This window comes from Pseudoalteromonas sp. 120-MNA-CIBAN-0494 (genome assembly GCF_040308885.1).
GTDB lineage: Bacteria > Pseudomonadota > Gammaproteobacteria > Enterobacterales > Alteromonadaceae > Pseudoalteromonas > Pseudoalteromonas nigrifaciens.
Map to the genome: position 1 here is coordinate 57,672 of NZ_JBEOOE010000002.1, position 57,671 is coordinate 115,342.

Annotated in this window: 52 protein-coding genes and 1 other RNA gene (1 of these 53 only partly in view); 23 read left to right on the plus strand and 30 right to left on the minus strand. The window is 41.1% G+C overall.

Annotated elements, in window-relative coordinates; translation table 11 throughout:
• Positions 1–122: 122 nt before the first annotated feature.
• The 4 genes from gcvP to AAEY55_RS01970 all read right to left on the minus strand — a co-directional run bounded on the left by gcvP (position 123) and on the right by AAEY55_RS01970 (position 5,468).
• Positions 123–3,014, minus strand: coding sequence for an aminomethyl-transferring glycine dehydrogenase (gene gcvP, locus AAEY55_RS01955; protein ID WP_089368720.1), 2,892 nt, complete (start codon positions 3,012–3,014; stop codon positions 123–125).
• 164 nt (positions 3,015–3,178) lie between these two features.
• The gene (gene gcvH / locus AAEY55_RS01960; protein WP_011329122.1) at positions 3,179–3,568 is read right to left on the minus strand and encodes a glycine cleavage system protein GcvH; all 390 of its coding nucleotides are present in this window, start codon (positions 3,566–3,568) and stop codon (positions 3,179–3,181) included.
• A gap of 59 nt (positions 3,569–3,627) precedes the next feature.
• Positions 3,628–4,710, minus strand: coding sequence for a glycine cleavage system aminomethyltransferase GcvT (gene gcvT, locus AAEY55_RS01965; protein WP_350549877.1), 1,083 nt, complete (start codon positions 4,708–4,710; stop codon positions 3,628–3,630).
• A gap of 158 nt (positions 4,711–4,868) precedes the next feature.
• Positions 4,869–5,468, minus strand: a complete 600-nt coding sequence (locus tag AAEY55_RS01970) for a hypothetical protein (protein WP_350549880.1) — start codon at positions 5,466–5,468, stop codon at positions 4,869–4,871.
• A gap of 127 nt (positions 5,469–5,595) precedes the next feature.
• Between AAEY55_RS01970 and AAEY55_RS01975 the strand changes: the two genes are divergently transcribed.
• Both AAEY55_RS01975 and AAEY55_RS01980 read left to right on the plus strand, forming a co-directional pair.
• On the plus strand, positions 5,596–6,441 hold the full coding sequence (locus AAEY55_RS01975; RefSeq protein WP_011329125.1) for a LysR family transcriptional regulator: 846 nt from the start codon (positions 5,596–5,598) through the stop codon (positions 6,439–6,441).
• Positions 6,442–6,614: 173 nt separating this feature from the next.
• A complete protein-coding gene (locus tag AAEY55_RS01980) occupies positions 6,615–8,771 on the plus strand; it encodes a TonB-dependent receptor domain-containing protein (protein ID WP_350549883.1) in 2,157 nt (718 codons plus the stop codon).
• 286 nt (positions 8,772–9,057) lie between these two features.
• Here the strand turns inward: AAEY55_RS01980 and rlmB are convergent, their stop codons facing one another.
• From rlmB to AAEY55_RS01995, 3 genes are all read right to left on the minus strand, one after another.
• Positions 9,058–9,801: a 23S rRNA (guanosine(2251)-2'-O)-methyltransferase RlmB gene (gene rlmB, locus AAEY55_RS01985; RefSeq protein ID WP_011329127.1), complete on the minus strand. Its 744-nt coding sequence runs from the start codon at positions 9,799–9,801 to the stop codon at positions 9,058–9,060.
• Positions 9,798–12,290: a ribonuclease R gene (rnr, locus tag AAEY55_RS01990; protein ID WP_350549886.1), complete on the minus strand. Its 2,493-nt coding sequence runs from the start codon at positions 12,288–12,290 to the stop codon at positions 9,798–9,800. The genes rlmB and rnr overlap by 4 nt, the downstream gene beginning before the upstream one ends.
• A 257-nt stretch (positions 12,291–12,547) precedes the next feature.
• On the minus strand, positions 12,548–13,282 hold the full coding sequence (locus tag AAEY55_RS01995; protein ID WP_086993265.1) for an enoyl-CoA hydratase/isomerase family protein: 735 nt from the start codon (positions 13,280–13,282) through the stop codon (positions 12,548–12,550).
• A 311-nt stretch (positions 13,283–13,593) separates the two neighbouring features.
• On the opposite strand from AAEY55_RS01995, the gene AAEY55_RS02000 reads away from it, so the two are divergent.
• The 4 genes from AAEY55_RS02000 (at position 13,594) to queG (ending at position 17,643) form a co-directional block, all read left to right on the plus strand.
• A complete protein-coding gene (locus AAEY55_RS02000; protein WP_182676461.1) occupies positions 13,594–14,460 on the plus strand; it encodes a DMT family transporter in 867 nt (288 codons plus the stop codon).
• Entirely contained in the window at positions 14,457–15,149 is a 693-nt protein-coding gene (locus tag AAEY55_RS02005) for a glycerophosphodiester phosphodiesterase family protein (RefSeq protein WP_197181786.1), read from the plus strand. Before AAEY55_RS02000 ends, AAEY55_RS02005 begins: the two co-directional genes overlap by 4 nt.
• Positions 15,150–15,173: 24 nt before the next feature.
• A complete protein-coding gene (locus tag AAEY55_RS02010; protein ID WP_350549891.1) occupies positions 15,174–16,394 on the plus strand; it encodes a methyl-accepting chemotaxis protein in 1,221 nt (406 codons plus the stop codon).
• Positions 16,395–16,503: 109 nt separating this feature from the next.
• On the plus strand, positions 16,504–17,643 hold the full coding sequence (gene queG, locus AAEY55_RS02015) for a tRNA epoxyqueuosine(34) reductase QueG (RefSeq protein ID WP_220488969.1): 1,140 nt from the start codon (positions 16,504–16,506) through the stop codon (positions 17,641–17,643).
• A gap of 42 nt (positions 17,644–17,685) precedes the next feature.
• Here the strand turns inward: queG and AAEY55_RS02020 are convergent, their stop codons facing one another.
• Positions 17,686–18,171 (minus strand): GNAT family N-acetyltransferase, encoded by a 486-nt coding sequence (locus tag AAEY55_RS02020; protein WP_011329134.1) that lies wholly within the window; start codon positions 18,169–18,171, stop codon positions 17,686–17,688.
• A gap of 91 nt (positions 18,172–18,262) precedes the next feature.
• Between AAEY55_RS02020 and AAEY55_RS02025 the strand changes: the two genes are divergently transcribed.
• From AAEY55_RS02025 to AAEY55_RS02050, 6 genes are all read left to right on the plus strand, one after another.
• Positions 18,263–18,838, plus strand: a complete 576-nt coding sequence (locus tag AAEY55_RS02025; RefSeq protein WP_350549894.1) for a glutathione peroxidase — start codon at positions 18,263–18,265, stop codon at positions 18,836–18,838.
• Positions 18,839–18,924: 86 nt separating this feature from the next.
• Positions 18,925–19,206, plus strand: a complete 282-nt coding sequence (locus AAEY55_RS02030) for a peptidylprolyl isomerase (protein WP_011329136.1) — start codon at positions 18,925–18,927, stop codon at positions 19,204–19,206.
• A gap of 60 nt (positions 19,207–19,266) precedes the next feature.
• A complete protein-coding gene (locus tag AAEY55_RS02035; RefSeq protein WP_011329137.1) occupies positions 19,267–19,845 on the plus strand; it encodes a glutathione S-transferase family protein in 579 nt (192 codons plus the stop codon).
• A 17-nt stretch (positions 19,846–19,862) separates the two neighbouring features.
• The gene (locus tag AAEY55_RS02040) at positions 19,863–20,213 is read left to right on the plus strand and encodes a DUF2750 domain-containing protein (RefSeq protein WP_011329138.1); all 351 of its coding nucleotides are present in this window, start codon (positions 19,863–19,865) and stop codon (positions 20,211–20,213) included.
• 167 nt (positions 20,214–20,380) lie between these two features.
• Complete coding sequence (locus tag AAEY55_RS02045) at positions 20,381–21,061, plus strand: hypothetical protein (RefSeq protein ID WP_011329139.1); 681 nt, start codon at positions 20,381–20,383, stop codon at positions 21,059–21,061.
• Between the two features lie 158 nt (positions 21,062–21,219).
• The gene (locus tag AAEY55_RS02050) at positions 21,220–23,793 is read left to right on the plus strand and encodes a M1 family metallopeptidase (RefSeq protein ID WP_350549897.1); all 2,574 of its coding nucleotides are present in this window, start codon (positions 21,220–21,222) and stop codon (positions 23,791–23,793) included.
• Positions 23,794–24,053: 260 nt separating this feature from the next.
• Here AAEY55_RS02050 and AAEY55_RS02055 read toward each other — a convergent pair whose 3' ends face one another.
• Positions 24,054–24,419, minus strand: coding sequence for a hypothetical protein (locus tag AAEY55_RS02055; protein WP_011329141.1), 366 nt, complete (start codon positions 24,417–24,419; stop codon positions 24,054–24,056).
• Positions 24,420–24,493: 74 nt separating this feature from the next.
• Positions 24,494–25,372, minus strand: coding sequence for a hypothetical protein (locus AAEY55_RS02060; protein ID WP_011329142.1), 879 nt, complete (start codon positions 25,370–25,372; stop codon positions 24,494–24,496).
• A 116-nt stretch (positions 25,373–25,488) separates the two neighbouring features.
• Here AAEY55_RS02060 and AAEY55_RS02065 point away from each other — a divergent pair, with 116 nt between their 5' ends.
• From AAEY55_RS02065 to yjjG, 3 genes are all read left to right on the plus strand, one after another.
• Entirely contained in the window at positions 25,489–26,394 is a 906-nt protein-coding gene (locus AAEY55_RS02065) for a phosphoribulokinase (protein ID WP_011329143.1), read from the plus strand.
• Between the two features lie 76 nt (positions 26,395–26,470).
• A complete protein-coding gene (gene yjjX / locus AAEY55_RS02070; RefSeq protein ID WP_089368725.1) occupies positions 26,471–27,016 on the plus strand; it encodes an inosine/xanthosine triphosphatase in 546 nt (181 codons plus the stop codon).
• 14 nt (positions 27,017–27,030) lie between these two features.
• Positions 27,031–27,705 carry a pyrimidine 5'-nucleotidase gene (gene yjjG, locus AAEY55_RS02075; RefSeq protein WP_350549901.1) on the plus strand — a complete coding sequence of 225 codons (675 nt, stop codon included), beginning with the start codon at positions 27,031–27,033 and terminating at the stop codon, positions 27,703–27,705.
• Positions 27,706–27,789: 84 nt separating this feature from the next.
• On the opposite strand, the gene lpxC is transcribed toward yjjG, so the two are convergent.
• From lpxC to mraZ, 16 genes are all read right to left on the minus strand, one after another.
• Entirely contained in the window at positions 27,790–28,701 is a 912-nt protein-coding gene (lpxC, locus tag AAEY55_RS02080) for a UDP-3-O-acyl-N-acetylglucosamine deacetylase (protein ID WP_011329146.1), read from the minus strand.
• A 103-nt stretch (positions 28,702–28,804) separates the two neighbouring features.
• A complete protein-coding gene (gene ftsZ, locus AAEY55_RS02085) occupies positions 28,805–30,055 on the minus strand; it encodes a cell division protein FtsZ (protein ID WP_011329147.1) in 1,251 nt (416 codons plus the stop codon).
• Between the two features lie 21 nt (positions 30,056–30,076).
• The gene (gene ftsA, locus AAEY55_RS02090) at positions 30,077–31,309 is read right to left on the minus strand and encodes a cell division protein FtsA (protein WP_011329148.1); all 1,233 of its coding nucleotides are present in this window, start codon (positions 31,307–31,309) and stop codon (positions 30,077–30,079) included.
• Positions 31,306–32,085, minus strand: coding sequence for a cell division protein FtsQ/DivIB (locus tag AAEY55_RS02095; RefSeq protein WP_089368728.1), 780 nt, complete (start codon positions 32,083–32,085; stop codon positions 31,306–31,308). The genes ftsA and AAEY55_RS02095 overlap by 4 nt, the downstream gene beginning before the upstream one ends.
• A gap of 1 nt (position 32,086) precedes the next feature.
• On the minus strand, positions 32,087–33,007 hold the full coding sequence (locus AAEY55_RS02100) for a D-alanine--D-alanine ligase (RefSeq protein ID WP_089368729.1): 921 nt from the start codon (positions 33,005–33,007) through the stop codon (positions 32,087–32,089).
• On the minus strand, positions 33,004–34,413 hold the full coding sequence (gene murC / locus AAEY55_RS02105) for a UDP-N-acetylmuramate--L-alanine ligase (protein WP_225740939.1): 1,410 nt from the start codon (positions 34,411–34,413) through the stop codon (positions 33,004–33,006). Before murC ends, AAEY55_RS02100 begins: the two co-directional genes overlap by 4 nt.
• A gap of 42 nt (positions 34,414–34,455) precedes the next feature.
• Positions 34,456–35,532: an undecaprenyldiphospho-muramoylpentapeptide beta-N-acetylglucosaminyltransferase gene (gene murG / locus AAEY55_RS02110; protein ID WP_011329152.1), complete on the minus strand. Its 1,077-nt coding sequence runs from the start codon at positions 35,530–35,532 to the stop codon at positions 34,456–34,458.
• On the minus strand, positions 35,529–36,704 hold the full coding sequence (ftsW, locus tag AAEY55_RS02115) for a cell division protein FtsW (protein ID WP_041454565.1): 1,176 nt from the start codon (positions 36,702–36,704) through the stop codon (positions 35,529–35,531). Before ftsW ends, murG begins: the two co-directional genes overlap by 4 nt.
• Positions 36,701–38,041, minus strand: coding sequence for a UDP-N-acetylmuramoyl-L-alanine--D-glutamate ligase (gene murD / locus AAEY55_RS02120; protein ID WP_350549907.1), 1,341 nt, complete (start codon positions 38,039–38,041; stop codon positions 36,701–36,703). Before murD ends, ftsW begins: the two co-directional genes overlap by 4 nt.
• Positions 38,042–39,124, minus strand: coding sequence for a phospho-N-acetylmuramoyl-pentapeptide-transferase (gene mraY / locus AAEY55_RS02125; protein WP_011329155.1), 1,083 nt, complete (start codon positions 39,122–39,124; stop codon positions 38,042–38,044). It lies immediately after the preceding gene.
• Positions 39,124–40,506: a UDP-N-acetylmuramoyl-tripeptide--D-alanyl-D-alanine ligase gene (gene murF / locus AAEY55_RS02130; RefSeq protein WP_350549910.1), complete on the minus strand. Its 1,383-nt coding sequence runs from the start codon at positions 40,504–40,506 to the stop codon at positions 39,124–39,126. The genes mraY and murF overlap by 1 nt, the downstream gene beginning before the upstream one ends.
• Complete coding sequence (murE, locus tag AAEY55_RS02135; protein WP_350549913.1) at positions 40,503–41,981, minus strand: UDP-N-acetylmuramoyl-L-alanyl-D-glutamate--2,6-diaminopimelate ligase; 1,479 nt, start codon at positions 41,979–41,981, stop codon at positions 40,503–40,505. The genes murF and murE overlap by 4 nt, the downstream gene beginning before the upstream one ends.
• Entirely contained in the window at positions 41,974–43,791 is a 1,818-nt protein-coding gene (locus tag AAEY55_RS02140) for a penicillin-binding transpeptidase domain-containing protein (RefSeq protein ID WP_350549916.1), read from the minus strand. Before AAEY55_RS02140 ends, murE begins: the two co-directional genes overlap by 8 nt.
• Complete coding sequence (gene ftsL / locus AAEY55_RS02145) at positions 43,788–44,114, minus strand: cell division protein FtsL (RefSeq protein ID WP_011329159.1); 327 nt, start codon at positions 44,112–44,114, stop codon at positions 43,788–43,790. The genes AAEY55_RS02140 and ftsL overlap by 4 nt, the downstream gene beginning before the upstream one ends.
• The gene (rsmH, locus tag AAEY55_RS02150) at positions 44,111–45,049 is read right to left on the minus strand and encodes a 16S rRNA (cytosine(1402)-N(4))-methyltransferase RsmH (RefSeq protein WP_089368734.1); all 939 of its coding nucleotides are present in this window, start codon (positions 45,047–45,049) and stop codon (positions 44,111–44,113) included. The genes ftsL and rsmH overlap by 4 nt, the downstream gene beginning before the upstream one ends.
• Before the next feature lie 28 nt (positions 45,050–45,077).
• Positions 45,078–45,536 (minus strand): division/cell wall cluster transcriptional repressor MraZ, encoded by a 459-nt coding sequence (mraZ, locus tag AAEY55_RS02155; protein WP_011329161.1) that lies wholly within the window; start codon positions 45,534–45,536, stop codon positions 45,078–45,080.
• 492 nt (positions 45,537–46,028) lie between these two features.
• Here mraZ and AAEY55_RS02160 point away from each other — a divergent pair, with 492 nt between their 5' ends.
• From AAEY55_RS02160 to AAEY55_RS02170, 3 genes are all read left to right on the plus strand, one after another.
• On the plus strand, positions 46,029–46,355 hold the full coding sequence (locus AAEY55_RS02160) for a hypothetical protein (RefSeq protein ID WP_011329162.1): 327 nt from the start codon (positions 46,029–46,031) through the stop codon (positions 46,353–46,355).
• Positions 46,356–46,361: 6 nt separating this feature from the next.
• Positions 46,362–46,817, plus strand: a complete 456-nt coding sequence (locus AAEY55_RS02165; protein ID WP_350550032.1) for a hypothetical protein — start codon at positions 46,362–46,364, stop codon at positions 46,815–46,817.
• Between the two features lie 200 nt (positions 46,818–47,017).
• Positions 47,018–47,260 carry a hypothetical protein gene (locus AAEY55_RS02170; RefSeq protein WP_011329164.1) on the plus strand — a complete coding sequence of 81 codons (243 nt, stop codon included), beginning with the start codon at positions 47,018–47,020 and terminating at the stop codon, positions 47,258–47,260.
• Between the two features lie 103 nt (positions 47,261–47,363).
• Here AAEY55_RS02170 and AAEY55_RS02175 read toward each other — a convergent pair whose 3' ends face one another.
• Positions 47,364–48,206, minus strand: coding sequence for a pirin family protein (locus tag AAEY55_RS02175; protein ID WP_086993251.1), 843 nt, complete (start codon positions 48,204–48,206; stop codon positions 47,364–47,366).
• Between the two features lie 349 nt (positions 48,207–48,555).
• On the opposite strand from AAEY55_RS02175, the gene AAEY55_RS02180 reads away from it, so the two are divergent.
• Complete coding sequence (locus tag AAEY55_RS02180; protein ID WP_350549920.1) at positions 48,556–51,579, plus strand: EAL domain-containing protein; 3,024 nt, start codon at positions 48,556–48,558, stop codon at positions 51,577–51,579.
• Between the two features lie 60 nt (positions 51,580–51,639).
• Here the strand turns inward: AAEY55_RS02180 and AAEY55_RS02185 are convergent, their stop codons facing one another.
• On the minus strand, positions 51,640–52,599 hold the full coding sequence (locus AAEY55_RS02185; protein WP_011329167.1) for a YihY/virulence factor BrkB family protein: 960 nt from the start codon (positions 52,597–52,599) through the stop codon (positions 51,640–51,642).
• Between the two features lie 114 nt (positions 52,600–52,713).
• Here AAEY55_RS02185 and AAEY55_RS02190 point away from each other — a divergent pair, with 114 nt between their 5' ends.
• The gene (locus tag AAEY55_RS02190; protein ID WP_350550035.1) at positions 52,714–53,793 is read left to right on the plus strand and encodes a mechanosensitive ion channel domain-containing protein; all 1,080 of its coding nucleotides are present in this window, start codon (positions 52,714–52,716) and stop codon (positions 53,791–53,793) included.
• Positions 53,794–53,902: 109 nt separating this feature from the next.
• Here the strand turns inward: AAEY55_RS02190 and rnpB are convergent.
• An RNA gene (gene rnpB, locus AAEY55_RS02195) (RNase P RNA component class A) lies at positions 53,903–54,281 on the minus strand.
• A 43-nt stretch (positions 54,282–54,324) separates the two neighbouring features.
• On the minus strand, positions 54,325–55,182 hold the full coding sequence (gene rsmI / locus AAEY55_RS02200; RefSeq protein ID WP_086995415.1) for a 16S rRNA (cytidine(1402)-2'-O)-methyltransferase: 858 nt from the start codon (positions 55,180–55,182) through the stop codon (positions 54,325–54,327).
• A gap of 61 nt (positions 55,183–55,243) precedes the next feature.
• Between rsmI and AAEY55_RS02205 the strand changes: the two genes are divergently transcribed.
• The 3 genes in view from AAEY55_RS02205 to AAEY55_RS02215 are tightly spaced (at most 34 nt apart) and all read left to right on the plus strand, a layout consistent with a single transcriptional unit that may run on beyond the window.
• A complete protein-coding gene (locus AAEY55_RS02205) occupies positions 55,244–57,121 on the plus strand; it encodes a penicillin-binding protein activator (protein ID WP_182683927.1) in 1,878 nt (625 codons plus the stop codon).
• Positions 57,122–57,134: 13 nt separating this feature from the next.
• The gene (locus tag AAEY55_RS02210) at positions 57,135–57,506 is read left to right on the plus strand and encodes a YraN family protein (protein ID WP_011329171.1); all 372 of its coding nucleotides are present in this window, start codon (positions 57,135–57,137) and stop codon (positions 57,504–57,506) included.
• Positions 57,507–57,540: 34 nt separating this feature from the next.
• A protein-coding gene (locus tag AAEY55_RS02215) for an SIS domain-containing protein (RefSeq protein WP_011329172.1) crosses the window boundary here: on the plus strand, positions 57,541–57,671 show its 5' end (the start). It continues 463 nt past the right edge of the window; 131 of the gene's 594 nt are visible here — the first part of the coding sequence; it begins with the start codon at positions 57,541–57,543; its stop codon lies beyond the right edge, outside the window.

The window sequence follows — 57,671 nt, forward strand, 5'->3', positions numbered from 1 at the left end:
TCCCAACCTACGCGCATATTATTTATGACGAATTACTATGCACAAAAAAGCCGTTGCATTACTGCAACGGCTTTTATAATTTTGATAAATTTCCACTCTACAGTAGAAATTTTTTCAAAAAATTAATCGCGGTATGTCTCAACCGGTGGGCAAGCACACACTAAGTTACGGTCGCCGTATACGTCGTCAATACGTGTTACGGTTGGCCAGAACTTGTTTTTAGCCACGCTTGGCACTGGGAATGCTGCGTAAAAACGGTCGTATGCACGGTCCCATTCGTTACCTAACACGTCGCCTTGGGTGTGCGGTGCAAACACTAACGGGTTGTTTTCGATTGACCATTCGCCAGAGATTACTTTGTCGATTTCGCTCTTAATTGACACCATTGCTTCGATGAAGCGGTCGATCTCAACCTTAGACTCAGACTCGGTAGGCTCTATCATTAACGTGCCCGCTACTGGGAACGACATAGTAGGTGAATGGAAACCGTAGTCTTGTAGGCGTTTAGCTACGTCCATTTCAGTAATACCCGACAACTCTTTAAGCGGACGCAAGTCAACAATACATTCGTGCGCAACACGGTTGTTACGGCCACGGTATAAAATTGGAAAGTGCTTGCTTAGCTCATGCGTTAAGTAGTTAGCATTTACAATTGCCATTTCAGTGGCTTGTTTTAAGCCCTCTGAGCCCATCATGGTAATGTAAGCCCACGAAATAGGTAAAATAGACGCTGAACCATATGGCGCTGCCGATACCGCTCCGTTACCTTCGTTAGTACCTGGTACGTTAATAATGCTGTGGTTAGGCATAAATGGCGCAAGGTGCGATTTAACACCAATTGGGCCAACACCTGGGCCACCGCCACCGTGTGGAATACAAAAGGTTTTATGCAAGTTTAAGTGCGATACGTCTGAGCCAATAAAGCCTGGGCTAGTTACGCCAACTTGCGCGTTCATGTTTGCGCCGTCCATGTAAACTTGGCCGCCGTGCTGATGAATAATGTCGCAAATTTCACGAATTGTTTCTTCGTATACGCCGTGTGTAGATGGGTAAGTGATCATAATACACGATAAGTTTTCGGCTACCGCTTCTGCTTTCGCTTTAAGATCGGCCATGTCTACGTTACCGTTTTTATCACAATCAACCACCACAATTTTCATGCTGGCCATTTGTGCCGACGCTGGGTTAGTACCATGCGCCGAGCTTGGAATTAAACATACGTTACGGTGTGCATCCCCGCGTGACTCGTGGTATTTACGAATGGCAATTAAGCCTGCGTATTCACCTTGAGCACCTGAGTTAGGTTGCAATGAAACCGCATCGTAACCGGTAATGTTTACCAACCAATCATGCAGTTCGCCCATCATAATTTGATAGCCTTGTGCTTGATCTAGCGGACAAAATGGGTGCAAGTTTGAAAATTCAGGCCAGGTAATTGGGATCATCTCAGCAGTCGCGTTTAGTTTCATGGTACATGAACCTAACGAGATCATTGAGTGATTAAGCGCTAAATCTTTGTTTTCTAGGCGCTTAATATAACGCAGCATTTCAGTTTCGCTGTGGTACGAATTAAAGTTAGGGTGCGTTAATACTTCGTCATCACGCTCTAAGCTTGCTGGAATTGACGTGCTGCCATTGTTTTCAATATCGGCTGCAATTGCATCAACACTTAGGCCATGGCCTTCGCCTAATACAATATCAAATAACTGCGCTACGTCTGCACGTGTGGTGGTTTCTGATACGGCAATTGAGTATTCGCCATCGCGGTTAGTAGCAAAGTTAACACCGCTTGCTAGTGCACGCGCAATAACGTCGGCTTTGCTATCGCTTACTACCGTTAGGGTATCAAACCAGGTGTTGTGTTTAAGGCTCACGCCTTTAGCTTGTAAGCCTGCAGCTAAAATATCGGCAAAGCGATGAATACGCTGAGCAATAGTTTTTAAGCCTTGTGGGCCATGGTACACAGCGTAAAACGCTGCCATGTTGGCAAGTAATACTTGCGCGGTACAAATGTTTGAGTTGGCTTTGTCGCGGCGAATGTGTTGCTCACGCGTTTGCATTGCCATACGCAGTGCATCGTTACCTAAACGGTCTTTAGATACGCCAATAATACGACCTGGTAATGAACGTTTGTACGCGTCACGTGTTGCAAAAAATGCAGCATGTGGGCCACCGTAACCCATAGGTACACCAAAACGCTGCGCCGAACCTAATACTACGTCTGCGCCTAATTTACCCGGTGCTTTTAATAGTAATAAACTCATAATGTCGGCAGCAACACAGGCAATTGCCTTTTTGCTTTGTACGCCAGCAATTAGGTCGGTAATGTCTACCACTTCACCAGTTGTTGATGGGTATTGAAATAACGCGCCAAAAATCTCATGGTTAACAGCGTCGGCTGCTTTGCCAACAATTATTTCAAAACCAAACTGCTCGGCGCGGGTGCTTACTACGTCAATTGTTTGTGTGTGTACGTCGTCGGCAATAAAAAATGCATTGGCTTTTTTCGCTTTAGATACACGTTTTGCAAGGCCCATAGCCTCTGCTGCAGCGGTTGATTCGTCAAGTAACGATGCACTTGCTAAATCTAGGCCGGTTAAATCTAGGGTCATAGTTTGAAAGTTAAGTAACGACTCTAAACGCCCTTGCGCTATCTCTGGCTGATATGGAGTGTACGCAGTATACCAACCTGGGTTTTCTAGTACGTTACGTAAAATTACGTGCGGTACATGTGTTGGGTGGTAGCCTTGGCCAATATACGATTTGAAAACTTTATTTTTGCTTGCTACTGATTTTAAGTAGCTTAGTGTTTCAACTTCGGTGCGGCTTTCGCCCACGGTTAAAGGCTGCTCAAGGCGAATACCTGCAGGTACAGTTTGACCGATCAGCTCTTCAACACTCGATACTTCAAGCGCGCTAAGCATATCGCTTACTTGCGCTGGGCTTGGCCCAATATGGCGGCGAATAAAATCTTGCGTTTGCTCTAACTGCTCAAGAGATTTGGCGTTTGACATGTGTCCAGATTCCTATGATCCAAAAAATGTGATTATTACTAATGGGTAACCAGCAATAACTTAAAATTAATATGATTTAATAACTTACAGTGTATGGAAAGGTAAGCAGCAAAATCATAAAAGCCCCAATGTTTTAAATAATGGGGCTTTTTACTCACTAAAGATTAATCTTCGTCAATAGTGTTTGCGTAGTCTTCTGCATTTAGTAGGTTTTCAAGCTCAGACTCGTCTGATGCTTTAATGCGAAATAACCAGCCGTCACCAAACGCGTCAGTGTTAACTGTTTCTGGTGCGTCTTCTAGCTCTTCGTTAATTGCAACAATTTCGCCACCAATTGGTGCGTAAATGTCTGATGCTGCTTTTACCGATTCTGCTACTGCACACTCTTCGCCTGCATCTACTTCGTCGCCTACTTCTGGAAGTTCTACGAATACCATGTCGCCAAGTAACTCTTGCGCATGTTCAGTAATACCAACAGTAAACGTACCGTCACCTTCGTTGCGAACCCACTCGTGTGAAGAGGCATACTTTAACTCGCTAGGGATATTGCTCATTTTGTTTTGTCCTTTGGTTTATATTGGGTGATAGCACCAAAATTAAATTTATTTATACTTTAAAGTATTGATTTACCGTTACGTACAAAGCCAGGCTTTACTACTTTTACGGTAACTAATTTTTTACGCATTTCTACCTGAGCGGTGTCGCCCGTTGAACGTGGTACACGTGCAAGCGCTACACTGTAACCCAGTGTTGGTGAAAAAGTGCCAGAAGTAATAACACCTTCGCCACCATCAACAATTACTTTAGAGCCACTGCGCAAGATACCTTTTTCTTCTAGCACTAGGCCTACTTGTTTATCAGTGCTTTGCTCGGCGCGTTGTTGTACTAGTACATCACGGCCAATAAAGTCACGGCTTTGTGGTTCCCATGCAATAGTCCAAGCCATGTTAGCCGCTAGTGGCGATACACTTTCGTCCATATCTAGGCCATAAAGGTTCATGCCTGCTTCTAAACGTAGCGTGTCGCGTGCGCCTAAACCAGCTGGTGCAACTCCTGCGTCTAACAGTTGTTGCCATAAATCGGCAGCTTGCTCTTTTGGCACTACAATTTCGTAACCGTCTTCGCCAGTATAACCCGTTGTGGCAATAAATAAATCACCTGTTTGCACGCCAAAAAACGGTTTCATACCCTCTATTGCTGCATTTTGCTCAGCAGTTAATAATGTGGCAGTTTTAGCTTTAGCGTTAGGGCCTTGCACTGCAATCATGCCAAATTCGTTACGCTCTGTAACGGTAACAGCAAAATCGGCTGATATTTTAGCAAGGTGAGCTAAGTCTTTTTCGCGAGTTGCTGAGTTAACAACTAGGCGGTAAGAAGTGTCACTGAAAAAGTAAATTATTAAGTCGTCAATTACGCCGCCTTGCTCATTTAGCATTGGGGTATATAACGCTTTACCAGGTACGGTAAGTTTAGCAACATCGTTTGCTACTAGTTTTTGTAAAAATGCTTGTGCTTGCTCGCCTTGTATATCAACAATGGTCATGTGCGACACGTCAAACATACCGGCATCATTGCGTACTGCATTGTGCTCTTCTATTTGCGAGCCATAGTTAATAGGCATTTCCCAGCCATGAAAATCAACCATTTTAGCGCCCGCTTCAAGGTGCTTAGCATAAAGTACTGTTTTAGAAGTCATGATATTCCTTCACTTTTAAATTAACCCAGTTATTTGGGCGTGGCCTCAATTTAATGAGGGGGGAATAATATGGCCTGCGTTTAACGCCTGCCAAATTGTAATTAAACACAGCCAAATATTAATACTAAGCTGTGAGCACCCAAGTTAGGGTGAATATTTTACGCTGCGGCGCCTTGAATAAGGGCAAAGCCTTGGGCTTGCATATACTCTTGCCACTTTTGCAGCTCAGGGGTTTTAGCCACCAGCACAAATTGTTGCTGGTCGTTTTTATTTATGGCTGTGATAAATACGTCACCGCTTTGCGTACCGTAACATAATTGCGCATCTGAAAGACGTAAACCCGGTGTTAATTTAAAGGCTTCTACAATTGAGTCAAAGGCATTACTGCCGCTTAAAATAAAGCTTGCTAGGTCGGTACGCAAAACATAATCAATGTCATAACGCAGTTGTTGCTCGTTTATAAGTGCTTGTAATTGCTGGCTGGCGCAGTGCGGTAATATAAATCTAAAGGCGGTTTCGCTAAAGCAGTAAACGGCATAACTATAATCAGAGTTAAAGTCGCCATCAAGGGTGCCAATTAAGCCCAAGCCACTGGCCGTTAATTTAGTTAAATCGTGGCCTAGTATATTACTTAAAAATACCGATGCTTCGGTGCCGCTAAAGTCTATTACAACGTGGTTGTTGCTGGCCTGCAAAGAATTAATAACCGCGCTGTTAGCTTTGCTATGGCGGGCAAACATAATGGGGCTAAAAGTCATAACAAACACCTATCAAACTTATAATATCAAAAGTATATTGCTCCCGCTGTACAACAACAAATTGTAATTATTAATCAATTGATAAATAATGCTTATATATATGGCGATATTAATTGTGATTTTAAATATGAAAAACATTTCAACAGATAGTTTACGCACTTTTGTAATGGTAGTAGAGGCCAGCGGCTTTGCTAAAGCCGGCGATTTACTTGGCTTATCGCAACCTGCGGTTAGCCTGCAAATAAAGCGCTTAGAAGATTTGCTTGGTTATAAATTATTTAAAAAGCAAGGCCAACGCCAAGTGCTTAATCAATATGGCGAGCTATTATTGCCAATGGCTAAACAAATGATGCAACACAACGATGCCATTTTGCAGCTATTTACCTCAGAAAGTATTACCGGCCGAGTTCGTTTGGGTATTCCAAGCGAATTTGCAGCGCGTATTCTGCCCTCTATTATTGGCGACTTTGTAGCTTTATACCCAGAGGTATCGCTGGAAGTTAAATCGCGTTTAAGTAAGCATTTATTATCGCAAGAACGCCAAGATCAGTTTGATTTAGTACTGGCACTCAACGAGCAGCTCGACTCGGAGCAATTTCCTATTTTTAAGCAAGATCAGCTAGTATGGGTGGGCGACTTGTCGCTAGCACAAAACGACACTGTTACTTTGGTCACCGCTCCCGAGGGGTGTATTTACAGACGCCGAGCTATTGAGGCGCTAGAAAGGTCGGGAATAAAGTATCGTATTGTGTATAGCAACGCCGATTTAACCGGGCTTATTGCTGCGCTAAAAGAAGGTTTAGGCATTACAGTGCTGGCTAAAAGTACTGTACCTAACGAGCTAAATTACCAACTTAAAACCAAATTTTTACCATCCTTGGGTGATATTGGCATTAGCTTAGTAAAAACGGCCAGTGAGCCAGAAAACGCCGTTTTTAAATTGGCCGAATTTATTAAGCTTCGCTTAGGCTAACCTGCTTTATACACATACTAGCTAACAAACCTTCATATATTAAAAGTTATATATATGAAGATTTTTAGTTATAAGAACTTACATATGCAAACACTGAATAACATTGATTCTCATTCGTTAACGTGTTTAAATTGCGCCAATTTAGTTAATTGACCCAATTTAGGATAGTCTCAATGACACATAAGTTTTTAGTATCTACCCTTGCAACTGCGGTTGCCTTGTCTATTAGTGCAACTGCAATGGCAAAAGATATGGGTAAGGTAGAGCGTAACTTTGAACAAATTACAGTTATAGGCTCACAACAAGCTATTAACGATATTCCAGGCTCTGCAACGTTTATTTCGGATGCTGAACTGCAAAAGTTTGAATTTACCGACATTTCTCGTGTTTTAGCCTCTGTACCGGGTGTTTACGTACAAGAAGAAGACGGCTACGGCCTGCGCCCTAATATAGGTATGCGCGGAACTGGCACTGGTCGTAACGACAAAATATCAGTAATGGAAGATGGTGTACTTGTAGCACCTGCGCCTTACTCGGCTCCTTCGGCTTATTACTTCCCTACTATGGGTCGTATGGAGTCTATTGAAGTATTAAAAGGTGCTGCATCGGTTAAATATGGTCCACGTACCACAGGTGGCGTTTTAAACTTATTATCGCGCAGCTTACCAACCGAGCCTAATAGCTCAACAGGCATGCTTGATGCTGCCCTAGGTAGCGATGGCTACTATAAAGGCCATGCTTATTTTGCCAAAGAAAAAAACAATACCGCGGGTTTAATTGAAGTATTTACCTACGGCGCAGATGGGTTTAAAGACCTGCCAGTTGGCGATGACAACACTGGCTTTGAAAAAACTGATTTACTATTAAAGTTAGGCCATACATTTGGTAAAAATGACGCGCATAACCTTGAGCTAAAAATTAAGTATTCAGACGAGACATCAGACGAAACTTACATGGGCTTAACCGATGCAGATTACCAAGCAACGCCATACCGTCGTTATGCGGCATCGCAAAATGATGAAATGAATACCCGCCACAATGCTTATCAACTTAACTATGCATATCGCTTTGGTGCAGGTTATGAACTACTTGCTACGGCATATTTAAACGACTTTCATCGTAACTGGTATAAAGCCAGCAAAGTAAGCGAAAGCTACCTTGAGCAATACAGCGAGTTTGAAGCCAACCCTACCGCACAAGGTATTGAAGGCATTGCTATAAAAGCAAATAACCGCGACTACCAAGCTAAAGGGATTCAGTCTGAGCTGCATATTCCTGCTGGAAATCACTATATAACTGTGGGTATGCGTTACCATGAAGACGAAATGGATCGCTTTCAGTGGCAAGACGAGTACACGCTTAATCAAGATTTAAGCATGACACTAACAGAACGCGGAGTACCGGGTTCAGACAGTAACCGCGTAGATAGTGCCACTGCACGTACTTTATTTATTCAAGACGAATGGACACTAGATGCATTAGTGATCAGTGCTGGCCTGCGCTTCGAAGACATTACGATTACCCGTGAAGAGTGGGCAAAGTCGGATCCTACACGTAGCAATGGTTTAACTAAAAATGTGTCGAACGACACCGAAATTTTAGTGCCGTCACTCGGTGCAACTTACACAGTAAACGACAACATCACTCTACTTGCTGGTATTCAACAAGGTTATGCACCAGCCGCGCCAGGTAATGCCGACCAAGAAGAAGAAAAAAGTGTAAATATTGAATTTGGTTCACGCTATAACGTAAGCGGTATTAATGGTGAAATTATTGCGTTTTATTCTGATTACGACAACATGCACGGTAATTGTACTGCCGCTGTAGGGTGTAGCGATGAGAACATTGGCGATCAATATAACTATGGTGAAGTAGCTGTTTCTGGCGTTGAATTTAGTGCAGGCCATACTTTTAACACCGATACTGTTATGTTCCCGGTTAAGTTAACTTACACCTACACAGATTCTGAATTTAAAAACACTTTTGATTCAGAAATTTGGGGCACAGTAGAAAAAGGCGACGCTATGCCTTACGTGCCAAAAAACCAAGTAGCACTCTCTATGGGTGCTGAATTATCAGCATTTGTTGTACACAGCCAACTGCGCTATGTATCTGACTCACATGCAGATTTAACCGACTCTGGCTTAAATGCGATTAATAGCCGTGTGGTATGGGATTTAGCCGCTAAATACCGCATCGACGACAATCAAAAAGTATACTTAAGCGTTGATAACTTGTTTGATAAAACCTACATTGCTAATCGTGCTAATGGCGGTATTCAACCAGGTAAGCCTCGTACCCTACAGTTGGGCTACACTTACAGCTTTTAAGCTTTAAGCTGGTTAAACGGCTCACTAACAGCGTTAATAATTTTTTATGTAGGAAACACTACACATCTAAATTATTGCCTTGTTATTGAACCGTTTACCTGCGCTTTTAAGGCAATACTGCTTACTAACAGCGTTAGTAATTTTTATGTAGGAAACACTACACATCTAAATTATTGCCTTGTTATTGAACCGTTTATAACAACTGCACTAAATTACGAACACAAAAAAACCGAGGTTGAATTTTCAACCTCGGTTTTTTTATTGCTTCAACGAGCCAGTTAATAACTTAGTTATTAACGCTACGTTGGCGTAATACTTCAAATAAACAAATACCTGTGGCTACCGATACGTTTAAGCTTGAAACCGTTCCCGCCATAGGTATTTTAACTAACAAATCGCAATGCTCGCGGGTTAAACGGCGCATGCCTTCGCCTTCGGCACCCATAACAATAGCCATTGGCCCTGTTAAGCTGGCATCAAATACGTGGTTATCTGTTTCGCCTGCAGTGCCTACAACCCAAACACCAGCGTCTTTAATTTCGCGCAATGTACGTGCAAGGTTAGTAACCTGAATAAGCGGTACTGTTTCGGCTGCGCCACAGGCAACTTTACGCGCTGTGCCGTTAAGCTTAGCTGAGCGATCTTTAGGTACAATTACAGCATGTACGCCAGCGGCGTCGGCACTACGTAAACATGCACCTAAGTTATGCGGATCAGTAATGCCATCAAGCACTAACAAAAATGGAGTATCTTCACGTGCAATAATCGCATCAAGATCTTTTTCGTTAAACGTTGGTGCTGCTTTTACGTTGGCAATAATACCTTGATGCTGCTCGCCTTTTGATTTGCTATCAAGGGCTTTGCGTTGCATGTACTGTACTGAAATACCAAATTTAAGTGCTTCATCAATAATCGGGGTTGAGCGTTTATCGTCACGCCCTTTAAGCGCGTAAATTTCTACAAAACGCTCTGGTTCGCTTGCTAAAATCGCTTCAACAGAATGAAAACCAAAAATTAATTCATTACTCACGTATTTTCTGCTCCTGGGGTATTACGTTTGCGGGCATTTTTGCCTACTCTTTTAGGCTTTTTAACGGCCTTTTTTTTCGGTTTTTTATTTGCTGTGGCATCTACTGCTTTTTTGTCTGCTGGTTGAGTTGCCGACTTATTTGCAGGTTTACCTTTATCTTTGCTTGCTGGCCTTTTTTTACCTTTAGGTTTTTCATCGCCATGCGATTTTTTACCCGGTACTTTGCCTGCTTTTAACTGTGAACGTACACTCGCAGGTGCATGCTCAGATTTATCAGTGCCTTTTGGCCCACGGCGGCGCGTGTATCGGTCTTGCGCTTTATCGCCTTTAAGGGTTAAGTTTATGCGTCTGTCTTCTAAGCTAACCGATGCAACACTTACCGTTACTTTATCGCCAAGGCGATATACTTTGTGCGTTTGCTCGCCTATTAAACAATGTTTTGCGGCATCATGGGCAAAAAATTCATTGCCTAAGTTGGCAACATGAATAAGGCCATCAATTTGCAAATCATCTAAACGAATGAATAAACCAAAATTGGTTACCGATGAAATAACACCATCAAACTCAGTGCCAACGTGATCTTGCATAAACTCACATTTTAACCAATCGGCTACTTCGCGAGTAGCATCGTCGGCGCGGCGCTCTGTGGTAGAACACTGCTCACCTAACTTATCTACTTCGTCATCTGTGTATGCGTATTCGCCTGAAGTATGTTGGCCTTGTGCTTTTAGTACCGCTTTTATAGCACGATGCACTACTAAGTCGGGGTAACGACGAATTGGTGAAGTAAAGTGCGCATAAGCAGATAAGGCTAAACCAAAGTGGCCTATGTTATCTGGTTGATACACAGCTTGCTTCATTGAGCGCAGCAGCATGGTTTGAATAAGCTCTGCTTCTGGGCGATCGCCTAAACGAGCTAGTACTTGAGTAATTTCTTTAGGTGTTGGCTCGTCGCTTAACGTGCTCTCAATACCAAGTTCGCCTAAAAACTTAGTAAAGTTACCTAGTTTTTCGCTATCTGGCTCGTCATGCACACGAAATAGCGTGCTGGCTTCGTGTTTTTCAAGTAATTTAGCCGCCGATACGTTGGCTAAAATCATACATTCTTCAATAAGTTTGTGCGCATCGTTACGAATAACCGGCACTATCGATTCTATTTTACGCTGTGCGTTAAATACAAAACGAGTTTCGAGAGTTTCAAACTCAATTGCACCACGCTCTTGGCGAGCCGATTTAAGCGCTAAATACATTTGCTGTAAATCGGTTAAATGTGGCACTACATGCGCATATTCTTTACGTAGTTTCTCATCGTTTTGTAAAATGGCATTTACTTTGGTGTAAGTTAAACGTGCATGCGAATTCATTATCGCTTCGTAAAACTTATAACCCGAAAGCTTGCCCGAATCTGACACTGTCATTTCGGCAACCATACATAAGCGGTCAACTTCAGGGTTAAGCGAACATAAGCCGTTAGACAATACTTTAGGCAGCATAGGAATTACTTGCTCAGGAAAATACACTGAGTTACCGCGCTCTATGGCTTCTTTGTTTAGCGGGGTGTTCATACCTACGTAATGCGACACATCGGCAATAGCAACCCATAAACGCCAACCACCTGACTTTTTAGGCTCACAATAAACGGCATCATCAAAGTCGCGTGCGTCTTCGCCATCTATGGTTACTAAAGGTAGGTCGCGTAAATCTACGCGGTTTTGCTTGTCAGCCTCGTCAACAAATTCGCCAAGGTGGGCTACTTGCGCTTCAACTTCTTCAGGCCAAACGTGCGGAATATCGTGGTTACGCAGGGCAACTTCTATTTCCATACCTGGGGCTAAATGCTCGCCAAGTACGTCAATTACTTTACCTACCGCGTTCATATTTCGGGTGGGGTTTTGCGTTATTTTAACTTGCACCATTTGGTTATGGCGCGCGCCGTTTTCGCTTCCCGGTAAAATCATTATGTCTTGGGTAATACGCGGATCTTCGGCAACCACAACGGCAATACCATGCTCAACAAAATAGCGGCCAACAATAGGCGCGCGCTCGTTGGTAAGTACTTTTATAATACGTGCATCGCATTTTGAGCCAGAGCCACGTTTAGTGCCTTTAGCAAGTACAATGTCGCCATGTAACACCATGTTCATTTGGTGCTTAGCAATAAACCAATCTTTATTCTCGCCTTCAACTTCTAAAAAGCCAAAACCGTCTCTGTGGCCTACTACTTTGCCTTTAGTTAAACCGGCTTCGTCAATTAGGGCGTAACATTTATGCTTATTAAAATACAGCTGACCGTCACGTTCCATAGCACGAAGGCGGCGTTTAAATGCGATTTGCCGTTCTTCATCGTTTACCGCTAGTTCTTCACATAACTGTGCATAGTTAGCAGGTTTTGAACGCTCTTGAAGGTGAGTAAGTATAAACTCACGGCTAGGGACTGGGTTTTCGTACTTTTCTTGTTCTCGACTGAGATTTGGATCTTGGTTTGACATTCACTATCTTGTTAGTTTGGTTATGTAGGTATTTTAACCCATATAGCTAAAATGAGACAGGTAAAAGCTATTAAACTTTTAATAAAGCACTTTTACCTTACTTTTTGTATTTAAAAACTTAGCCTAACCGGGCTTAACCCGCCCTTAATTTTGTGGCGGGTTTATTCTGCTATAAGTTAAAATTAGTAACTAAAATTAGTAACTAAAATTAGTAGCTCAAACAAACTCATCAAGGCCTGTTTGACGCTAAGTTAGAATTATTTTTGCTGTAAATTTTTCCATAACAATTTACTGATATTATCGATAAAGATCGGATCTTCTGTTTCCATGGTTAACACTATTTGTTTATTCATTTGGGTTTTATTTTGAGCGTAAATCCAACGGTTTTTATTAAACTGTTGTGCAAAGCCCAGCGCACCTGCTTGTAATTGAGCTTCATCGGCAAAAATAGCTTCTACTACTTTGTTATCTAATAACTCTTGTGCCCCTACTCGCATACCCGACATAGCTAAACGGTTAAAAAAGGCTTGTGGAATAGCTTTATTAATAATAGGAAACATTGAGGGTAAAAATGGCACCATCACATCGACTTCAGGAAAACAAAAAAATCCTTTATCAGATTTCATTAGCCTAAAATCACAAGCGCAGGCCAATACTGCACCATTACCAAAAGTATGGCCGTTTAACGCGGCAATAATCGGCATAGGAAACGTAACAATGCGTTTTAATAACGCGGTTACATCGCTCATAAAGCCGGCAATTGTTTCTGGGGTATTACTCGTATTAGCCATCCACTCTAAATCGATTCCCAATGACCAATTTTTTTCACTGTTAGATGTAAGCACCACCGACTTAATATTTTTATCAGCTTCTATTTGATCAAGGTGCTGATTAAACTCAGCCAAAAACTCTGGATTATGGCGGTTTTCGGGGGTATTCATGGTTAAAACGGCCGTGCTTTCTTCGGTTTTTATTGCTATAAAACGTGTCATTTATTCCCTCATTTTTCATTATTTTAATTATTAATGCTGTTTCAGCAGCGCGTTTTTGTTATTAATACACTCAAGCTTGGTTTAGTGTTTTTACGCACAACTTTACAAATAAACGTTTAATTCCTGTATTTATCAATTTTAAACGCAGTAACCTACTAACGAGTGTAAGCTAAACGAATATTAAAAGTAAATTCGATTTTAGTTACATTACCTTAAATACAGCTAACTTTGCTTACATTTGTCACGAAAAATCAAAAATTCATCTTAACCATTGTCTGCAATATTTAGATGAGCCAACATAAGGAAATAACATGCAGTCGCAACAGCAAAGTTTAATTTACCTACACATTGCCGTATTACTCTTTGGCGGCACTGCGCTATTTGCAAAGTTAATTGGTTTAAATGCACTCGACATTACCGTGTATCGTGCAGCCATAGCCGGCATCGCTATTTTTATTTTGCTCGGCATGCAAAAAAAACCGATTAAGCTAAACCAAGGTAAAGATTACTTAATTGCCCTGTTACTCGGTGTGGCAGTAGGCATACATTGGGTAACTTATTTTGCGGGAATGCAACTTGCTGGGATCACCATTGGTATGTTGGCTTTTTTTAGCTACCCGGTAATAACCGTATTTTTAGAACCGTTTTTTCATAAAAGTAAGCCCAAAGCAAAAGACATTATTAGTGCGGCGGTAGTATTAATCGGCATTTATTTATTAATACCTAATACAAATTTAGGGAATGATGTAACACTTGGGGTGATCACTGGGGTTATTTCGGCGTTCTTTTTTGCCATTCGTAATATCATTCATAAGCGCTATTTTAATCAATACGGTGGCCCGCAAACCATGTTTTATCAAACCTTGGTTGCCAGCCTAATGCTTTGCGCGTTTATTGAAGTGCCTATTTATGCGACCACTAATCACGATTTGGTGCTTATTTTAGTTGCGGGAGTTATATTTACCGCAGCTCCACACTCATTATTTGCTGCCAGTTTAAAGCATTTATCGGCGGCAACCGCGGGGCTAATTGCTTGCCTTCAGCCACTTTACGGCACATTATTAGCTATTATTATTTTGCATGAGCGCCCCTCTATCGCCACTTTTATTGGTGGTGCATTAATTGTTAGCGCTGCTTGTTTTGAAACTTGGTCTATTGCACGGAAATCACGCCAATGAAAGTATTTGCCCATCGCGGTGCCAGTGGGCACTTTCCAGAGAACACCCAAAGCGCCATTATGGCGGCCTTACAAATAGGCGTTGACGGCATTGAAGTAGATGTACAAAGCGCACTTGATGATTACATGATCATTCACGACACTTGGCTTGATAGAACCACTAACGGCGTAGGTAAAGTGTGTAACTTTACTGCTGCTCACATTATGCAACTCAATGCTGGTAATGGCGAAAAAGTACCAACTTTACAGCAACTTTTTGATTGGAATAATAATCAAACACTCTTAAATTTAGAGCTAAAACATACTTTTAATCTTGAACAGTTTGCAGCTCAAGTTGAAAAAAACATTACAGAAAAACGCATATCAGCAGATAACATTTTAGTGTCGTCGTTCGATCATCATCAACTAGCCTGGTTAAAAAAACGCTTACCTTGGCTAAAAATGGGTGCACTAACGTCATCTATACCAATTAATTATGCAAAGTTTGCTGAAGACTTAGGCGCGTACAGTGTTCATGTAGATAAAAACTTTATAAATAAAGCCTTTGTAGATGATGCAAAACAACGTGGTTTAATAATTTATGCGTACACTGTAGACAAACAACAAGATATAAAGCTGATGCTAGATTTAGGTGTGGATGGTATTTTTACAAATTATCCGGCACAAACTAAAGCTTACTTAGGTGATTAATAATAACCAAATGGTCTGTACATAATGAGTAGCTATATGCGAATTTATAATTTTTTAGAAAAAACACTTTTTTTTACCTTAACGCGCAAAATTGTGGGTAATTTAAGTTTTGTATTTTTATTTCAGGCTATTACTTTATTTTGGCTGTATGAAAGCTTAACCCTAAACCAACAAAGTACTGGGTTATTTTGGGCATTAGCTTTAGTGATTGTGGCTGGCTTTATTTTCACCCTATTTTATATGCGATTTTTAATGGTGCGCCCAGTCAAGGCAATGCGCGACACGCTAATAAATATAAACCAGCAAGATGCAGACTTATCGGCAAAGTTACCCCATTTTACTTATGATGAGTTTCGTGAACTAAGCGAGCAATACAATCTTTTTACTACTCATTTAAATCAGCTACTAAACACAACCTACAATAGCGCCCAAGCAGGCGTGCAAAGTATCGAGCAAGTAACTCAGTCTATGCAACAGACTGAGCAATTAAGCGGACAACAAATACATTTAAGCCATACCATTATAAATGCCAGCAACCAAATAGCGCAGAGCTTACAAAATATAGTAAGTAATACCGACAGCGTGCATAAAGTAAATAATGAGCATTTAAATTTTGTTAAGCTTTCGGCAACAGAGTTGTCGGCCTTAGTGCAACAAGTAAAATTAATAACCGATATGCTAACCGGCTTTTCGGCAACTATTTCAGGCTTAAAAGAAAACAGTGAAAACATTCGTAGCATTTTAAAAATGGTGGAAGAGTTTTCTGATCAAACCAATCTACTAGCCCTAAATGCCGCCATTGAAGCAGCAAGAGCCGGTGATGCGGGACGTGGTTTTGCGGTAGTTGCCGATGAAGTGCGTACTCTTTCAATTAAGGTAAGTGGTGCAACGCGGCAAATTAGTGATTTTATAAACCAAATGAACGAGCTAGTAAACGAAACAAATAAAGAGTCAGAGCAATTAATTACTCACTCACACAATGCGCAAAAATCAATTAATAGTACTTCTAATGGTTTTACTAATATGCTTACTGAATTTGAGCATAACCAGCAACAGTTACAACAAATTGCCGAGGCTGTGCACTTACTTGAGCAAACACAAAATCAAACCCACCAATCGGTAGAGCATATTGTAGCGCTTGGCGAGCAAGCCAAACAAACCATAGATACAGCACTTAATGATTGCCAACAATCACAAACCCTCAGCCAACAAACACAACAACAACTAAAACGCTTTGTGCAGTAATACCTATTTTATTAAAAATAGGTATTTGCTAACAAGCTTATGGGTATAACAAGCGTTTTACCCATAAGCTAAATATGTTAAATTACCCAGCTATTTATTTAACCGTGTGATGCATGTGAGCGACGCAGTTCCTGATTATAAAAACCTTGCCCAACAAATTAAAGCGTGGGGACAAGAGCTTGGCTTTAGCGAAGTAGGTATTACTGATATAGACTTAAGCAAGCATGAAACGCAGCTGCAACGCTGGCTCGACGCCGGCTACCATGGCAATATGGATTACATGGCCGCTCATGGTATGAAACGCGCTCGCCCTGCTGAGTTAGTGCCCGGAACGCAGCGTGTTATTTCGGTAAAAATGAATTACCTGCCCCCCGATGCAGGTTTTGCCAAAACCCTTAAAAACTCAGAAAAAGCGTATATAAGTCGCTATGCTCTTGGCCGCGACTACCATAAATTAATGCGTAATCGCTTAAAAAAATTAGGCCAAAAAATAGAGCTCGAAATTGGCGAATACGGTTTTAGGCCTTTTGTCGACTCAGCCCCGGTACTTGAGCGCCAACTTGCTGAAAAAGCAGGCTTGGGCTGGCGCGGTAAACACTCATTACTTATTAATAAAGAAGCCGGTTCTTGGTTTTTTTTAGGTGAGTTATTTGTTGATTTACCGCTGCCCATAGATGCAGAAAACACCTTTGAAGGCTGTGGTAAATGCGTAGCTTGTATAACGCTATGCCCAACTGGCGCTATTGTTGAGCCCTACGTGGTAGATGCACGTAAGTGTATATCGTACTTAACCATTGAGCTACAAGGCCCTATTCCAGAGCAATACCGAACATTATTAGGTAACCGCATTTATGGTTGTGACGACTGCCAATTAGTTTGCCCGTGGAATCGTTATGGCCAACTTACCGACGAAAATGATTTTCATCCGCGCACCCAATTAAAAGATAAAGACCTGCTTGAGCTGTTTGCTTGGGATGAAGCCACTTTTTTAAAAAACACCGAAGGCAGCCCTATTCGTCGTATTGGCCACGAGCGTTGGTTGCGTAATTTGGCTGTAGGCTTAGGTAATGCTGAATTTAGCCCTAGCATTATTCATGCCCTAGAAGATAAAAGCTTAGCTTGCAGTGAACTGGTTTTAGAGCATATAAATTGGGCGCTGCAACAGCAACGCAATAAGCAAGGTACTATACTGCGTAAAACCGCAAGGCTTATCAGAATTGTTGAAAAAGGCCTACCCCGCGACGCTTAAATGTTTAGGTGTGGAGTAAGCACTTTTAATTAATCGCTACGGTTATAAGTGCTTACCAAAAATAGTTAAGCTGTAAGGGTTATTATCCATAATGGCCACCTGTGGTAACTCGCCCCACACACTAAAATTAAAGTGTTTAAATAGTTTAATACTGGGTAAATTATGACTAAAAATGAACCCTAGCAGCACTTTAATATTAAGTTGCTTAGCTTGCGTTTGGGCAAACTCCATCAGTGTTTTACCTAAACCTTTGCCTTGTGCTTTAGCGGTAATATAAATACTTATTTCTACCGTGCCTTCGTAAGCTACGCGCCCATAAAACGGTTTATAACTAAGCCATGCTAACACTTGGTCATTTTCAGAATATACATAAATTGGCCGCTGAGAAGTGTGACTATCAAACCAAGCTTGCTTGTCGGTAACGCTTACCTCTTCGGTATCGGCGGTAACCATTCTGCTGGCAATGGTTTCGTTATAAATTGCGACTATAGTTTTTAAATCTTCTGGGCGTGCTAAACGGATTGTCATAAGGTCTAGATAAGGTTGATCAGTTGCGTTTATATTAGCGTATCATTGAGGCTATAAACAATATGTAACCTTTTAACTTTAGGCTTTAAAAATGATAAAAATAATATTATTAGCATTAATGGCGTTACTTGTACCCGCATTAGCTCAAGCGCAAAGCACAGCTGAGCAACCCATTAAAAAACAAAATAACTGCCAAGACTTTACTAACGTTACTTTGCGTAAACTACGCTCAAAAGAGTTTGTTAACTTATGCCAATTTGAAAACCAACCGCTGCTAATTGTTAATACAGCGAGTAACTGTGGCTTTACGCCGCAATTTGCAGGGCTTGAAGCGGTTTATAATAAATATAAAGATCAAGGCTTAGTGGTATTGGGATTTCCTTCTGATGATTTTTTTCAAGAAGAAAACAACGAGCAAGACACCGCCAAAGTCTGCTTTGTTAATTACGGGGTTACTTTCACTATGTTTGCCACCAGCGCAGTGCGCGGCAGCGATGCAAACCCTATTTTTAAACACTTAAATAGCCAAACCAGCTCACCTAATTGGAATTTTTATAAGTATTTAGTGTCTGCTGATCGTAAAACAATTACGCGCTTTAACAGTAAAGTAGCCCCCGAATCAGAAAAACTAACTGCAGCAATTGAAGCGACATTAGCTATTAACTAGGTTAAAACCGTTACAATTAGTTTAAACTAACTAAAATACACGTTATTATGATTAAAAAACAACCAGATTAATTATTAGGAGATTTTATGACAGTGGCAAGCGCAAGACATATATTAGTAGATAGTGAAGCACAGTGTTTAGATTTAAAAGAAAAAATTGAACAAGGTGAAGACTTTGCTGTGTTAGCAAAAGCACACTCTAACTGTCCTTCAGGTCAAGATGGCGGTGCTCTTGGTGAGTTTGGCCCAGGTATGATGGTGCCAGAGTTTGATAAAGTGGTGTTCTCTGCGCCAATTAATCAAGTACAAGGCCCAGTACAAACACAGTTTGGTTACCATTTACTTGAAGTAACCAGCCGTTCAGAGTAACTTATTCTGTACCGTAAATTTTGAAAAAAGCCGCTTATGCGGCTTTTTTATGGAGTAATTATGCAACTATTTGGTTCTGTTACCTCGCCTTATGTACGCCGTATTAGAATATGGGCGCTGGAAAATAACTGTGATTTAGAGTTTATTAATCTGGATATTTTTTCAGCGCAAGATCGCCCAACTATGGTGAGCAAAAACCCAGCACGCAAAATCCCTATTCTCGTAGATGGCAATTTAACCCTTAGTGATTCAAACTCAATACTGCGTTATTTACTTGAAAAAACAGCACAGCCAAAATTAACTTGGCCGCAAGAGCACTTACTTACCACTATTAATGCCTGTAATGACTCTTTAGTGGAAATGCTTTTATGCCAGCGCTCTGGTTTTGATACGCAAAGTGATGCGTTATTTTTTAATTTGCAAAATGAACGTATTGTTGAAACATTACACTTTTTAAATGATCATTTAACTGATGATGAATTTAAAGGCTGTGAATACCTCAACATCAGTTTATACTGCCTGCTTGATTGGATTTGCTTTCGTGAACTAACCGACATTAGTCAGCATTCAGCGCTTGTTGCTTTTTATGAGCAATATGGCCAACGCCAAGCAGCAATAAATACCAGTCCTAGTCATTAATTTAAAAAGGTAAACACATGAGCGATATCGAGATTGAATCAGAACTAGTCAACTTTGTTGAAAAAGTACGTATGAGCGAAGTAATTTGGGCACTAGGTGCAGAAGATAATGGCTTTGTAGTGTGTGATTCAAATCAATTTGACGAGACTGACGTATTACTACTTTGGGAAAGCGAAGCGGCTGCTAAAGCTCAGTGTAAAGACGAGTGGAAAGAGTACAGCCCAGTAGAAATTGGCCTTGATGAATTTTTAGATGAATGGGTTGAAGACCTAAACGAAGACAATGCTTTAGTTGGCCTTAACTGGAATGACGACCAAGTATGCGTAGAAATTGAACCAGTAGGTTTAGCACGCGCATTAAGTGAATAATTCACTATAGCTTAATTAATAAAGCATAAAAAAAGCCAACTGCATTCGTGCTAGTTGGCTTTTTTGTTTTAATTAATGAGGTATAAGTATTTATACCCAAAACATACTCGCATCTTGCTATGTTTTGGGTATAAAATGTATTTTGTCATTATTTTCAAGGTACACCGTTGAAAACCCATCTTGGTCGCCGTCCTTTTTCAGCTATGGAGCTGCACACACTTTACACTGGCTATATTTATGGCGATATGCGCGTGGTGCGTGAACAAGCAAAACATTGGCATTTTTGGTTGCCATTAATTGCTTACTATACGGGCGCTTATAGTGACGAAATAGGCTGTTTAACACTTGATGACTTAACTGTTGAGCAAAATATTTTATGTTTTAGTTTTCATACCCACGGAAAAATAAAACCGCGACTTATTCCTGTACATCAAGCGCTAATTAATGCTGGCTTTAACGACTATTTAGCATTTATAAAAAGCCAAAACCAACAGCGATTAATGTTCGACTTGCCAGCTAAAACCGGTCGCTACAGCGAAAAAGTTCGCATTTGGTTTAGCGGCGAAGGCGAGCGCGCTGGTTACTTACAAAAATGTGCAATTCCAAACATTGACCAACTCGGAATGAAAACCGCTATAAGTAGCCTGCGGCTTAACTTTGAGCAGCAAGTACGTATTTATGCACTGCAAGCCAACTCTAAAGACGCGTTTAATTATTTAATGGGCTTTAACGAATACCCACACCCAAATTATAGCAATGTAGCAGTGTTAAATAGCATAATTGGGCAAATTCGCGTTATTAACTCACAACTGCATTGGCAGCGCTTTATCAATCGCGATAGTCACTGACAAACTTTGTTACTCTTTACTCGTCCAAATCCGGGGTTATTCGATTACTCCATAAAAGAAAGCTGCTAGGATATCCGCATATAATACCGTTTCTATTGAAGTAGCGTGGTAACGCTGTCTGCTTTAGTCATTTATAACAATAATAAACTAGGGATACTATGTTTCTTAAAAGCCTCTTAACCGTAAGTGTTGCATTCGCGATGAACGCCGCAAATGCTAACGAATTCGTAATTGAAAAACTCGCAAAACCAAGCAGTCAATCAGTGTCGTTAACACTCGATCCAAGCCAAGATACCTTTACTGGAATGACTGAAATTATTTTAGAAGTACTCAAGCCAACTAACTACATAGAACTAAACGGCGTGGCTTACGCAACTAAAATGGCACAATTACTTGGCGAGCAAAATTGTGACTTAAACAGCGAAATGCTCAAAACCGGTAAAGTAAAATTTAGCTGTGATGAGCAAATTCAGCCGGGTAAATACACCTTAAAAATTGATTTTTCAGCGCCATATAATCGCCAAAGTGTTGGGCTATATAAAACATTAGATCAAGGTACACCTTACTTATTTACTCAGTTTGAAATGAGTGATGCGCGCCGTGCATTTCCGGTGTTTGACGAGCCAAGCTACAAAATTCCATTTCAGCTCACTATTACCGCGCCTACCTCACAAAAAGTATATGCCAATACACCTGAGCTTAAAACTACAGTAAATGGCGACATGACCACCCACTTTTTTGATAAAACACCGCCTATTCCTTCTTATTTAGTAGCAATGGCTGTGGGCCCTTTTGAAGAGCTTAATGTTGAAGGTATGTCGGTGCCAGGGCGCGTAATTACCCCACAAGGTAAAATTCATTTAGCCCAGTACGCAAAAGAAAACATGCCAAAAGTACTAGGCGCACTTGAGGCGTATTTTGGTATTCCTTATGTGTATCAAAAACTAGATTCGGTGGCTGTACCTGAATTTCCGTTTGGTGCCATGGAAAACTCAGGACTTGTAACCTACCGAGAAGATATTTTATTGGTTGATTTAGCTGCCGCTACGCGCAGTAAAAAACAACGCAATGTGTCTATTATTGCTCACGAACTTGCACACCAATGGTACGGTAACTTAGTAACGATGAAGTGGTGGAACGATTTATGGTTAAACGAAGCGTTTGCTAGTTGGATGGCGGCAAAAATTACCAAGCAACTAAACCCTGAATTTGAATCGCACCTAGATTTACCACAAAATAACGTTATGCCACTTGATGCACGTTTGAGTACTAAACCAATTCGTAAACCAATTAAAACCGAAGCCGATATTATGGATGGTTTAGGCCTTGCTTATAGCAAAGGTAGCTCGGTACTTGCTATGGTTGAAAACTGGATAGGTGAAGAGGCCTTTCAAAAAGGTATTCAAAATTACTTAAAAGAATTTTCCTATAAAAATGCCGAAGCTGCCGATTTATGGCAAGCACTTGGCAAAGCTTCTAATAAAGATGTAGCGAGTGTTTTAAAATCGTTTATTGAGCAATCTTCCTACCCACTGATTAAAGTAGCTCAGCAAGGTAGTAAAATAACTTTATCGCAAAGTCGCTTTGTAAATGCCGGTGTTGATGCGCCTGAGCAATTATGGAATGTGCCTGTTGCAATTAAATATGGCGCGGGCGATAAAGTAAAAACAGCGAACGTATTACTTAATAAACAAAGCCAAACGCTAGATTTAGATTTTGCACCCGAGTGGATTTATCCCGATCAAGGCGCATTGGGTTATTACCGCTGGGTGATGGACGATGCACAGTTTAGTGCGCTTATCGACAATGCTGCTGACAAGCTAGATGACCGCGAACGTTTAGCGTTATTATCTGCTACCGATGCACTACTTGATGCTGGTGTTATATCGGCCGCTAAGTTAATGCAAACGCTTGAAGTATTTATAAGCGACAGCCACCCTCGCGTTGCTAATACCGCGCTGGGCTATTTAGTATCGCAACAACGCACCTTTAAAGACGATAGCAATAAAGACTTATGGCCTAAATTTATTCGTGGGGCAGTAACCCCTGCGGCTAAAAAATACGGCTTAGAGGCAAAAGCAGGTGAAGATGGCGCTATTTCACAACTTCGAGCAGCGGTTGTATCGCGTTTAGGTTTTGATGGCGAAGATCAAAATGTGATCAATAAAGCAAAACAGCAAACTCAGGTTTATTTAAACGATCCACAAAAAGTAGACCCGTACTTAGCAGGTACTTATTTAACTTTAGCTGCTTTTAACGGCGATAAAGCGTTGCTTGATCAATTTATGGCAACCTTTAAAACCACCAAAGATCCACAAGTACGTACTAATATGCTCTCGGCTATGGGCTACTTTGCAAAACCTGCACTGCAAAAAGCAGTATTGGCTTACAGCTTAACAGATGAAGTAACCGCATCCGACATGCGCACTATTTTAGCAGGACAAAGCTATACTGATGAGCGCCAAGCGCTGTTTATTGACTGGGTTTACAGTAATTACGATAAAGTAACAGCAAGCTTACCGCCGTTTTTTATCCCTAACCTACCGTATTTTACAACTGCAAATTGTGATGCAAATAGCTTTGCCACAACACAAAGCTTCTTTAATACTAAGTTAGCTGAAATACCAGGTTACGCTCGTACTTTAAGTAAACTAGAAGAAAGTACTAATGATTGTATTGCACTGAAAAATCGTGAGCTTGAATCGGTTAATAACTTCTTAAAAGGTAAGTAGCTAGATTAAGGTTCTAGGTTTTATTTTAGAGCCTAGAGCTGATAACAAAACCAAGCTTCGTAGCTAATAATTTACTGCGAGCTTGGTTTGTTTTTTACTAATACCTAGCATTTTGCGCTGTGGTGTTAAATTTACCAGGCTTTAAAAAAGCGCGGCATACTGCCTTGCCTACTTATAACCTAAACCCAGCTTGGCCGATATTTTGTTAAATCTGAAGCCTGAAGTCTGAAGTCTGAAAGCTGATTTATAAACCTTTACTATTACCCGCCTAAAATCATCGTTAGTTTAGCAATAAAATCTTTTGCTGCTTGCTCAGAGTTTATTTTAAACGCGACACCATAATGAATCGGCTGTGCACTTTTATAAATGCGCGTAGGAAAACGCGTCATTTCGCTACTATGAAAATAGCCCTGAGTACGCACTACCCCATCAATATCGGTAAAATCATCACTAAACACTTCAAATGCTGGGCGAATTATAATTTTACCTTTGCCGCCTTCACTGTGCGTGTAAAACGCTTCTTTTGAATTAACTAACATGTATTCGGCAATATTCTTTATTTTAAAATTACTTCTACACTCTAATTTAATTAGCTGCTCAGTAAGCTCGTCTGCACTATAAGCCACGTTGTAATCCCTATTAGTTAAATTTGCGCATAACCTTAACGCATACGCATTATAAAGTCTGAAATTTATTTAAATTAGTCCTCAGCTACATCACAAACAAAAGCAAGTTTGTCGTTGTTATAACTCATACGGGTAATATTGGTATGGCAATAGGGTGTTAAATCCAGCCATTGCGATACAGTGTTATTGCCACTAAGGTTACGTTGGTAAACACGGTTGTTAAGCGCATAAGCCAGCGTACTGTCGTCTTTTAAGATAAAGTCTTGTACTTGTAGCGGCAATCTAAGTAAGTTTTCTACCTGCTTAGTTTGTGGGTTAAAACGCGCTACAATATGTTGCTCATTTTGGGTGTAACTAAATATAAACTGCGCCATTGTATGATTGTAAATAAGCGTACGACCAATGTTTTTTGCCACAACTTGCCCTTTTGCCGCTGCAACCAAGCTATATTGTAATGTATGTGGCTCACCTAAAATAAACATTACTAAATCGTTATTTATACCCCATGCGTGATATCCCACTGGCTCTATCCAGTCAAAAATACGACTTGCTGCAACTTCGCTATCAAGCGGATATTGCCATAGCTTTTGCTTGCCATTGGCCTCTACCACAATTGCCGATAAGCTTTGTTTATTTGGCATTACGGTAGGTGAGTATTCGCTTACTGGCGTATTGGTTATATTAATAATTTGTTTTGTTGCAAAGTCGTAGTAAGCAATATCGGTTTGGCTTTGCTCAACACTTAATACTTCATGGGTAAAGTAAACACCATTATTGTGTATATGAGGCTGATTATTATAACTATCACTGTCGCTCACAATAGTGACTTGCAGGCCATAAGGAGTATTTAAATCGGCTAATAATACTTGGCTTTTGGGCATACTTGCCTGTGCTACTGAGAGCGTTAAAGCGCTTATTGAAAACAACCCTAGTAGTGGTTTTAAAAATTTCATGCTCTATCTCGTTTTATTTTTAAGCACCCCATGATAACGTTATTTGCTGATTACGTCACTTGACCTAGACCAGCAACATCTTTATAACTAACCGGGTCTTATAAAAGAGAATTAATATGTCAGCTAAACATCCTATTATTGCAATAACCGGCTCTTCAGGTGCGGGGACAACTACCACCACGAATGCAATTAAACATATTTTTCGTAGCCTTAACATTAGTGCGGCTTTTATCGAAGGGGATAGCTTTCATCGTTACACTCGCCCTGAAATGGAAAAAAAAGTACGTGACGCGCAACAAGAAGGCAAACATATTAGCTACTTTGGCCGCGAAGCCAACGACTTTGGTTTACTAGAAACCCTATTTGATAGCTACGGTGAAACCGGCCAAGGTAAACTGCGTCGTTATTTACATACCTTTGACGAAGCGGTGCCTTACAACCAATTGCCCGGCACATTTACTCCGTGGCAAAACCTAGAGCAAAATACCGATTTATTATTTTACGAAGGATTGCATGGCGCTGTTGTAGATCAAGAGCACAATGTGGATGTAGCAAAACATGTAGATTTACTTATTGGTATGGTGCCCATTATCAACCTTGAGTGGATCCAAAAGCTGATCCGCGACACCTCTGATCGTGGTCACTCACGCGAAGCGGTAATGGGATCTATAGTGCGCAGTATGGACGATTATATTAACCATATTACTCCACAATTTTCACGCACCCATATTAACTTTCAACGAGTCCCTACCGTAGATACCTCTAACCCGTTCAGCGCAAAAGACATTCCATCACTCGATGAAAGCTTTGTGGTGATCCGCTTTAGGGGCATTGAAGATGTCGATTTTCCGTACTATTTACAGATGATCCAAGGTAGCTTTATGTCGCGTATTAATACCTTGGTAGTGCCTGGCGGTAAAATGGGCTTGGCAATGGAGTTGGTACTTACCCCACTCATTAAAGATATTATTTTAAAAAAACGAGCATTAGAAAACCTAGCACCACTGGATTTACCTATTTGATATTGGATAACCCACTGCCCTTTTTTGTTAAAGCCAACTCACGTACACTGCTGATTTTGCTTAAAGTGAGATCAGCATGTCGCAACCATTAAAAGTTATTGTGGGCTCTAAAAACCCAGTAAAAATAAATGCTGCTAAGTGCATTTTTAGCATATATTTTCCAGAGCGTGACATTGACTGCCAAGGTGTAAATGCTCCCTCGGGTGTGCCTGATCAACCTATTGGTGAAGAGCAAACTCGCATTGGCGCACAAAACCGAGTGAATTACTGCAAAGAGCACTACCAAGCCCACTATTATGTGGCCATGGAAGGCGGTGCAGAGCAATTTAGTTACGGTGCCGCAACCTTTGCCTATGTAGTTATCGATAACGCGGTAAATCAAGTTGTAGGACGCAGTAGCAACCTACCTTTGCCGCAAATACTGTATAACGCATTACTTAATGGTGCAGAGCTTGGCGATGTTATGGATAAGACTTTTAATACCACCAATATAAAGCAGCAAGGCGGCGCTATTGGTTTACTCACTAATAACCACGCCACCCGCGAAAGTACCTATACTCAGGCACTTACTTTGGCCATGGCACCTTTTTTACATTCAGCGCTTTATTGCCAAACAAATTAATTTTAGGAAGTTTAATGAAATACAGTTACGTGCTGTTTGATGCAGACGAAACCTTGTTTAGATTTGATATTTTAGCGGGCATGACTCGCATGTTTAAAACATATAACGTAGATTTTAGCCAAGCCGACTATCTTCATTATCAAAAAACCAATAAGCAACTATGGGTTGATTACCAAAATGGCGACATTAGTGCCGACTACTTGCAGGTTACTCGCTTTAGCGAATGGGCTACTAAACTAAATGTGCCAGCAAAAGAGCTTAATGATGCATTTTTAGATGCTATGGCAGAAATATGCGAGCCGCTACCCGGTGCCATAGAGCTGTTAAATAAACTTAAGCCCCACGCTAAGTTAGGTATTATTACTAATGGTTTTGCACGTTTACAAACCGTGCGCCTTGAGCATACTGGTTTAAAAGATATGTTTGAATGGTTAGTCATTTCTGAATTAGTGGGCATAGCTAAGCCTAATAAAGCTATTTTTGACCATACCTTTGAATTAATGGGTAACCCAGATAAAAGCCAAATATTAATGGTTGGCGATACTGCCACAAGCGATATTTTAGGCGGTAATAATGCGGGGATTGATACCTGCTGGTTACAACACTCAAACGAGCAGTTGCCCGAGGGTATAAAGCCTACCTATACCGTTACTCATTTGAAGCAGTTACAAAGTATTTTAGAGCTGTAGGTAGCTACGCACTTAAAGTATTTTCAATAGGCAAAAAAAATGACGCTAATTAGCGTCATTTTTTATAACTGTGTGAGCAATAAATTAGGCTGGCGCTAATTCAAGGCCGGGTGCAGGCATCGTTACAGGCGTTTCAAAGGTTGCCCACTCCCATGCTGACTCAGTAGCCATTAATTTACGTAGTAATTTATTATTTAAATCGTGACCCGATTTAAATGCAGTTACTTTACCTAAAATGTTATGACCTGTCATAAACATGTCACCAACACAGTCTAATATCTTATGCTTAACAAACTCATCGCTGTAGCGTAAACCGTTTGGATTTAACACTTTAAACTCATCAAGTACTACTGCGCTATCCATGCTGCCACCTAATGCTAGGTTGTTAGCATGCATATATTCAATGTCTTTCATAAAACCAAAAGTACGTGCACGGCTAATTTCTTCAATAAAGCTTTTCGTCGTAATATCTAAACCAATACGTTGGCGACTTTCATTGATAGCTGGGTGATCAAAGGCAATTTCAAAGTCGATATGAAAACCGTCATACGGTTCTAACTCGGCCCATTTATCGCCTTCTTCAATACGTACTTTTTCTTTAATACGAATAAAGCGTTTTGCTGCATTTTGCTCTTCAATACCGCCTTTTTGTAACAAATAAATGAATGGTAATGCACTACCATCCATTATTGGCACTTCTGAGCTATCTAATTCTACAATTAGATTATCAATACCCATTGCAGCAACAGCGGCAATAAGGTGCTCAGTAGTTGATAAGCGAACACCATCTTTGTTAATTAAACAGGTACATAATTGCGTATCACCAACGGCTTCAGGTGTTGTTTCAAAATCAACAACCGGATCAAGGTCGACACGACGAAATACAATCCCAGTATTTGCGCTCGCAGGTCGGAGAGTTATTGTGACCTTCTCACCTTTATGAAGTCCAATTCCTATGGCTTTGACTACTTGTGCAATCGTTCGCTGTTTAATCATAGGTTCGCTCACTTAAATTCAGTTACAGTTAGACGGCGGATACTAACATAAATACGCCGCAATTGCAATATTCGTTCACATTTCAAACGAAATACTGTTTATATTAATCAGCTTGTTTACGTAAAAAAGCAGGAATATCAAAATAATCTCCGCCTTCTGACTTATCTGATTTTTTGTTACTTGGCGCTGCAGCACTCGTTGTGCTTTTGTTAGCACTAGATGAAGTTGTTTTTTCGTCACTTTCAACTTGCGTCTTTGCTGTGTTTTCTTCAGCGCTTGTGCCTTGGCTTGCAAAGCTTGGTACGTACATGCTGCTACTTTGGTTTGAAGTGCTGGCTACATCAGAACCTGATGCTTTTTTAAAGCCATTATCAACAATGCCAAACTGCGGACGACGATCGCCACCTAAGCCAGTTGCAACTACAGTTACACGTAATTCATCGGTCATTTCAGGGTCAATTACTGCACCTACAACCACAGTAGCATTTTCTGATGCCAATGCTTTTACGTGGTTACCAACAATCTCAAATTCTTCAATCGCAATGTCCATACCCGCAGTAATATTAACCAAGATACCTTTAGCACCTGTTAAATCTACGTCTTCAAGTAATGGGCTTGAGATAGCCGCTTCTGCTGCTTCTTGTGCACGATCAGGACCTGATGCAGACGCAGTACCCATCATTGCAGGACCCATTGCTGACATTACTGTACGTACGTCGGCGAAATCCACGTTGATCAGACCAGAGCGAGTAATTAACTCTGCAATACCCTGAACCGCACCAAATAATACGTCGTTAGCTTTAGCGAACGCATCTAAAAGTGTAGTCCCTTTTCCTAAAACTTTAAGCAGTTTATTGTTTGGAATTGTAATAAGTGAATCTACAATTTCTGACAATTCATTAATGCCTTGTTCAGCAGCTGCAGCTCGCTTTTTACCTTCAAAGTCAAAAGGACGTGTAACTACTGCTACGGTTAAAATACCAAGCTCTTTTGCAATTTTTGCCACTACAGGCGCTGCACCAGTACCAGTACCGCCGCCCATACCTGCTGCAATAAATACCATGTCGGCACCTTCAAGGCTGGCACGAATTGTATCAGCATCTTCTTCTGCTGATTGACGACCTATTTCAGGGTTTGCACCGGCTCCTAACCCAGAGGTTATTTGCGTGCCTAATTGTACAGTAACGTGCGCTGCTGAGTTACGTAATGCTTGTGCGTCTGTATTAGCAGCAATAAAGCATACGCCTTCAATTTGCTGTTTTACCATGTGCTCAACAGCGTTACCGCCGCCGCCGCCCACGCCAATTACTTTTATTACAGCTTCTTCGCTATGTTGTTCCATCATATCAAACATGTTTACTCTCCGACTTGAGTACTAAAACTCGCCTTGGAACCACTTAGTAATGCGGCTCCATAAATTATTATTCCCTTCTGCTTTCAACTTTTGTGCATTCATTGATTGCATGGTACGCCCGTATTGTAACAAACCAACAGCGGTTGCGTACGAAGGATCGTCCACATAGTCTGTCAAACCAACTATCCCAATTGGTTTGCCTATTCTTACCGGCATTTGGAAAATATCTTCTGCTACTTCCATTGCGCCGGCCATTTTAGCAGTTCCGCCTGTGATAACGAGACCTGCTGCAATTTGGTCTTCTAACCCTGAGCGACGAATTTCTTCCATCGCTAATTCAAATAATTCTCTAAATCTTGGCTCTACCACTTCCGATAATGTATGACGTGACATTAATCTAGCTGGGCGTCCGCCTACACTCGGTACTTCTATGGTGTCTTCATTACTGGCCATTTGGCTACTAGCACAGGCGTATTGTACTTTGAGTGCCTCTGCATGTGATATAGGTGTGCGAAATATTTTTGCTATATCGCCAGTTACTTGGTTACCCGCCACCGGAATAACCGCTGAGTGACGCAGTGCACCATTAATGTATATAGTGATATCCATAGTGCCACCACCAATATCAAGTACTGCTACTCCCAGCTCTTTTTCATCATCGGTCAGTACCGAGTAACATGAGGCAAGTGCAGTAAAAATAAGCTGGTCAACTTCAAGCCCACAACGCTGTACACATTTTTCGATATTTTTTGCCATATCGTTTGAGCACGTAATAATGTGAGCACGTGCTTCCATACGTACGCCGCTCATACCGAGTGGGTTTTTAATCCCCTCTTGCATGTCGATACTGTATTCTTGTGGTAACGCATGTAGCATTTTACGCTCTGCTGAAATAGGCACTGAGCGGGCAATATGAATCACATTTTCAATGTCTTCATCGGTTACTTCGGTGTTGTTAATTGCTACTACACCGCTTTCGTTTTGGCATTGTATATGCTTGCCAGAGATACCAAGGTACACTGAGCTAATACGACAATCAGCCATCAATTCGGCTTCGTCTATGGCTCGGCGAATAGACTCAGATACTAAGTTTAAATCGTTTACGCCGCCTTTATCCATACCTCGGGATATCTGCGTGCCTACACCAACAATACTGAGTTTGTTGTCTGCGGTGATTTCACCTACCGTTGCAATCACTTTTGAGGTGCCAACGTCTAATCCAATCACTAGGTTTCTTTCTGCTGACTTAGTCATGCCTTACTCTTATTTTGTAATTGTTCTTCTTGCAATGGCTTAAAGCTGACTGCAAGGCCAGTATCGTAGCGTAAATCGATTGCATCTATTTGAGCATCTGCACGCTTTTCCATGCGTGGATAAACGTCTATAAAACGCTGTACACGCTTAGCTTTATCTTTGCGCCCTAAATTTAAGCGCACTCCATTATCTAGCCACAACTGCCATGAGAAACGCTCCGATAACGCTAAACTTTTTAACGTTAATGCGTTTACTTTTAGCATTTCGTCAAATTGCTGAAACGCAATCCATGCTTCTTGCTCACTGCCCTCTGGGCCATATAGTTGAGGTAAGTTTTTACTTAACTTATTACTTTTAGCTTCAAATGCATCGCCGTTTTGATTAAGTAACAAGTCACTATTCCAATGCGCAACAGCGCGGTGCTCAACTACATAAACTTGCAGTGTGTCGGGCCATTGTTTACGCACCGATACACTTGCCACCCAAGGTAAATCTTGTACCAATTGCTGTACATGCTTTACATTAAGGTCAAAAAAGCTAGTTAAATCTGCTTTTTTAATCGCCCTAATAATAGCGATTTCGTCGGTATATTTAGGATTACCCTGCACCATTAAGTGTTTAATTTGGGCATCTTTATTTTCTACCAACCAATCCGATACACCTGTAGTAATTTGCACTAAGCCGATTACCACAGCTAGAAAAAAACTCACCCCAAAAATTAGCGACCAGTTAAGTTGCTGTTTGATTTGTAGCGTTTTTTCTAAAAGGGGATGCATATTAAAGTGTTTGCTCCAAAATGCGAACAACTAATTGCTCAAAACTTGCACCATGTGCTTTTGCCGCCATAGGTACAAGCGACTTTTCGGTCATACCGGGTACTGTATTTACTTCTAATAAGTAAAAATCACCTTGCTGATCTTGCATTGCATCTACGCGTCCCCAGCCGCTAGCACCTACTAAATCAAATGCATCGAGTGCCATTGCTTGTAAGTGCTCGGTATCTGCAGGCGATAAATCTGCCGGGCAATGATACTGCGTGGTGGTTGCTTGATATTTAGCTTGGTAATCATAAAAACCATTGGGGGTTGTCATTTCGATTACTGGCAACACTTCATCGCCTAATACCGTTATGGTAAATTCGCGGCCACTGATCCACTGTTCAACTAGCACTTGGCTATCAAACTTAAACGCATTACTCAGTGCATCTTCAAGCTCTTGTGGCGTGCTTGCTTGTGCCATACCAATACTTGAGCCTTCGTGTGACGGCTTTACCATCACTTTTTTAAATTGCTGCATTATTGCCGCTGCATCAAAGCCTTTTTTGGCATCAACCACGGTATAAGGAGCGGTACTTAACCCTGCCGATTTAAATAAATGCTTACAACGCACTTTATCCATAGCCAGCGCTGAGCCTAGTACGTTACTGCCAGTATACGGCAGGTTCATAAATTCAAGCGCACCTTGCACTGTACCGTCTTCGCCACCACGACCATGCAGTGCAATGAACACTCTATCAATTGCTAACTCATTTAGCTCCCATAACGGGCGCTCTTTTGGGTCAAAGGCAATGGCGTTTATGCCATGATTTTGCAATGCATTTAATACCGCTTGTCCTGATCTTAATGACACTTCACGCTCTGCTGAGTTACCCCCTAACAGCACCGCTACTTTACCAAACTGCGTATTTAACTGTGTCATACTTCACCTTGTTTAAGTTTTTCTATCGACATACCCGTAGCGGCTAAGGTTTTTACTAATTGCCCTATGTTGCCAGCTCCTTGGGTTAATACTAAATCGTTATTTTGTAAGCAATCGGCTAATACGCTTGCCAGCTCTGCGCTATTAGCTACGTGGCGGGGCTCTTTACCGCGCTGGCGTAAACTACGGCATAAGCTTTTACTATCTGCGCCTACAATTGGCTCTTCGCCAGCACTGTATACATCGAGTAATAACAACTGATCAACCTCGGCTAATACCTTTACAAAATCTTCGTACAAGTCGCGAGTACGAGTAAAGCGATGAGGTTGATACACCATAACTAAACGCTTATCTGGCCAGCCTTCACGAGCAGCGGTAATAGTGGCGGCCACTTCTGACGGATGATGCCCATAATCGTCAACTAACATTACGCTACCACGTTCGTTTTCAAATTCACCGTAGTGCTGAAAACGTCGGCCAATACCTTCAAATTTTTGCAATGCTTCTAAAATAGCGAAATTAGCAATATTTTGATCTTTTGCTACCGCTATAGCTGCAGTGGCATTAAGTGCATTATGCTTGCCTGGCATATTTAGCGTTGCGGTTAAGCTCTCGCCTTGTTTATTGGTTACCGTAAACTTGCACGTGTTTGCCGACTGGCTAAAGTCGCTCATGCGATAATCCGCATCGCTCGACTCACCATAAGTAATCACTGGGCGACCAAAACGCGGTATAAGCTCGCTCGCGACTTCAGAGTCAATACACACTACAGCTAAGCCATAAAACGGCAGGTTATGAATAAAGTCCACATAAGTGTCTTTCATTTTTTCTAGGCTGCCGCCATAGGTTTCCATGTGATCTTCTTCAATATTAGTGATCACCGATACCATTGGCTGTAAGTGTAAAAATGAGGCATCGCTTTCATCCGCTTCGGCGATTAAAAAGTCGCTTTTACCTACTTTTGCATTGCTGCCGGCACTATTTAACAAGCCACCAATTATAAATGTTGGATCAAGGCCAGCTTGTGCATAAATACTGGCAATTAAACTGGTTGTTGTAGTTTTACCGTGTGTACCCGCAATAGCTATACCGTGGCGAAAGCGCATTAGCTCAGCGAGCATTTCGGCGCGGCGTACCACAGGTACTCTTGCGGCCTTTGCGGCTATAATTTCTGGATTTGTTTCATCAATAGCACTGGAAACAACCACTACATTGGCATCTTTTACGTTATTTTCGTGATGCCCAATAAACACCTCTGCACCGGCTTTAATTAACCTGTCTGTCATAGCGCTGTGCGCAATGTCTGAACCGGTAATCCTATAACCTTCAAACGCGAGTACTTCGGCAATGCCGCCCATGCCTGCGCCGCCAATACCAACAAAGTGGATGGTTTCAATGCGACGCATTGCTGGTCGTGTATATTGCTCTCTTATTGACGTTTGTTTCACTTATGCTCTCTTATTGGTTACTTGCTCACAGTGCATAGCTACGCTTGCTGTGGCATCTAAAATGGCTTGCTGTTTTGCATTTGCCGCCATTTCTTTAATTAATGAAGGTTTAGCTAAATATGGGCTTAAAAGCGCAACAATTGATTGTTGATTAAACTGCCCTTGTGGCATTAGTAATGCACCATTTGCCACAACTAAATACTGTGCGTTAGCTGTTTGATGGTCATCCACCGCATGCGGAAAAGGTACAAACACTGCCATTTTACCAGCAGTGGCAATTTCACTCACAGTGAGCGCGCCCGAGCGGCAAATAACAATATCGGCCCAGCCGTAAGCTGTGTCTATATCATCTATAAATTCAGCTACTTTTGTATTTTCAGTGCTAAATTTATGCGACTTATAAGCAGCTTCAACACTGCCTAAGTGCCCTTTACCCGTTTGGTGCCAAACACTTATAGCATTGGTATTACCCAGCTCTGCAAACGCAGCAGGCAAAGTTGTATTAAGTACTTGCGCCCCTAATGAGCCGCCTACCACTAAAATATTGATTGGGCTTGATACTTCTCGCACTGCAATATTTGCCACGCTTTCTCGCACTGGATTACCAACTAACTCGGCTTGCCCTGTAGCAAATGCACTTGGAAAAGCCGCCAATACCCGATTAGCAAACTTAGCAAGCCACTTATTGCTCATACCGGCAATGGCGTTTTGCTCATGGATCACCAGCGGAATACCTAAACTTTTAGCTGCAATACCTGTTGGGCCAGTTACATAACCGCCCATAGCGAGTACCACATCGGGCTTTTCGCTTTTCAATACCTTACGCGCTTGTAATATTGCATTAAGCACCATGAATGGGGCTTTAATAAGACGCTTTATTCCGTTACCACGTACGCCTTTTACATTAATAAAATTAATATCAATATTATGCTTAGGAACAACCGTTGCTTCCATTCTATCGGGAGTGCCTATCCAACTTACTTGCCAGCCTTGCTGCTTTAAGTAGTCGGCCACAGCAATACCCGGAAATATATGTCCGCCAGTACCACCGGCAACTACAACACACTTTTTACTCATCGCTTAGCTCCACCTGACGTGGCTTGTTTGGTCGCCATTTTAGTTTCAAAATCAACACGTAATAAAATACCAGCAGCAATTGTCATCATGAGTAAACTCGACCCACCGTAAGAAATAAACGGCAGTGTTAACCCTTTAGTAGGTAAAATACCCGCACTTGCGCCTACGTTCACCATGGTTTGAAAAGCAAACCAAATACCTATTGCCAACGCTAAATAGCCTTCGTATTCTTTACCATTTTTAAGCGCATTTTGGCCAATTAGTAAGGCTCTAAACACTAAGGTGCCTAATACTATTAATATGCTCGATACACCAACAAAACCAAGCTCTTCGGCTATTACCGCAAAAATAAAATCGGTATGCGCCTCGGGTAAGTATTGTAGCTTTTGTACGCTGTTACCTAGGCCTTGGCCAAACCAATCACCTTGACTGTAAGCCATTAACGATTGCACTAACTGATACCCTTTGCCAAATGGATCGTCCCACGGTTCTAAAAAGCCAATAACCCGCGCCATACGGTATGGTTCTAGCACTATTAGCCCGATAACCAAGGCAACACCGGTTAGAATTAATACAAAAAACTGCCAAAGTTTGGCACCAGCTAAAAACAATAAACCCACGGTAGTTACAAACATAACGACCACAGTACCTAAGTCAGGCTGCATTAAAATTAATCCTGCATAAGCCGCAAATACTAGTATTGGCTTAATAAAACCTTTTATGTTTTCTTGGACTTCGCTACGTTTACGCACCAAATAACCTGATATATAACTAAAAAAGAATAGCTTAGCCAGCTCAGATGCCTGAATGTTAAACGGCCCTATGGGTATCCAACGAGTTGAACCGTTTACTTCTCGGCCAACAATAAGCACTATAAGTAATAAGCCTAAACCCACTAACAACAAGTACGGATTCGCTTTTTTCCACCAGCTCATAGGCACTGAAGTGGTGATCCAAAATAAACAAAACGACAAAGCTAAAAATATACCGTGCCGAATAGTAAAATGATAAATATTACCAAATAATCTGTCTGCTGTAGGCATAGATGCACTGGTAACCATGACAAAACCCACCCCCATTAACATCAGCATGCAATACAATAATGGTACATCGTAGAGCTGCGCCGAAGGCTTGGGCGTTAGTGCTTCTTTAATATCGGCAAAGGCCATCATGGCTGTTCCGCCATAACACATTGTATAAAGTCATCGCCGCGTTGCATGTAGTTATTGTACATATCAATACTGGCACAAGCTGGGGCAAGTAACACAATATTACCGGGCTCGCTTAATTGCTTAGCCAGTGTTACCGCTTCGCTCATATTATTGGTTAAATGGCTTTTATTGGTTAATGCCATTAAATCTTTGGCATCTTTTCCAAAGCAAATTAGCGCTTTAACATGCTGCTGTAAGTAAGGTGTAAGGGCGTTTAAATCGGCTCCTTTTGCATCCCCACCAGCAATAACTATTAATTGTTGGCCATTAGTTGCAAGGCTATCTATTGCAGCAATAGTAGCCCCCACATTAGTGGCTTTAGAGTCATTAAAGTATTTAACTCCAGCACGTTCAGCAACAAACTGACAGCGGTGTGCAAGGCCATTGAATTGGCTAAATGCTGTACTGTATTGTGCTTTACTAATATTAAACGGGCTAAGTAGCGCCATTACCGCAAGAGCATTTAAATAATTGTGCTTGCCGACTACCGCCAAGCTAGTTACTGGTAAAAAGGCTTTATTAGCCTGCATAAAATATGTTTGTTGCTGATATTCGCCAAGGCTGTAACCGCCCTGGTTAGCACCAAAACTTAATTGGGATTTTGCTTTACTATGCGTGGCTTCGTCGTCTGCATTGGTTATCACTAAAGCTGCGTTATTATAAATACTCAGCTTGGAATCTATATAAGCTTGATAACTGGCGTAACGATCGAGGTGATCCTCTGAAACATTCAGCACGGTGGCGCTAATTGGCTGTAAACTTGTTGTGGTATCTAGCTGAAAACTAGACAACTCCAATACGTACACATCAACGTCGTTGTTACTTAAATCACTTTGTAGTAAATCAAGCACTGCGGTGCCAATGTTGCCACCTAATGCTGCTTTATAACCAGCAGCAAGTAATACCTGCTGCGCCAGTGTGACTACTGTGGATTTACCATTAGATCCCGTAACAGCAACCACAGGTTTAGTATTAATACGGGCAAACAACTCAACATCACCAATCACTTCAACGCCTGCGTTTATAGCTTTAGCAATTGCTGGAATTGTTAAGCTAAGGCCTGGGCTAATAATGATCATATCGCTGGCGCAAAGATCGGCACTGTCCAAATCACCAAAACGGGTAGTTAAGGTTGGCGTATTTTGTTTTAGCCAATCAATTCCCGGTGGGTTTATTCGGCTATCAACCACGGTTGGTGTTAAACCCTGAGACACTAAAAAACGCACAATGCCCAGGCCGGTTACACCGAGTCCGAGCACTGTTATTTGTTTGTTTTTTATCTCACTTAAGTATCGCATTTATCGAATCTTTAACGTCGCAAGGCCAGCTAACACTAGCACGATTGAAATAATCCAAAAGCGCACAATAACCCGCGGCTCTGGCCAACCTTTTAATTCGTAATGATGATGGATAGGCGCCATTCTAAAAATTCGTTGCCCGCGTAATTTATACGAGCCTACTTGTAAAATAACCGACAAGGCTTCCATTACAAATACTCCCCCCATAATAATAAGCAGTAACTCTTGGCGAACTAATACGGCAATAATACCCAATGCACCGCCTAATGCTAATGAGCCTACATCGCCCATAAATACTTGCGCTGGGTAAGTGTTAAACCATAAAAAGCCCAGCCCTGCGCCTACTATTGCGGTACATACCACAACAAGCTCACTGGCCAGCGGTAAATATGGAATATGTAAGTAATTCGAAAAATTCACATTACCAGTTAAGTAAGCAATAATTGCCAGTGCTGCTGCCACTAAAATAGTGGGTACTATGGCAAGGCCATCAAGTCCATCGGTAAGGTTTACCGCGTTTGATGTTCCTACTAACGCAAAGTAGGTAATAACAATGTAAAACAAGCCTAGTTGCGGTAATACATCTTTAAAAAATGGTACAACTAACGAAGTTTCATTGGCTTGAGTGCTGGTAAAAAATAATGCACAAGCAACAACTAAGGCTATAACTGATTGCCAAAAATACTTCCACTTAGCAATTAAACCTTTAGGGTCTTTACGAATAACTTTTCGGTAGTCATCCACAAAGCCAACCACTCCTAACGAGCCAATAACAAATAACGTTGCCCAAACATATTTATTTGATAAATCGGCCCATAATAAGGTACTGGTAAAAATAGCCGCTAAAATCAGTAAGCCACCCATAGTAGGTGTTCCCGATTTTGATAAATGCGATTGTGGACCGTCATCGCGCACTGTTTGCCCTATTTGCATACGTTGCAAAGCGCGAATTAACTTAGGCCCTAAATAAAGCGACATCATTAATGCGGTTAAAATCCCTAAAATCGCACGTAGGGTTAAGTACGAAAAAACATTAAAGCCCGTGTAATATTGGGTTAAATACTCTGCCAGCCAAACTAACATTAAAATACTCCATTGATGGCTTGTTGCTGGCCATTAACTAAATCGGTTACTAAAAGCTCCATGCGAGAACTGCGTGATCCCTTCACGACTATGGTGGTTTTTTTATCTACTTTTTTAATACTTGTTTGAATTTGTTGCAGCATTTGCTCACGGTTTGAAAAGTGCCTATTTGGCAGGCCATACACATCACTGGCATAGCGACTTAATACACCTAAAGTAAACAGCTCATTGATGCCTTGCTCTAATGCATATTCGCCTACTTCTTGATGATATTGACGTGCTTCTTCGCCAAGTTCACCCATGTCGCCCAGTGCTAAAATACGATGCCCTTGCATGTCACTTAGTAAATCAATGGCGGCTTTAACCGATTTAACATTGGCGTTATAGGTATCATCAACCACAGTTAATAAGTCTGAAACATTAATTAAATTAACGCGGCCTTTTACATCCCCCATGGTTGCCAGCGCATTGGCTATATCCTCAAGGGTGACATCAAACTCACTGGTTAGTGCTGCTGCAATAAGTGCATTACTAATATTATGCTTACCTGGTAGCGCAAGCTTAACCGGTATTTGTGCGTTTTTAGTGCATAGGGTAAAGCTAGCGCGAGCATTTTCATCTAGGCTAATATTTTCAGCCCAAATATCGAGTTTTTCACTGCTCGAAAAACGCGTTACTTTACGGCCATCGAGTTTATCTAGCCAATATTGGCTAAACTCACTGTCGCAATTAACAATGGCAACGCCATCATCTTTAAGCCCATCAAAAATTTCGCCTTTGGCTTTAGCCACACCCATTAAGCTGCCAAAACCTTCTAAGTGAGCGGCGGCTACATTACATACCACGGCAACATCGGGTTTGGTCATAGCGGTGGTATAAGCAATTTCACCTAAATGATTTGCACCCAACTCTATAACGGCAAAACGGTGTTGCGGCTCTAAGCGTAATAAGGTTAGCGGTACGCCAATATCGTTATTAAAATTACCTTTAGTGGCTAGTACATCACCATGCACAGATAAAATTGCAGCGCACATTTCTTTTACTGTGGTTTTGCCAACGCTGCCAGTAATGGCAATAGTTTTAGGAGCTACTTGCGTCATTACTGCGCCGCCTATAATTCCCAATGCTAAACGGGTATCGGCAACTATAAACTGTGGAATATCAACATCAACTTTGTGCTGCACAATAACGCCAATCGCGCCATTTTGTTTTGCTTGGGCAATAAATTTATGACCATCAAAATTTGGCCCTTTTAGTGCTAAAAACACTTCACCACTGCAAATGCTGCGAGTATCTGTATTTATATTTAGCACTGGTTGATTATCACCTTGATAATCGGTTGCTAGCACGTTAGCTAGCCAATCAAAATCCATCGGGATCATGCTTGAGTCCCTCTTACTGCTTTTTTTAGTTGTTGTTGTACGTAACGGCGATCGCAAAAATCGATGCGCTGATCACCTATTATTTGATAGTCTTCATGGCCTTTACCAGCAATAAGAATAACCTCGTCTGCTTTGGCATTGCTTATAGCGTAACTAATAGCTGTTGCTCTATCGGCCTCTAAATAAGCTTTTGTTGGCTGTGCTAAACCTTGTGCTACATCGGCAATAATGGCGTCAGGATTTTCTGAACGTGGATTATCACTGGTAATAATAACCTTATCCGCATTTTGCTCTGCCGCTTGTGCCATTAATGCCCGCTTGCCTTTATCGCGGTCGCCACCACAACCAAATACACAACTTACTCCACCAGGTACATGCTGCTGTAATGCTTGCAACGCAAGCGCAAGCGCCTCAGGTGTGTGAGCGTAATCAACAATACAGGTTGGCTTGCCTTTGGCGCTAAATGCTTGCATGCGTCCGGCTACCGGTTGCAATTGCGCACAGCCTGCAATTAATTGTGCTAGCGGATAACCTAGCCCCAATAAAGTTGCAAGTGCCGCAGTTAAATTATATAAATTAAATTCGCCAAATAACGGCGACTTTATAGCAATATCGCCCCAGCTTGTAGTTAATTGTGCTGCTATGCCTTGCGCTGAATAAGTAACGTCTGAAAAGTACACAAACTGTGCATTTTTAGGTGGTAAGTTTTTTCGCCCGTAACACACTAAACTGTTAAAGCTGTATTTTTCGAGCCACTGTTCTGTTTGTCCATCATCTTGATTAAGAACCACAAGTTCAGGTTCAAAGTCTTTAAACAACATTAGCTTAGCATCACCATAACGCGCCATGTCACCATGGTAGTCGAGGTGATCGCGCGATAAATTAGTAAATACCGCCGCTTTAAATTGACACTGTGCAACCCGCTGCTGTACTAATCCGTGGGATGACACTTCCATCGCCACCAGCTTGGTATTTTGCTGCTTTAAATCATTTAAAATTCGTTGTAAATCAACCGACGATGGCGTGGTATTTATTAGTGGTGTTAGATTATCTGGATGACCATAGCCTAAGGTGCCAATAATGGCCGACTGGCTGTTACAAAACTGCGCTAAATGAGCGATCATAGCCGTGGTGGTCGATTTACCGTTTGTACCTGTCACACCAATTAAATCAAGCATGTGGCTTGGCTGATGGTAAAAGCGACTCGCCAGCTCAGGGAGCTTTTTAGTCAGCTCTGACACTAAGTAAAGTGGCTCAAAACTAGTTTCAAATTCGCATAATCTGTCGGCAATAATTGCAACCGCGCCATTTTCAATTGCCTTCGCAATAAATTGTCCGCCATCTAATTGATGACCTTTAATTGCCACAAATACATCACCGGGCGTTACTTCCCGGCTATCAAGGCGTAGGTGCCCTACCTGCTGCGAGGGGGCATCTATCTCTATATATTTTAAAATTGCTTTTAAATCACGCATCGTTCTCTTTACCTTTTACGTACGCTACCTTTTCCTTATCGGGCGCTACGTTTAATATTCTTAATGCGTTAGAGACGATTTCTGCAAATGCAGGGCCAGCAGTGGCACCTCCATAGTACACATCGCCGCCGGGTTCGTTAATCATCACTACCACTGCTAATCTAGGATTACTTGCAGGTGCAATACCGGCAAAGTAGCCTACATATTCGTCACCGTAGCCACCAACAGCTGCTTTTTTAGAAGTACCTGTTTTACCAGCAGCGCGATAACCATCTACGTTAATTCTGCGCGCTGTACCGTCTTTTTCAAATACACTTTCCATCATGTGTACAACCGCTTCTACGTCTTTTTGTTTAAAAACACGCTCCCCCTCAGGGATGTCATCTTGCTTTAAAATGGTTAATGGCCGATTAATTCCGCCTGCGCCTAACATGGTGTAAAAACGTGCCATTTGCGCGGTACTTACCGCAATAGCATAACCAAATGATAATGTAGCAATTTCGAAGTCAGACCAACGGCGATTTGGATAAAACAACCCACTGCTTTCACCCACCATACCGGTGCCAGAATCCGATCCAAATCCTACCTTTTGAAATAATCCCACTAAATAATCTTTGGGTACCAACTGAGTTACTTTAGCAACGCCCATATTTGAGGAATATTTTAAAATTTCGCGCAGCGTCATCTCACCGTGGTTACGGGTATCTTGTACTAAGCTGCCGCCTAATCGCATCCAACCTGGGTAGGTGTCAATGGTGTCATCGGCCTTAATTGCGCCGTAGTCTAGCCCAGCTAAAATGGCTAGAGGCTTAACGGTTGAACCTGGTTCAAACAAATCTGTAATAGCACGGTTACGGCGCTTATGCGGGGCAGCGTCATTTAAATTATTAGGATTAAACGATGGGCTATTTACCATAGCCAATACTTCGCCGGTTTTAACATCTACCACCATGGCAGAGCCAGATGTGGCTTTATAAGTAAGCACTGCCGATTTTAGCGCTTTGTAAGCAATACCTTGAATGCGCTGATCAATACTTAAGTGAATGCTTTCGGGCTCTACACGCTCTCGCTCGTCAAGTACTGCAACTTCACGGCCTTGGGCGTCTTTACGAATTGTACGACGGCCTTCTTCACCTGTAAGGGCATTTTCGTAAAGCTTTTCTATGCCTTCAATACCCTTACCATCAATATTTGTGAAGCCAATAATATGCGCAGTTACTTCGCCTGCGGGATAATAGCGTTTTGACTCGTCGAGTAAATGAATGCCTGGTAGGCGTAAATCACCAATGTAATTTGCCACTGCGGGGGTTACTTGACGCTTTAAATATACAAAGCGGCGCGTAGGATCGTTTAGCAAGCGTGAGTTTATTTTTTTAGGTTCTAAACGTAAAACATCGGCAAGCTCACGCCAGCGCAAATCGTTTTTATAATAAAGTGCAGTACGCTTATCTAGCTCAGCAGCATTTTCTGCTAATGCTTGGTGATCTTCACCATTTTTACGTGCTTGCCTTAGTACTTTAGATACCAATGATTTGTGCAGTGCTTTGGGGTCTGCATACACACTCACTACAGGTACACTTACCGCTAATTCTTTACCATTGCGGTCAAATATCATGCCTCGTTGTACATGCAGTTTTTCAACTCGCACCGTACGCTTATCGCTTTCTGAGCGGGCTTTATCTGGTTCTAATATTTGCAAATAAGCAGCACGGGCTACCAGTGTTACAAACACTAAAAACACCACTGCGCAAACTAAAGTAAAGCGCCATGTGATTAAATTATTAACCGGTTTTTTGCCGCGAGTTCTCATTGTAGTATTATCACCTGCTCATCTTGGCTGGTTGGCCGTTTCATTTTTAACTGCGATATAGCAACTTCTTCAATGCGTGCATGCTGAGAGTAAAACTCTTCTTCTACTAATAAGTAACGCCACTCTAAATCTAATTCGTCGCGTTGTTGCAGTAACGAGTCTTGCTCGATAAGTTGCCCTCGCGCAAGGTGCGTTATTTGCACCAAAGTTAAACTAGAAGCGAGTATCACAACCAATAAGGCCGAGGTAAGCTTATTAGCACCTAGGCCTTTAATTATTTCAAAAAATAAATTAGGTTGACGATAGCTCGCTTTTTTACTCATCCCAGCCTCTGCGCAATCCTAAGTACAGAGCTACGTGAACGTGGGTTACGCTCTACTTCTGCAGCGCTTGGCTTAATGGCTTTACCCACAGCTTTTAATGTCAAATTTTGATTTATTTGTGCGTCAGTTAAAGGTAAACCTCGAGGTAGCGTCTCGCCACGGCTTTGCTTTCTAATAAATTGTTTTACAATACGATCCTCTAAAGAGTGGAACGAAATAACAACTAAGCGACCACCTGGCTTAAGAACTTTAATCGCAGATTGTAATGCTGTTTGAATTTCTTCTAATTCACTATTTATATAAATGCGAATAGCCTGAAAAGTTCGTGTAGCTGGGTGTTTAAATTTATCTTTAACCGGTACCGCTTCATCTACCAAGTCGGCAAGCTGCTTAGTGGTGGTAATTGGCGTATGTTCGCGAACTTCCAGCACTTTGTGCGCAATGCGCTTACCAAACTTTTCTTCACCTAGCTTTTTAATAACATGGGTAATATCGTCAAGTTCAGCTTCGGCCAGCCACTGTGCAGCACTGCGCCCTGTGGTTGGATCCATGCGCATATCCAGCGGGCCATCTTTCATAAAGCTAAAGCCACGCAGTGCATCGTCAAGCTGTGGCGACGACACGCCAATATCAAGTAAAATGCCATCAACTTTGCCAATCAGATCGTTTTGCTCAGCCACATCGTATAGGTTTGAAAAGCGTGTATGAGCAATTGCAAAGCGTGGATCATCTGCAAATTTTTCAGCCGATTTAATTGCTTGTGGATCTTGATCTATGGCCTGTAGGCGACCTTCACTACCAAGGCGCGCTAATATTTGACCTGAATGACCGCCACGTCCAAAAGTGCCATCCATGTATATACCGTCTGGCTTAATTGCAAGTGCATCTATGGTTTCGTCCATAAGCACGGATACGTGTTCAAATTGTGCTGTCATTAGCTATTGTTTGCCTTTTATTGTGCCGTTAGAGTGTGAAATTATCTAAATCTGGGTGTGGTTCAAAATCACCAAGCCTTTCAAGCTCTGTATCTTGGCGCATTTGCTGATGCCAACGCGCTTCATCCCATATTTCAAATTTATTCATTAAACCAACTAGCATGATTTTTTTGCCAAGATCTGCATGGGCGCGCAACGAAGGCGCTAGCAAAATCCGGCCATTTTTATCAAGTTGATATTCAGTAGCATTACCCAGCAACATGCGCTGCATACGACGGGCTCGTGGGTTCATATTAGATATTTTTGCTAGGCGGCTTTCTATTTCTTGCCATTGTGCCAATGGATATAACCATAAACACGGCTCATTTAATGCGACGGTACAAATAACCGTTCCCTGATCTTCAGACAATAGATCGTCTCGGTACTTAGTGGGTACCGCAAAACGTCCTTTATCATCCAAACTCAGCGAACTTGCGCCACGAAACATAAAAAGCCTACTTTAAAATTGTTTTAATCAACACTTTTGATTAACCCGATCCATTTTGATCCACTATAAACCACTTTTTACCACAGTGCTCCAGTTTAGGGCTTGACAAGGCTTTTTGTCAAGTAATCAGGCTTCCTTTAACGCGTCTCAAAGCTAGAAAAAATAAGGCTTAGCGTAAAGCGATTGAATTAAGTGGGAAAAAATGGAATTCGTGGTGAGATTTTTTCTTATCATTTTAAGTAACCTTTCGTTTACACTTTTTGCTTACTGAATAACCAGTGAACAATTACAAATTTTAAGGCGTGATTTAGCCATTTGTAAAATTTACTCAATTATAGGGCAATTGTTACTACTCAAGTTAAAGCCAGCCAACCTAAAAACTAATATACCAATACAAATCATGGGTTTAGATTTATTTTAAAGTTGGTTTGATCATTGCAACTATAAATTTACCAATAAATTTTTTAACTTTATTTTTATTAAGGATTGATTATGGCTACTGCAACAAATACTAAAACATCAACAACTACAGCGACTAAACCTGAAGTTAACGAAGCACCCTTTACAGAAAAAGCAACATCGGCTGCACACGACGCAGTAGATGCACTTTCTAGTAAAGCAGCCGTAGCAGAGAGCAGCGTAAGAAAAGGGGCAACTAGCTCTGCTGAAACACTGAGTGAAAAGCAACTCATTGCCCGTGAAAAACTAGGTGAATATACATCTAAAACACGCACCCTTGCAGCAGAGAACCCATTAGCAACAGCTGGAATTGCATTTGCCGCAGGTATGCTAGTAACTGCATTGTTTCGTCGTAAGTAAACAATGATGAATAATCCACAAACAACAGCGACCAAGGATGGTGACGCTCAAAATCAAACGGCCCAAGACGCGAGCCAAAAGGAAGATTGGCAAGATCATATTGCTAAGCTTTTAGCCTATTCTGAGCAAATTAAGGATGACTACAAAACGCAAGGCAAACTTACCAAACAATTAGCAAAAGCTGAGTGGCATTTGTCGCTCAGATCACTTGCACTCATTACTATACTTTTGGGTTGTTTTGCCAGCGGTTTGATTTTGTTGTGGATTGTTTTATTGGGCGCAATTGGCTTTGGAGTTTATGAGTTATTTGCCTCTGTATGGCTAAGTATAGCAACCGCAACTTTACTACAAATTATAGGCTTAATTTGGCTTTGGAAAAGTGCTATTTATTTAAGTAACAAAATTGGCTTTAGTAAAACATTACGTAGCTTAAAACAGTTATTTAACCTGAACTCTGGTTAAAAGATTTACTAACGTATTGAATCATAGCTATGTTTAAATTTATTTTCTCTAGCCAGAAACTTTCAGTGAAAACAAGACGAATTGACGCGTCAATAGCTGGCCTATTGCAAGTAAATTCAACGCAGTTAGCGCTTAAAGTAGCTGTTTGAGATAGATTTATTATCCAAAGTTCAGGTTATTTAACCTTCAAGGAGATAACAATGCTGGTTAACTATTTAATTCAGTCGCCAAACAAAGCGGTGAATAATCTTAGTAAACAAATGGATTTACAAAGTGAATTAAAACGCCAACATCACATGGCGTTTAAGTACAGATTAAAACGCTTTGCGGTTACCAAAGTTGGTATTTCAAGCGCATTTTTAGCCGGTGCTGTTGTGCAGGCTAGTAGTACTAAATCTGGTTTAATCAAAAAATATGCCTGGCTAGCAAGATTATTAGCTTAATGGATAAAACCAGTGCCGCGCAATAAATAATAGCGCAGCACTAATTGATAGCTTTAGCCTTTGTTAAGCGGCTTAATTGATCATTGATCATAAATCGGCGATTCTAAATATTACCAAACTCACCGTTTTGATAATCACGAATAGCTTGCTGAATTTCAGCTTCAGTGGTCATTACAAATGGCCCCATGTGAGCGATTGGTTGTTGAAGCTCATCACCAGCTAAAATAAGCACACCTGCTCCTTGCTCTGTATATAAGTCAATGTCACTACCTGGTTCTAGTATTAACAGCTGTTTTGCTGCAATAACGTTACCTGCTTGCGTAGTTAACGAACCGGTATGAATATATAGCATCACTTTTTGCTGGCTAAGTGGTGGCAACTCAAAACGCTGTCCTGCAGGTAAAGTTACATCAGCTAAAGCGGCATTTGCAGCGAGCGTTTGTAGGCTTGATGTTAAAGCCTGATCGGCAAACTGCCATGTGCCTGCCAATGCTTTAAGTGTTACTCCATTATCATTTGTGGCAACTGGCGCAGGGTGCGCTGTTGTATCTTGGTAAATTGGTGCGCGCATTTTTTCTGCACTGGGCATATTGATCCATATCTGAAAACCATGTAACCCTTCATTGGCATCTGCCAATGGCATTTCACTGTGCATTACCCCTTTACCTGTACTCATCCATTGTACATCGCCTGCTTTTATGGCCTTTTTATTACCCATTTGGTCACGGTGTTCAAAGCCACCTTTAATAATATAGGTAAAGGTTTCCATACCACGATGAGGATGCGCAGGAAAACCGCCAATGTAATCGTTTTTATTATCTGACTTTAGTTCGTCAATCATTAAAAAGGGATCTAGGTGCTTGCCATCAAAACCGGGAATTCTACTAATATTAACGCCATCACCATCTTGGGTTGCGTGCGCACTTAGTTGTTTAATTACTTTCATTTTATTGCTCCAATAAAGTAGATAACACTATTTAAGCACACTGAAAATTTACGTATATATGTTTAATTCGTACCATTTATTCTTTTTAAACGAATTTTAGTTTTTATCCTAAAAAATTACAGTTTGCTATAACCGTTATTAAATGACTTGCTGTTAAAGTAGTTATTACAGCTGATTTTTGATTTAATAAGCAATGCTTTAATCCTTATTATTTATATGGTTATTAAACAAAAAGTTAGCTACAATTATTTTTGGCGTAAATCTCTATTAAGGCATTATTATTTTTACCACTTCACTTAAAAATCAGCTTTACCGTTTGCTTATTTTATTTAGCATTCCTGGGGTCGCTGTGATCATTTTTACGTTATTACTAGAACGTAACTATTCAATTAAGCAAAGTGAGCTACAAGCAACCAATATTGCCAACCGTTTTTCATTACAACAAAAAAATATGCTTGATGATATTGAGCGTTTAGCGCGCTATATCGCACAACAAGAAAGCAAGCATGATGAGCTGCTAACCACCTGCCCTGACTATTTTGAGCTATTTAAGTCACTCTACAATAATGTTGCTAATATTGGCATGATTGACTTGCAGGGGAATATTAGTTGCGCCACATCGGGGCAAGTAAAAAATATAAATATTGCAGATAGAGATTATTTTAAAAATGCATTAAATAGCGACATGCTATCTGTAGGCTATTTTCAGCTAGATCGAAGTTTACAAACAACAACGGTGAATTTTGCGCTGTCGTTAAAAAATACCGCTGGGGTTACCAAAGGCGCTGTTATAATTGTGATTGCCTTAGATTGGTGGAATGCAGCAATAAATGAAATTAACTTACCTGATGGATCGTTAGTTGCCATTGTTGATTCTAACACTAAAATTTTAGCTCACTACCCCAAAAACACTACTTTAATAGGTAATAGCATTGCCCAAAGTTATGTGGAGTCGATGCAGGCTGATTCTCATTTTATTACAGATGAGCAAGGTGTTATCCGTATTTTTTCTCGCTCAACTATTTATAACGATCCACATAATAACAACTTAGATATTTATATTGGTTTACCCGTCACCGATGTTTTAGCACAAATAAATCATAACTTTATAATCTCTTTAACTGTATTTATAATCTTTTTATTACTGCTAACATTTATTGCCTACAAACTACTTAAAGTAAGTATTTTTACACCTATTAATAACCTAACTAAAGCAACCGACAGCTTAGCAAATGGCGTTATGCCATCTGAGCAAAATGACACTCCTAACAGCCCCGAACTCAAGGTTTTATATCAACGCTTTAAAATAATGGCTGAAACTCGCTTAGCTACTGAGGCTAACCTTAAAAATAAACACGATGAGTTAACCAGTTTATTAAGTGCGCTGCCAGATAGTTACTTAAAGATTAACAACAAAGGTGATGTTTCTAATATTGGGGGATCATTTAATATTCCTGATGTTACGCAATCGGTAAACAACTTAACTTTAGCTAGTTTTGTTACTGAGCGTAATGCACAGTTAATTCTCAATAACCTCCCTACTTCAACTTCAAAAAGCTCAAGTAACTTAGAGTTTACCTTGCAAAGCCAAACTGATATTAAAAGCTTTGAAGCCAGAATAAACCCAATGCAAACTAACCATGAGTTTGTAGTAGTGCTACGCGATATAACCCAGCGCAAACAAAATGAAGAAGCCCTACACTTAGCGTCGCTTGTGTACGGTAACAGTAGTGAAGGAATGGCTATAACCGATGAAAATGGCATTATATTCGATGTTAACCCTGCTTTTAGTAAAACCACGCTTTTTTCTAAAGAAGAAGTAATTAATAAAACGATCAGTGTTTTGTCCTCTGGCAAGCACGATAAGACATTTTATCAGGCTCTGTGGGCAGAACTAACAAGCACGGGGCGTTGGCAGGGAGAAATTATTAATCGCCGTAAAAATGGTGAGCTTTACGTGGAATGGTTAACTATAGATACTGTGTATGATGACAATAACATGCCGGTTCGTCGTATAGCCATATTTACAGACTTAACAGAAAAAAAACAAGCCGATGCGCTTATTTGGAAACAAGCTCACTTTGATCACCTTACTGACTTACCGAATCGATTAGAGTTAAAAAAACGTTTAAATGAATGTTTTACGCGTGTAGAAAATAATGCCGAGCAACTGGTTATTATGTTGCTCGACATAGATCACTTTAAAGACGTTAACGACACTTTAGGGCACCATTATGGTGATGCTTTACTTAAATTTGTGTCGCAGCGTATTTTAGAGTCAGCAAAAAATGCCGAGTTTGTTGCCCGCATTGGCGGCGACGAATTTGTAATCGTATTTAGTAAAATTAAAGAACAGCATATAAAGCAAATAGCTGAAAATATTTTACTTAGCTTGTCATCGGCTATTTATATTGAAAACGAAGAGTTGTTTATTAGTGCCAGTATAGGTATTGCCTCAGCCCCTAATGATGGCGAAAATACTGAGCAGATACTCAAAGCAGCCGATCAAGCAATGTATAAAGCAAAAGTTAATGGCCGTAATGGTTTTGAATTTTTCTCCCATGACATGCGCGAAAAAGCGCAAATGCGCATGCTGCTACTTAAAGAATTACGAACAGCAATAGAGCTTGAGCAGTTTGAATTGTTTTATCAACCTATCGTCTGCCTAAAAGACTTGCACGTACACAAAGCTGAAGGATTAATTCGTTGGCGTCACCCTGAAAAAGGCTTAATAAGCCCTGCTGACTTTATTCCGTTAGCTGAGGAAACCCGACAAATAAATATACTTGGGCAATTTGTTTTCTCCCAAGCATTACAAACACTCAATGATATAAAAGCACACATAACCAATGATTTTCAGCTGAGCGTTAATGTATCGCCAATACAGCTATCTACCCCAGATAGCGGGATAGATGAGTGGGGAGCTATGCTTAATGCAGCAAACCTGCCTGCATCATCAATTGTTGCTGAAATAACAGAAGGCTTAATGGTCAACCCTGAGGCTTTAACACAAAGCCGTTTAAAGGCACTGGTTCAGTCGGGAATGCAATTAGCCCTTGATGATTTTGGCACCGGTTACTCTTCTCTCGCTTACTTACAAGAAATGGATACCGACTACCTTAAAATAGATAAACGCTTTGTTGATAACATTAATAAAGGTAGCCAGGAGCTGGTATTGTGCGAAACCATTATCGTTATGGCGCATCAGTTAGGGTTAAAAGTAATTGCTGAAGGAATAGAAACCAAGCAGCAAATGCAACTGTTACTTGAAGCTGGTTGCGACTATGGGCAGGGCTATTTATTTTCAAAACCCTTACCTAAAGAGCAGTTTATGAGCTTACTAACCACAAGCCAAATCATTGCACTAAAATAACCACAGCGTTAGGCACCAAACATTACCCAAGTACTCTATTATGAGTACTTGTAAAGTTACTTACCTATTAAGCTCTTTCACATCAAGATGATCGGCAACATAGGCTCCGCGCTCACCTCTTTTTTTATCTGGGCCTATTGTACTATCTATTGCAGTTTGTTGCTCTGAGGCAGCATTAATTGTCGCCCCTAAAATTACAATATAAGCACTAATGTATAGCCACATCAGCATAATAACCACCCCACCTAACGAGCCATAAGTTTCGTTATAACTGGCAAATTTCGATACATAAAATGAAAAACCAATTGAAGCGACTATCCATAAAATTGTCGCAATAACAGATCCTAAGGTGATCCAACGCCATTTAGCAGGTTTACGATGCGGCGCGTAACGGTATAAAAGCACTAAGGCAAAGTTAAAAGTAAATGCTAATAATGGCCATGAAATAAACGTGATGAGTAAATCTATATTTTCTTTTAATCCCACTAAATTAAGTACTACCGGTAAAATACCAATAATTAACAGCGCAAAAATAGCCACCACAATAGCGCCAATCGAAAACAGAAAGCGTACAAGTTGTGCTTTAAAAAATGAGCGTTTTTCATATTCCTGATAACTTATATTACAGGCTGTAATTAATGCTTGGCTGCCCTTTGAACTACTCCAAATAGTTAATATTAATGTGCCAATTGCGCTCAAACTCAAGCTAGTACTTGAGCTTTGGGCGATACTGGCTATTTGCGACAAAATTAACTCTCCGGTACTCTCTGGTAGCAGCTCAATTACCTGACTTAAATGCGCCCCTATATCTGTAGGTGATGCAAAATAGGCATAAATAGATACAAGTGCAGCAAGCGCTGGAAAAATAGCCAGTAACGCATAAAATGCCACGCCTGCGGCCACTAACGATAAATTATCACGACTCATTTGAGTAAAAATACGCTTAGTAATATCCCACCAACCAAGCAACGGAATATTTACTGGTTGCTGTGCATCTTGACCACGTTTTACATCGCTCATTTTAACTCCTTTGTTATATAGCAGTAAGAGAGCAAAATGTTTGCCAACACCAATGCGCTTGGTATTAAACTTGCTATTATTGTTTATAAAGATGATTTAACACGGATAACCCCCATGCTCAGTGCTTTAAATAACATTATAACTGCAGTTAATGCAGCCCCTGCTACTCCAAGCATTAAAGCCGATGTATTGTCGTGGGCGTTTTTGCAAGAGCAAAGCATGCAATTCCTACATGTAGTAGTGCAAACCTTACCCACCCTATTTTTAGGGATTATTATAGTTGTAATAAGTTACATCCTTGCCAGGCCGTTATCACGCCTATTAATTAAACCTATTGAATATTTAACCGATAGTGCACTTATTCATCTGGTTATAAGGCGAAGTATAAGTATTTTAATCCTACTATTGGGTATTTACTTGTTTTTACGTTTAGCTGGGCTGACACAGTTTGCCGTAGCTATAATGAGTGGCACAGGTTTGATAGGGCTTATTCTCGGTTTTGCATTTAGAGATATTGCCGAAAATTTTATAGCTAGTTTATTATTAAGCATACAACGCCCTTTTAAAATAGATGATGTAATTGAGGTAGAAGGCCGCCTCGGCATAGTTAAAAAAGTAACCGCTCGCGCAACCACTTTAGTTGACTACGACGGTAACCATATTCAAATACCTAATGCCACTGTGTACAAAAATATTATTAAAAACCTCACTGCCAACCCTAAAATGCGCGGCAAAGTAGAAATAGGCATAGGGTATGATAACGATATACGCAGCGCACAAACCCTAGCCCTCACAATTGCAAACCAACAAAACGCAGTATTAACCGATCCACCTGCGCAGGTATTAATTAAAAACCTAGGCTCATCAACAATTAACTTTACGTTATTTTTTTGGGTTAATAGCGAGCAGTTCAGTACCACTAAAGTGGCCTCACAGCTAATGCGAGAATTAGTATACGAATTTACTAGTCATAACATCAGCATGCCAGACGATGCCAGAGAACGCATTATACTTAGCGATCCTAACCTTGAAGCTGTAAACCCAGAAAAAAGTGAGCCTATAGCGCCAACTAAAAAAGTATCAGAAACACAAACTCAAACTAAGAACTTAGATGACGTAAGTAGCGACACCGATGAAATACGCGAGCAGGCCGATCAATCCCGCGATCCCGAGCAAGGTAAAAATATTATCTAGTTAAAAATCAGGGAGCTAGTTTTATAAGGTCGTATCAGGTTATATCGAGCCTACTTTTATTTTAGACACAAAAAAGCCCGCAGTTTGCACTGCGGGCTTTTTATTGAATGAGTGAGTTAGCCGTATAAGCCGGGTTCTGTCCTTTCCGAAGAAAGTGATAATCATTCGTCTAGGCCATAAATCGCTCTATGGCTCAAGCAACCTACCCGGTTCTGACGTGGGCCACGCGTTCATTATTTAAAATGATAGAACCCTATTTGGTCTTGCTCCGAGTGGAGTTTACCTTGCAACCGACTATTACTAGCGGCCCGGTGCGCTCTTACCGCACCCTTTCACCCTTACCAATCCGAAGATTGGCGGTCTTCTCTCTGCTGCACTTGTCGTGGGCTCGCGCCCCCCAGCCGTTAACTGGCACTCTGCCCTATGGAGCCCGGACTTTCCTCCCCCTGATCATTTTCGTCACAGGCAGCGATTATCTTGGCTAACTCGGCGCGGATTATACCTGAGGATAATGCCAAGCGCAGTAAAGATTTACCCTTTTTCGTCAATTATTGTTTTATACAGCGCATTTTTTTTCATACCAAAGTAATCGGCTACAATACCGCAGGCTTTTTTCATTGGCATTTCGCTTTCAAGCAGAGCTAGCATTTTACGTGCTTCAGGCGGTACGTCGTCTATTAGCTTAGGTTTACCCGGCAACATGAGTACTATTTCGCCGCGCTGCTTGGTAGGATCGTTAGTTAAAAATGCTTTTAACTCACTCACACTGCCATTAAAAAATGTTTCAAAGGTTTTAGTCAGCTCTTTAGCAAACACCACTTGCTGATCATCGCCAAGTGCCTCGGCTAAGTCATCAAGGCTTGCCATAATACGATGGGTACTTTCATACATTATGCTAGTAATGCCAGAATTTACTGCATCAATAAAAAATTCTTGGCGTGCTTTACTTTTTGCTGGTGTAAAACCAACAAATTGAAAGCGATCAGTTGGTAAGCCAGAACAACATACCGCGGTAATTGCAGCGCATGCTCCAGGAATGGGTGTAACATGTGCGCCTTGCTCGCGGCATAAATTAACCACCGCATAACCAGGATCGCTGATCAAAGGTGTGCCCGCGTCTGATACCAAGGCTATATTTAAGCCTTGATTGAGTTGGTCGATAATTTGTTGTGCTTTTTGCTTTTCGTTATGATCGTGTAAAGCAAAGGTTTTAGCCTTGATACCAAAGTGGCTAAGTAGCTTGCCAGTATGGCGTGTGTCTTCAGCAGCGATTAAGTCAACTTGCGATAATGTCGCGATTGCACGCTGACTTAAGTCGTCATAATTGCCAATTGGGGTGGCTACAATGTAAAGAGTGCCAATTTTCTGTGAATTCTCCTCATTTAACATTGAGGTCTCCTGCGTCAGTCAGTAATATAAGCAAATCGCGTTAACGTATTGGGAAATCATTGTGCGACTTAAACTAGTTAGTCTATTAATTATATTGTCAGGGTTATCGGCGTGTAGCACAACCGAAAAACCAACTAAAAACAGTGATAACTTCAGTAACAGTGCCAATGCACTAAAAAACCAAGCTAATAGTGCGTTATCTATCTACCAATTGGCGCAAAACCGCCAAGGTGCCGATAAAATACAGCTACTTTATAGTGCCCGCGATGCTGCAGTGAATGAGCAAAGTTGGTCGTTATTAGAAAAGGTATGCGGTGAGTTAGAATTAACCCCAAGTGTTGATCAGATTCAAAATCGTCTTTATATTGCGTTTGCGCAAAAGCAGCAAAATAAAAACGCTCAAGCGTTAGTTATTTTGCAGTCTTTAGATGGTCAACTTAAACAGCCTGAACATTTTGCCTGGCATCAATTTTTAACCGCCAGTGTGTATGCATCGCAAGACTTTGCGAAACGCGCAGCCCCTTACTTTTTTGCAGCGTCTGAGTCTGCTACTAAAAACAATATTGATATTGCACAGCTAAACCAAAACTTATGGGATAACTTAAAAAAGCTTTCCTCTTATACACTTGAACGCTTTAACAGAGGGTCGGTTATTCAACAAGGTTGGGTTAACCTTGCTTTGTACCATCAAGTTTATGCTGGCAGTGCCGTTGAACTTGACCAAGCTATTAATAATTGGTTGAGACGCTACCCCGGGCACCCTGCTAAAGTAGTTTTATCTAAACAAGATGAGTTAGTGAATGACTTAACGCCTGTAATAATAGAGCGTTTAGTTGTACTACTGCCGCAATCTGGTGCTAATGAACGCTTAGGTGATGCACTTAAAGCCGGCGTGCTCGCAGCACTTGATCAGCAAAGCATTAATGAAACCATTTTTATTGATGAAAACAGTGATGTTGATGAAATTACGGCTAAAATAGCGCAAATAAAACCCGACTTTGTTGTTGGTCCACTGTTAAAAGCGAATATAGATAAACTTGCTAATGCGCAAGTGCTTATAGACATACCTACTATGCATTTAAATACCTTTGATGGTGAGCGGCTTTCGTTACAGCACTACTTTTTTGCCCTTAATCCCGAGCATGAAGTACAACAAGCATTAGAGCACTTTTTAGCTCAGGGCTACCAAAAGCCTATGTTACTTGCGCCTAATAATGCAAACGGGCAGCGTTTGGTTGATTACTTTAACCTGCAGTGGCAACGCTATAGCGAAACCAAACCACAAATTGGCTTTTATAACAGTAATCAAGACATGCCTGATACGATTACCAGCTTACTTGAGGTTGATAAAAGTAAAGAGCGGATCAAAACCGTTAAAACTTTATTTAAGCAAGAAGTCGAAAACGAAACACGCTCGCGCAGCGATATAGACGCTATTTATATCTTAGGCGATGCAATAGAAACCCGTTTAATAAAGCCGTATTTAGACGTTAATGTAAGTACATTTGCTGATAGGATCCCGCTTTATGCTAGTTCTAAAAGCCATAGTAGCCAAATTGATCGTACCGATAAAGGCGACTTAGATGGCTTATACTTTACCGAACTTCCTTGGATGTTAAAGTCGCAAATTAAACAGCATAATCTTCGCCAGCAATACGAAACATTGTGGCCAGAGCACGCCGATATAAGTCAGCGTTTATTTGCTATGGCCTACGATGCAGTAACTATATTGCATGACATTAAACAACTAAGTCTTTCCCCTGGGAATCAGTTTAGCGGTTTAAGTGGTAAGCTCTCGGTTAATACCAGCGGGCATATTGAACGCACATTAGACTGGGCACAATATACCAATCGTCGGATTAAGGCAGTGCAACTAAAAACACAACGCCCTGTACCATTATTTATGCAATCAGCCAGTGACTTATACATTACCGAATAACTAAGGGGGCGACATGTCTTGGTTTAAACAGCTGTGGCAAAACAGTCGTGAAAAAGGCCAGTATTATGAGCTCCAGGCACAAAAGTATTTAGTTTCTCAAGGGTTAACAGCAATTGAGCGTAACTATTACTGCCCCTTTGGCGAACTTGATGTAATTATGAAAGACGGTAACACTTTGGTTTTTGTGGAAGTTAAGTTTCGTAAAAACCACGCTCGCGGCGGCGCTAATTACGCATTAAGTATACAAAAACAAGCACGCTTAAAACGCAGTATTTATCATTACTTAGCCGCTAAAAACCTAACAAATCAGCCGTTAAGAATCGATTATGTAGCAATCACTGGAGAGCCGTCTATGCATATTAACTGGCTCAAAAACGTATTTTAAAAACAAAGAACTAGGTATAAATTGTTGGTATTCTATGCAAGACACAATTAAAGAAATTTTTACAGAAAGCATTCAGGTACAAATAGCAGCGGGTGAGGTATTACCCAGTGCATTAGAGTCAGCCGCTTTTACCATTGCTCAAAGCCTGATCAACGGCAATAAGCT

Excerpts from the sequence above, each read along its gene's own strand:
- yjjG (WP_350549901.1), top strand. The coding sequence starts at position 27,031 with ATGAAATACAGTTACGTGCTGTTTGATGCAGACGAAACCTTGTTTAGA.
- murC (WP_225740939.1), bottom strand. The coding sequence starts at position 34,413 with ATGCGTCGCATTGAAACCATCCACTTTGTTGGTATTGGCGGCGCAGGC.
- AAEY55_RS02140 (WP_350549916.1), bottom strand. The coding sequence starts at position 43,791 with ATGAGAACTCGCGGCAAAAAACCGGTTAATAATTTAATCACATGGCGC.
- AAEY55_RS02020 (WP_011329134.1), bottom strand. The coding sequence starts at position 18,171 with ATGACAATCCGTTTAGCACGCCCAGAAGATTTAAAAACTATAGTCGCA.
- murE (WP_350549913.1), bottom strand. The coding sequence starts at position 41,981 with ATGCGTGATTTAAAAGCAATTTTAAAATATATAGAGATAGATGCCCCC.
- AAEY55_RS02185 (WP_011329167.1), bottom strand. The coding sequence starts at position 52,599 with ATGAGCGATGTAAAACGTGGTCAAGATGCACAGCAACCAGTAAATATT.
- AAEY55_RS01975 (WP_011329125.1), top strand. The coding sequence starts at position 5,596 with ATGAAAAACATTTCAACAGATAGTTTACGCACTTTTGTAATGGTAGTA.
- AAEY55_RS02050 (WP_350549897.1), top strand. The coding sequence starts at position 21,220 with ATGTTTCTTAAAAGCCTCTTAACCGTAAGTGTTGCATTCGCGATGAAC.
- AAEY55_RS01980 (WP_350549883.1), top strand. The coding sequence starts at position 6,615 with ATGACACATAAGTTTTTAGTATCTACCCTTGCAACTGCGGTTGCCTTG.
- AAEY55_RS02030 (WP_011329136.1), top strand. The coding sequence starts at position 18,925 with ATGACAGTGGCAAGCGCAAGACATATATTAGTAGATAGTGAAGCACAG.
- lpxC (WP_011329146.1), bottom strand. The coding sequence starts at position 28,701 with ATGATTAAACAGCGAACGATTGCACAAGTAGTCAAAGCCATAGGAATT.
- AAEY55_RS02095 (WP_089368728.1), bottom strand. The coding sequence starts at position 32,085 with ATGCATCCCCTTTTAGAAAAAACGCTACAAATCAAACAGCAACTTAAC.
- gcvP (WP_089368720.1), bottom strand. The coding sequence starts at position 3,014 with ATGTCAAACGCCAAATCTCTTGAGCAGTTAGAGCAAACGCAAGATTTT.
- AAEY55_RS02010 (WP_350549891.1), top strand. The coding sequence starts at position 15,174 with ATGAGTAGCTATATGCGAATTTATAATTTTTTAGAAAAAACACTTTTT.
- murD (WP_350549907.1), bottom strand. The coding sequence starts at position 38,041 with ATGCGATACTTAAGTGAGATAAAAAACAAACAAATAACAGTGCTCGGA.
- rsmI (WP_086995415.1), bottom strand. The coding sequence starts at position 55,182 with ATGTTAAATGAGGAGAATTCACAGAAAATTGGCACTCTTTACATTGTA.
- AAEY55_RS02190 (WP_350550035.1), top strand. The coding sequence starts at position 52,714 with ATGCTCAGTGCTTTAAATAACATTATAACTGCAGTTAATGCAGCCCCT.
- ftsW (WP_041454565.1), bottom strand. The coding sequence starts at position 36,704 with ATGATGGCCTTTGCCGATATTAAAGAAGCACTAACGCCCAAGCCTTCG.
- murG (WP_011329152.1), bottom strand. The coding sequence starts at position 35,532 with ATGAGTAAAAAGTGTGTTGTAGTTGCCGGTGGTACTGGCGGACATATA.
- rnr (WP_350549886.1), bottom strand. The coding sequence starts at position 12,290 with ATGTCAAACCAAGATCCAAATCTCAGTCGAGAACAAGAAAAGTACGAA.
- AAEY55_RS02035 (WP_011329137.1), top strand. The coding sequence starts at position 19,267 with ATGCAACTATTTGGTTCTGTTACCTCGCCTTATGTACGCCGTATTAGA.
- yjjX (WP_089368725.1), top strand. The coding sequence starts at position 26,471 with ATGTCGCAACCATTAAAAGTTATTGTGGGCTCTAAAAACCCAGTAAAA.
- ftsZ (WP_011329147.1), bottom strand. The coding sequence starts at position 30,055 with ATGTTTGATATGATGGAACAACATAGCGAAGAAGCTGTAATAAAAGTA.
- AAEY55_RS02060 (WP_011329142.1), bottom strand. The coding sequence starts at position 25,372 with ATGAAATTTTTAAAACCACTACTAGGGTTGTTTTCAATAAGCGCTTTA.
- AAEY55_RS02210 (WP_011329171.1), top strand. The coding sequence starts at position 57,135 with ATGTCTTGGTTTAAACAGCTGTGGCAAAACAGTCGTGAAAAAGGCCAG.
- mraZ (WP_011329161.1), bottom strand. The coding sequence starts at position 45,536 with ATGTTTCGTGGCGCAAGTTCGCTGAGTTTGGATGATAAAGGACGTTTT.
- AAEY55_RS02165 (WP_350550032.1), top strand. The coding sequence starts at position 46,362 with ATGAATAATCCACAAACAACAGCGACCAAGGATGGTGACGCTCAAAAT.
- AAEY55_RS02005 (WP_197181786.1), top strand. The coding sequence starts at position 14,457 with ATGAAAGTATTTGCCCATCGCGGTGCCAGTGGGCACTTTCCAGAGAAC.
- ftsA (WP_011329148.1), bottom strand. The coding sequence starts at position 31,309 with ATGACTAAGTCAGCAGAAAGAAACCTAGTGATTGGATTAGACGTTGGC.
- AAEY55_RS01995 (WP_086993265.1), bottom strand. The coding sequence starts at position 13,282 with ATGACACGTTTTATAGCAATAAAAACCGAAGAAAGCACGGCCGTTTTA.
- rsmH (WP_089368734.1), bottom strand. The coding sequence starts at position 45,049 with ATGACAGCACAATTTGAACACGTATCCGTGCTTATGGACGAAACCATA.
- gcvT (WP_350549877.1), bottom strand. The coding sequence starts at position 4,710 with ATGACTTCTAAAACAGTACTTTATGCTAAGCACCTTGAAGCGGGCGCT.
- murF (WP_350549910.1), bottom strand. The coding sequence starts at position 40,506 with ATGATCCCGATGGATTTTGATTGGCTAGCTAACGTGCTAGCAACCGAT.
- AAEY55_RS02025 (WP_350549894.1), top strand. The coding sequence starts at position 18,263 with ATGATAAAAATAATATTATTAGCATTAATGGCGTTACTTGTACCCGCA.
- AAEY55_RS02100 (WP_089368729.1), bottom strand. The coding sequence starts at position 33,007 with ATGACACAGTTAAATACGCAGTTTGGTAAAGTAGCGGTGCTGTTAGGG.
- ftsL (WP_011329159.1), bottom strand. The coding sequence starts at position 44,114 with ATGAGTAAAAAAGCGAGCTATCGTCAACCTAATTTATTTTTTGAAATA.
- queG (WP_220488969.1), top strand. The coding sequence starts at position 16,504 with ATGCATGTGAGCGACGCAGTTCCTGATTATAAAAACCTTGCCCAACAA.
- AAEY55_RS02170 (WP_011329164.1), top strand. The coding sequence starts at position 47,018 with ATGCTGGTTAACTATTTAATTCAGTCGCCAAACAAAGCGGTGAATAAT.
- AAEY55_RS02000 (WP_182676461.1), top strand. The coding sequence starts at position 13,594 with ATGCAGTCGCAACAGCAAAGTTTAATTTACCTACACATTGCCGTATTA.
- gcvH (WP_011329122.1), bottom strand. The coding sequence starts at position 3,568 with ATGAGCAATATCCCTAGCGAGTTAAAGTATGCCTCTTCACACGAGTGG.
- AAEY55_RS02040 (WP_011329138.1), top strand. The coding sequence starts at position 19,863 with ATGAGCGATATCGAGATTGAATCAGAACTAGTCAACTTTGTTGAAAAA.
- AAEY55_RS01970 (WP_350549880.1), bottom strand. The coding sequence starts at position 5,468 with ATGACTTTTAGCCCCATTATGTTTGCCCGCCATAGCAAAGCTAACAGC.
- AAEY55_RS02175 (WP_086993251.1), bottom strand. The coding sequence starts at position 48,206 with ATGAAAGTAATTAAACAACTAAGTGCGCACGCAACCCAAGATGGTGAT.
- AAEY55_RS02160 (WP_011329162.1), top strand. The coding sequence starts at position 46,029 with ATGGCTACTGCAACAAATACTAAAACATCAACAACTACAGCGACTAAA.
- AAEY55_RS02065 (WP_011329143.1), top strand. The coding sequence starts at position 25,489 with ATGTCAGCTAAACATCCTATTATTGCAATAACCGGCTCTTCAGGTGCG.
- mraY (WP_011329155.1), bottom strand. The coding sequence starts at position 39,124 with ATGTTAGTTTGGCTGGCAGAGTATTTAACCCAATATTACACGGGCTTT.